We start from the raw sequence: 57,671 nt of genomic DNA, 5'->3' as shown, positions 1-57,671 counted from the left end.
TGTGGGCGCAGGACTGCCTATTATTGATACTTTGAATAACCTTATCGCTTCTGGGGATGAGATCACTGAGATCCAGGCCGTATTATCGGGAAGCCTGAATTTTGTATTTAATCATTTCAATGGTGAAACCCCGTTTTCTGAAGTAGTAAAACGAGCCGGAGAAGAAGGGTACACCGAGCCGGACCCCCGAATTGACCTCAGTGGCGTGGATGTTATGAGAAAGATTCTTATTTTAATGAGAGAGAGTGGTTTACAGAGCGAGCTGAACGACATTAAGAATGAATCTTTTCTTCCTCAATCTTCCCTTGACGCCGATACGGTTCCGGATTTTCTGGAAACCCTGATCACGGAATCGGACCATTTCAATAAGCTCCGTGAAGCAGCCGAAAGTGAAAAATGCCGATTAAAGTATGTAGCCAGCTATAAAGACGGTAAAGCCTCAGTAGGGCTTCAGCATATCCCGAAGGAACATCCCTTTTACAATTTGGATGGAAAGGATAATATCGTCCTGTTCTACACAAACCGGTACAAGGATCAGCCACTGATCATCAAAGGTGCTGGAGCAGGCGCAGATGTTACCGCTTCAGGAATTTTTGGAGATATTATCAGAACGGGGAACAAATAAAATTGAGCATGAAACAAATCGAAATATTTTCTCCGGCCACCATTGCCAATGTTTCCTGTGGATTTGATGTACTTGGATGCTGTCTCGATTCCATTGGAGACAAAATGGTACTCCGTAAAACGCAAGAGCCAGGAGTCAGAATTGGGAAAATCATTGGTGAGCAGTTACCCTTGGAAGCCGAAAAGAATGTAGCCAGTGTTGCCGTAATTCAGATGATGAAGGATCTGGAAGTTGCACCTGATTTTGGTATTGAAATCGATATTTATAAAAATATTAAACCGGGAAGCGGCGTTGGTAGCAGCGCTGCGAGTGCGGCCGGTGCAGTGTTTGCGGCAAATGAATTACTTGGAAATCCTTTTTCGAGCCATCAACTTATTCCTTATGCTGCTGAAGGTGAAAGAGCGGCCTGTGGTGCTCCTATAGCTGATAATGTTGCTCCTGCCCTTCTTGGGGGATTTACCCTGGTGAAGTCTGATGATCCTATAAAAGTTTTAGAGCTTCCTTCCATTGAAGGCTTATACGCTACCATTATTCATCCGCAAATAGAAATCAAAACTTCGGTTTCAAGAGATATTTTGCCTCAGACCGTAAAACTAAAAAGTGCCATAAAGCAATGGGCGAATGTTGGAGCTTTGATTCATTCTCTTCATACGAATGACCCGCATTTGTTTGCTGAATCTTTAAACGACTATATTGTAGAACCGCATCGATCAAAATTGATCCCGGAATTTGATAATGTAATTAAACATGCCGTTAAAGCAGGCGCGCTTGGTGGAGGAATTTCCGGATCAGGCCCTTCAATATTTACTTTTAGTAAAAATAAGCAAGTTGCTCATAAAGTGAGTCTTGCTATTGATGAAGTTTATAAAAAAACCAAAATTCCCTTTCAGATTTACACATCAAAAATAAACGTGGAGGGAGTTAAAATAGTAAAGAAACAATAATGCAATATTTCAGTTTACATGGCAAGGCACCAAAAGTAGGTTTTAAAGAAGCTGTAATAAAAGGAATCGCCCCCGACAAGGGCCTGTATTTTCCTGAAACCATACCTGCCAAACTTATAGAGGTATTTGAAAACATAGATCAGTACGAACCCAATGAATTGGCTTTTGAAATGATCAATCCCTTTATCGATGGTGAAATTCCGGAGGCCGAGCTGAAAAATATCATTGAGGACACCCTTTGCTTCAATTTCCCTTTGGAAAAGGTAGAAGAAGATGTCTATAGTCTTGAACTATTCCATGGCCCAACCATGGCCTTTAAGGACGTGGGAGGTAGATTTATGGCAAGATGCCTTTCTTATTTCAACCGAGAGCAATCCAATGAGGTAACCGTTCTTGTGGCCACTTCCGGAGATACGGGAGGTGCTGTTGCCAGTGGGTTTCTTGGTGTAAAAGGAGTCAATGTGGTTATCCTATACCCGAGTGGAAAAGTAAGTGAGGTTCAGGAAAAGCAGCTCACGACCCTGGGTCAGAACATTAAGGCCCTTGAGGTAGACGGCACCTTTGACGATTGTCAGGCCATGGTTAAAGAGGCCTTCCTGGATGCGGAGATAACAGATAAAATTCAATTAACCTCAGCCAACTCGATCAATGTGGCCAGGTGGCTGCCCCAGATGTTTTATTTTGCATTTGCGTATAAACAACTTAAGGACCGATCAAAACCATTGGTGTTTTCCACACCCAGCGGAAATTTTGGAAATATCTGTGCAGGAATCATGGCTCAGCAACTTGGCCTGCCCGTACAGCAATTCGTTGCATCGACCAATGCCAATAAAGTGGTTCCTAATTTTATGGAAAAAGGAGAATATATCCCGCTTCGTTCGGTAGCAACCATTTCCAATGCCATGGATGTAGGGGATCCAAGCAATTTTATTCGAATAAGAGAAATCTATAAAAATGACTTTGCGCTAATCAAAGAAAACCTTTCCTCCTATTCGTTTACTGATGATCAAACCCGTGCTGCCATGCTCAAGGTATACGAGGAAACAGGATATATCATGGATCCTCACGGAGCAGTGGGTTATCTAGGCCTCAAGAAATACCTGAAATCGAACCCTGATTCAACCGGAATTTTTCTTGAAACGGCACATCCTGTTAAGTTCCTTGATGTTGTGGAACCTGTTATCAATAAAAAAATAGCCTTTCCGGAGCAGATTAAGAGCGTTATGGATAAGCCAAAGGTTGCTCAATTCATGACGGACTATTCAGAATTGAAGAATTTTTTGTTGACGTCAGACTGATAAGTTGTAAGATGAATAAGTTGATATAACGGGGTTTTATCGTGTAAAGGCCTCTCCTATTCTGAAATATAAACCCCAGTCATCTTTTCCCACGGCTACATCCATTCCAACGCTTATTTTAGAGCTTGGAATAGCCAGGAATCGTATTCCTCCACCCACAGCAGGTAAAAGATTGTCAAAAGACAAGTCACTGGCGTCATTTATCGCTGTTGCGACCCCGCCAAAAGCGACATAACCCCATCTTTTAGCAAACCAATGACGATATTCAGACTGAATATCATACACTTGATTGGCCCTGTACTTACCGTTTGAATATCCTCGCAGGTCATCGCGGCCCACTACGTTCTGACCGGCAAAAGGAACATCCCCAACTGCCGCCTGACCGTATAAGCGAAGTAGTATTGTGTTTCGCTCTCCCTGTGGGAAATACTTGTTATACTCAAGATTGATATTGGTATAATTTGAACTGCTTCCCAAACTTTCAAGAAAGGTCATCGTGTTAAATTTACCGTTGAATCCATTTAATGGCATAAACTGATTATCTCTTGTATCATACTCAGAAGAGAATCCAAAACCAAATAAATCCAGATCCTCTTTGGGGTTACCTGGCAAGTCAAATTCAGTAAGTGAATGGGAATAAACCAGATTTCCTCCTAAATACAACCGCTTGTAGGTACGGACCAAAAAATCAAGATATATAAATTGAAACCGGGTATTATAATCGATAAAAAAACCATCTCCCGGTGGAGGAATCGGAATAATATTGGGTGGTAGTGACCCTATGATATCCCCCCAATCCAAATAGGTTTGAAAATTTACAGAACCCAGACCTCCTACAAGTTTTGATCTGAACTTATCCTCTTTAAAATAGAACTTATTGGCTTGCACCAAATACCAGGTATCATTGGTGGAATATGCTCCGATCAAAGCGGAACTCGACTCGGGAGAAATAGAATCGTTCCCATTGAGCTTATAAAAGCCCGAAGCCATAAATCCAAAAATCGCTCCAAAACTATTATTATACGTTACTGTAGGGATGATGACCTTCTTAAACTTTTTTTTGCTCTCGTCTTTGCTTACTGAAGTCCCAATAGAGTCTTTAATAGTTTCCTCATTCGGATCAGAAACATTGGTCTGAGCCTTGGTTGGCAGGGCAATACAAAAAAGAAGTAAGGTGAAGGTCAGCAATTTTTTCATATCTCAAATTTATTCAAAAGGAAAAAGTCTCACAACCACATGGACATATATTTTCCTATATTTATACATCCTAAAAATCATATGATGAAAAAGATTTTTTTCCTGCTATTAGCACTTATTTCGTTTAGCCTGGCATCTCAGGAGTATAGCCGAAAAGACAGCCTTCGTGGCAGCATTACTGATGAACGTGCCTGGTGGAATCTGCTTCATTATGATCTTGACGTTGCGGTAGATATCGAGAAAAAATCTATTTCGGGAAAAAATACCATTAGCTACGAGGTACTTAATGAAATGCCTGTCCTTCATCTTGACCTGCAGGACCCGATGAAAATTAAAAGCATTACTCAGGATGGAGAATTTCTGACCTACAAAAAAGAATTCTCAGCCTATTTTATAAACCTTGTAAAACCCCAAAAAAAAGGCAGTATAGAGAAAATAGAAGTTGTTTTTGAAGGGATTCCTCCAGAATCATCAAATCCTCCCTGGGACGGAGGTTTTGTTTGGAAAACAGATAAGAACAAGAATCCGTTTATAGCGAATGCAAACCAGCTCATTGGTTCAAGTTCCTGGTTTCCATCCAAAGACATTCCTTATGACGAGCCTGATAAAGGGGTTCGTTTTAAAATAGAGGTTCCTCCCTCCCTGACCGCCGTAGCAAATGGAAGGCTCATAGAGGAGAAAGGTTCAGGTAAATCAAAAAGTTTTACCTGGGAGGTTGTAAACCCCATCAATGGATATGGAATCAACATGAATATCGCAGATTATGTCCATTTTTCTGAAACTTACCCAGGAGAAAAGGGAGAACTTGATCTTGATTACTACGTACTTTCCTACAACCTGAAAAAAGCGAAAAAACAATTTAAGCAGGTTCCAATGATGCTTCAGGCTTTTGAACACTGGTTTGGCCCTTACCCCTTTTATGAAGACGGATTTAAATTGGTGGAAACGCCATATCTGGGGATGGAACATCAAAGTTCAGTAACGTATGGTAACAATTATGAAAATGGTTATTTAGGTGGAGATCTGAGTCTTACGGGTCAGGGGCTAAAGTTTGACTTTATTATTATTCACGAGTCGGGCCATGAATGGTTTGCCAATAGTTTAACAAATTATGACGTTGCTGACATGTGGATTCATGAAGGGTTTACCACCTATAGCGAGGTGTTGTATCTGGATTACCATTTCGGTACCGAGGCAGGCAATGAATATTTGATCGGCTTTCGGGATCGCATAACGAACAACCGCCCCGTAACAGGAATCTATAAAGTTAATCAAAGAGGGTCAGGTGATATGTACCCGAAAGGAGCTGCCATGATACATACCTTGCGCCAGGTCATTGGTGATGACGAAAAATTCAGATCCTTGTTGAGAGATATCAATAAGGACTTTTACCATCAAACCCTGAGCAGTAAGCAGCTCGAAAACTACATCATGGATAAAACTTCTCTTGAGCTTGAAGGTTTCTTTGATCAATACCTGAATACAGTCAAGGTCCCGTTGTTACAGTGCAAAATTAAGAATGGAGAAATGAGTTACAGGTTCAAAAATACGGTCGATAATTTCAACATTCCCGTAAAAATGATAATTGACAAGAAAGAGATCTGGATCAGGCCCGGAAAGGAATGGCAAAAACAGGTTTTACCAAATCCAGATTCAAAAGTAAGCATGGATCCGAATTTCTATATCGATTTTGAAAAAAACATTAAATAATCCTATTTACCCTCTTCGCTGTCCAGATCAGGCAGGTGAAAATGATTGAAAACACTTTCCTGTTCCATCATTTTTTCGATCTCTTCAGATTTTCTCGGGGCAAGAGCCGAATAATTGACAGGTCCGTTTTTCGTAATTAAAACATCGTCTTCAATTCTCACACCTATTTTCCACCATTTTTCGTCACAGGGACTTCCATCCGGAATATAGATTCCTGGTTCCACCGTGAGAATCATGTTTTCCTTAAATGCTCCACGATTATTCAGATCATGAACATCAAGTCCAATATGATGCGAAGTGCCGTGAGGGAAATACAGTCTTCCCTGTGCCAAAGAATCAGTAATTCCCAACTCCAGAAGCCCTTTGTAAACGACTTCCCTTGCAGCCGCATCTACTTTCCTGGCATCACTTCCAATGACCATAGCTGCCATACCTGCTTCCTGCGCCTCGTACACAAGATCGTAAATAAGCTTTTGCTCTTCAGTAAATTTTCCGCTCGCAGGAATCGTTCTGGTGACGTCAGCAGTATATCCTCTGTATTCGGCGCCCAGGTCCATTAATATCAGATCATTGCCGGCCTCTAATTTATTGTTGTCTATATAATGCAGCACACAACTGTTATTTCCTGCCCCTACAATGGATGGATATCCTTCATATTCAGAACCGTATTTTTTAAACACCATCTCATGGATACCCTGTGTTTCGGTTTCAGACATCCCGGGATGCATGGCTTTCATTACTTCAATCTGGCCCACACAGGAAATTTCAACTGCCTTTTTGATCAGCTTCAATTCTTCATCGGTTTTTACTTCTCTCAAATTTGCCATTAAGGTCCTTAAGGTCTTGTTATCCACTACTGATTGGGCAGATTCCTTATCCGAATCAAGTTCTTTTCCTTCAGGCATAGGAATACTGTTGATACTTGTTTTGAACTGCTCGATCAAAGCGTACAGATTAGGTTGCTCCCATCCTTTTTGCCGAACGTCATTTTCAAACTTTCTGAACATCACCTTGTCGAACTTCGAAAAGTCAATGGGGTCTTCAATAAAGGCTTTGCCCGGATAAACATTGGTAAATCCAAGATCTTCAATGGCTCCTTTTACCCCTACGCCCGGCCCGTTATAAATTTTATATCGTGCACCTCTCTCATATACATAAAGGGCCTCATTAAATGTTTTTCCGTCTTCTACCTGGTCCTCGGAATAGATGACCAATACCGAATGAGGTTCTTTTAAACCTGATAAATAATAAAAATTCGGGTCCTGATGATAAATAAAGTCCACATCATTCGAACGGTTTCGTATGGGGTTTGCAAAAAACACCGCCACGCTGTTAGGGGGCATACTGGCCCTTAAAGCTTCTCTTCTTGATTTATGAAAATCCGAAGACATGTAATCAGTGGGCGTATTTTCCTGACTATGCGAACTTTGAAAAATTATGAAAAGAAAAAAACTTAAAATTACCTTTGTTTTCATGGGGATCAGATTTAGAAGTCGAAAGATATAAAAATTTGCTCAAGTCACCGTAGTGTATTTACGGTGAAAAAGTTTTATCCAATCCATACAGATTTTATACTTTAGCATAAAATAATCCATCATGAAAAATACTGCACTCACACATGTTCACGAATCACTTGGAGCGAAAATGGTTCCTTTTGCTGGTTATAACATGCCCGTTCAATATGAAGGAATTAACGTTGAACATGAAACTGTAAGAAATTCTGTCGGAGTATTCGATGTATCTCATATGGGAGAATTTTTGATCGAAGGAGAAAATGCACTGGAACTGATACAGAGAATCAGCTCCAATGATGCTTCAAAACTGGAAATTGGCGATGCCCAATACAGCTGTATGCCAAATGATAAAGGTGGAATTGTTGATGACCTGATCATCTACAGGGTTAAAGAGCATACCTACCTGCTTGTGGTGAATGCCTCCAATATAGAAAAGGACTGGAACTGGATCGCCTCTCATAACGGTAATAACGCGGAAATGAGAAATGTTTCTGACAACTACTCTTTACTCGCCATTCAGGGGCCCAAAGCCGTTGAAGCCATGCAGTCACTTACATCTGTGGACCTGGCTGAAATACCTTTTTATAAATTTAAGGTGGCAGAGTTTGCCGGTATTGAACATGTGATTATTTCTGCCACAGGTTATACGGGTAGTGGAGGATTTGAGATCTACTGCAAGAATGAAGAAGTGGAAAAGGTTTGGAACAAGGTATTTGAAGCCGGAAAAGAATTTGGTATCAAGCCAATCGGACTGGCTGCAAGGGATACGCTAAGGCTCGAAATGGGATATTGCCTTTATGGAAATGATATTGATGACACGACTTCTCCTATTGAAGCCGGTTTAGGATGGATCACTAAATTCACAAAAGATTTTGTCAACAAGGATGGGCTTTTGAAACAGAAGGAGGATGGGGTTACCCGACGTCTGAGGGCCTTCGAACTGGATGCAAGGGGGATACCCAGACAAGGTTATACTATTCTGGATGAAGACGGGAACAAAATTGGAACCGTTACCTCAGGCACAATGAGTCCAAGTCTCAAAAAAGGAATTGGATTGGGGTATGTCAACACGGGACACACCAAATTTGGCAGTAAAATTTATATCGAGGTCAGGAAAAAGTCCCTTCCCGCAACCGTGGTAAAATTGCCTTTTTATAAGCAGTAATTATGTGAAGTGGTCAAGATTATGATAGATAAGTTAAGAAGTAATATAACCCATTTTGCGGATACCCATAAGATTCACATCCTCTTGGTTTCCATTATAATATTGGTGTTTTTACCTCCTTTTCTTACAGAATTACCCAATTTTACTGACAGTTTTATCAAGCTTGATTTTTTAATGATCCTTATAGCTTGTTATCTGATCATAAGAAAAGTAAAGAGTTCCCGATTTATTGGTTATATAACCTTTATTCTGATCATAATTGATGCGTTTTTAGAAAGTGATATTTTAAACTATATAGGGCAGCTTGGGATTTCTTATATGGTCATTCATGCGTTTACCCTTGTCCTTAAAGAGGCGATGTCTTTACAAGGAGATACAAAAAATCTGATCCTGGTTTCAATTACTGGTTATTTGATCATAGGGCTCATTGGAGGTTTCTTGTCTGCGGGACTGGAATATATATATCCAAATTCCTATTCTCATTCTGCCGATATCGTTTTTGACCTTTACACCTTTATTTATTACAGCTTTGTCACCATGACCACCCTTGGTTATGGAGACATGATCCCTATTACTCAAAAAGCCCAGGCGCTTGCCCTGATGATGGTCATCTCGGGACAGCTTTTTTTAAGCGTCATCATTGCCATTAATATTGCAAAATTTATGCAGAAGAAAAAGCCTAACGTTTAAGGTTGAGGTGAAAATCCGGATCGAAGTTTTCAGGGATTTTTCCTTGAACATCTTTAAAAAACTCATGAAAATATAAGAAATCCTTTTCCATGTCATTGGTCAGGGTATAAGGCTCATTAATAAGCACCTGTTTTTTTCCAAAATCCAAAGTTGCCATAACGACAGGAATATTGGCCCCTTGGGCTACGTGATAAAAACCGGTCTTCCAGGTTGAAACCTTTTTCCGTGTTCCCTCAGGAGAAAGGGCAAAAATGAAATGATCCTCTGAATTAAAGATATCGATAAGGCTCTGGACCATGTTCTTGCTCTTGGTCCTGTCCACCGGGGTTCCGCCCAGTGCCCTGAAAAAAAAACCAAACGGGGGTTTAAACAAGGTGTGTTTTCCAATGAATTTAATAGGAAGACCTTCGGCAAACTTGACCAGAACGCCTATGGGGAAATCCCAGTTGGAAGTATGTGGTGCCGCTATGATAATATATTTATCAAGTTCCCTGGGAAAACCATTGAGGATTTTCCATCCAAAAATTTTAAATAGAATAAACCTTGAAATACTTTTCATATCAGCTCTATTGGGTTGAAATTTTTCGTAATATCGTAATTAATTCCAATATACTGATTTTTTAAAATAGAATTATTGATGTCAGATTTCATGCTATATATCATTTTGGCAATCGTCCTTGTCCTGGCGGTTGTTATTACCTATATCATAAGCAAACTAAAGTTTGAAAAAACAACGGCGGCTCTTGAAAGCAGGATGACCCTGATGGAGAATGAAAAAGAGGAAAAGGAAACCGAACTCACTGATCTTCAACAACAGCTTGAAATTTCAAGAAGGGAGAACCAACAGGTCCAGATGGAGCTGGTTAAAAAAAATGCCGCCCTTGAAAATGCAGGAGAAAAAATGGAAGCACAACAGGAAGATATTGCAAAACTCCAGGAGAAATTTTCAAAAGACTTTGAAATACTGGCCAATAAGATCCTGGAAGAGAAATCAAACAAATTCACGCAGCGCAACAAAGAAAATATGGAGCAGATCCTGAACCCGCTTCAGGAAAAGATCAAAACCTTTGAGAAAAAAGTAGAGGATACCCATAAAGAAAGTATTGAAAAACAGTCCGCTTTGCGCCAGCAAATACTAGGTTTAAAGGAATTGAACGTGCAGATGAGTAAAGATGCGGTAAACCTTACCAGGGCACTTAAAGGAGATTCCAAGAAACAGGGTGACTGGGGAGAATTTCAGCTGGAAACCATATTGGAAAAAGCCGGCCTTCAAAAAGATGTACATTTTTCAACCCAGGAAGGCTATCGGGACGAGGACTCACGCCTGAAAAAACCTGACCTTATCATAAACCTGCCTGACAACAAACATTTAATCATCGATTCCAAGGTTTCACTAACAGGTTATGAGCGATTTTTTAACGCAGAGAATGAGATTGCTGAAAAGACAAGCCTCAAGAGTCATGTCCAGAGCATTCAAAAGCATATCAAGGAACTGGGAAGCAAGAATTACACCGACCTGTACGGCATCAACAGCCCGGATTATGTGATCATGTACATACCCATAGAGCCAGCCTTGATGATTGCGCTGCAGGAGGATCAGGAACTTTATATTCAGGCACTGGACAAAAATGTGGTCATGGTATCCACTTCTACCCTTTTGGCAACGTTGACTACTGTGGCTTCCATCTGGAAGCAGGAAGATCAAAAGAGAAATGTCATGGAAATCGCCAGGCAGGCCGGAGCCTTATACGATAAGTTTGAAGGGCTGGTACAGGATCTGATCAAAGTTGGCAAGCAGATCAATGCCTCACAGGAAGGTTACAAGGCTGCCATGAACAAATTAAGTGAAGGAAAGGGAAATCTGATCACTCGCGTAGAAAACCTTAAAAAACTGGGTGCCAAGACTAAAAAGGCCCTTCCTCCCAGCCTTCTTGAAAGGGCTGAAGAAAATTAGTTGCAAAGATGGCTTTAGTTTCTCAGTCAACATATAATCCTCATCTTCTGTTCAAGAGTAAGCATCTAAATACCATTTACAGGACCTTGTTCCACAAAATAGAAGTTGTCTTTCAGCGGGAAAGAATGGAGACCTCCGACGGTGATTTTATGGATCTGGATTTTTCCCATGTCGACTCTGATAGGCTTGTGATCATCATCCATGGGCTTGAGGGAAGTTCAGGTTCAAAGTATGTTACCGCCATGACCCAGGTGGCCAACCTTTCCGGCTATGATGTGTTAGCGGTTAATTTGAGGGGTTGCAGCGGGGAGACGAATCGCCTGCTTTACTCCTATCACAGTGGTAAAACCAATGATTTTGCTGAGATACTTCGCTATTTGGATTCACGTAAAACCTACAAATCATATTTTGCTGTCGGTTATAGTTTGGGAGGTAATCTTTTACTCAAATACCTGGGCGAGCAACGTGATGACTATTCAGGTAAACTTCAGGCAGGGGTCGGCGTATCGGTCCCATGCGATCTCAAAGGCTCCTCTGAGGCCATTGCTAAATTCTGGAACATGGTGTACATGCAGCGTTTCCTGATCTCTCTAAAAAAGAAAACCCGCATTAAGATGGAGCAGTTTCCTGAAAATGGCCTGAACACAAAAGCCATTCTGAATTCAGCCAATTTTCTCGATTTTGATAATTATTTTACGGCACCTGTGAACGGTTTTATGGACGCCAATGATTATTGGAAACAAAACAGTTCCAAACAGTTCCTGGGAGGTATTAAAATTCCAAGCCTTCTGATCACGGCTGCTGATGATCCTTTTTTGTCGGAAACCTGCATTCCTGTGCAGGAAGCTAAAAACAACCGAAACTTTAAACTGGAAGTAACCCGATACGGTGGCCACGTGGGCTATAACTCAACCTTTGAAAACGGAAGTGGCTTTTGGCTTGAAAAGCGCATCATGAAATTTTTTGCTGAGGTATAGCCTCAACTAATTTCATTTACTCCTTATTTCATTGTATCATTGCATAGTGATATCAACGTTTTGATCCTGTAGCAATTGAAATTGAAAAAAGGTTTATTTTTTATCGTTTTACTTTCCACATTGAGCCATGGACAGGCCTTTAGAAGCTTTTCCAATGAGTTCCTGAATCTGGGGGTTGATGCTGCTGCTTTTGGTATGGGAAAAGCGGTTATCGCCTCAAGTGGCGATGTTAATTCGATTTACTGGAACCCGGCAGGGCTCACAAAAGTTGATGACATTCAGGGCGCATTAATGCACGCCGAATATTTTCAGGGAATTGGTAAGTACGACTACGCTGCCTTTGCCAAACCCATTAATGATGTCAGTACATTTGCCGTTGCCTTTATTCGTTTTGGCGTTGACGATATTTTGAACACAACTGAACTAATCGACAGCCAGGGAAATATCAATTATGATAATATCAGCCTGTTTTCTGCAGCCGATTATGCCTTTAATGTGGCATATGCCCGCAGGTTACCGGTACAGGGACTGGATCTGGGTGTCAACACAAAGATTGTTCACCGTAAGATTGGTGATTTTGCTTCTTCCTGGGGTTTTGGCATTGACGCCTCCTTACAGTTTCAGACCGAAACAGAATGGCAGTTTGGAGTCATGGTACGTGACATTACAACCACCTTTAATGCCTGGACCATCGACCAGGAAGAATTCGATAAAATACAAAACGCCATCCCGGGAGAAAATCAGGAGGCACCAGAGACCCTGGAACTGACCAAACCCAAAGTTCAGTTTGGCGTGGCAAAGTCTTTTGCGGCTTCCAGGGATTTCAATATCCTGGCTGAAATTGATCTGAACATGCGTTTTTCAGAGACCAATGATATCATCTCCTCCTCTGCCCTGAGCATTGATCCTGGAGCAGGTTTACAGTTTGACTATCTAAAAATGGCTTATTTAAGAGTTGGGGTAAACAACTTTCAGTATTTTACGGATTTTGACGGAGATCGAACTACCTCAGTTGAACCCAATTTTGGAGTAGGTTTCAGATATAAAGGAATCCAGCTGGATTATGCTCTTGCCAATATAGGTGCTGCGAGTGGTACCTTATACTCAAATATATTCTCGATCAAGATCGATATATCTTATTTTAGATAACCAGGCTTTTGAGTCAAATTATGATTTATATTTATGCCAAGTTTTATGTGTTAATTGATCTTAAGGTGGGTAGGGATAAAGATTTGAAATATTTGAATATTTGACTCAATTCAAATTCAGACCCCGATTAATAATTTTTCATGCTTAAAAAAAGTCTCGATCAATTTCAAAATTTATAATCTGTTAAATATCTGTGATATTTTGAAAAAACTAATTTTCCTTTTATTTTTTTCCCTTTCGTTTTTGGGCTTTGCACAGCAGATCCAGTTATCCCCAAAGGCAGAAATAAGTGTAATCACCTGTGGGCCGGGCACAAATGAGTTGTATGCAAGTTTTGGCCACAGTGCCTTTCGGGTGCTTGATCTTGAAAATAAAATTGACAGAGTCTATAACTACGGTACCTTTGATTTTGATACCCCAAATTTCTATTTGAAGTTTTCACGTGGCAAACTGCTGTATCAGCTGCGGGCCTATAATTTTGGTAATTTTTTGAGAAGTTACCATCGCGAAAACCGCTGGGTCAAAGGGCAGGTACTCGATTTAAACCAGGAGCAGGTACAAAAGGTTTATGATTTTCTGGAAGAAAATGCCTTGCCCGAAAACCGCTCGTACAAGTATGATTTTTTCTACGACAACTGCTCTACCAAGTTATACGATGTTCTCGAAGAAGTCCTGGGTGACAAACTGGTTTTTAAAGCGAATTTTGATCAGGAAGATTTAACGCACCGGGATCTGATCGAGCTCTATATGGATCATCAGCCCTGGGCCGACTTTGGCATTGACCTGGCCCTTGGAGCGGATATAGACCGCAAAGCCAGTTCACGTGAATATATGTTTTTGCCTGACTATGTGTTTGAGGCCTTTGAGGAAGTTGAAATTAAAAAGGAAGATGAGGGATCAATTCAACCTATTGTAAAAAGGACCGAAGAGATCTTGTTGAGTTATAAAGGGAAGTCTATGGAAAGAGGAATAACGCCATTTTTAGTGTTTTCACTGGTGGCTCTCATTATTGTTGCCGTTACTTACCGGGATTATAAAAAGGAAAAAAGGTCCAAAATTTTGGATGTATTGATATTTGCGGTTACAGGAAGTGTGGGGCTTATCTTGCTTCTGTTGTGGTTTGCTACGGATCATTCAGCCACAGCCAATAATTTTAATGTGCTTTGGGCCTTTGCCCCGAATTTGATTTTTCTTTTTTTAACAAATAAAAATGCGAAAATGAATCAGCACTATTTACTGACCCTCTTGCTACTGCTGGATATCATGGTACTACTATGGATCTTTAGGGTACAAGTATTTCACTATGCCCTGATCCCATTGATGCTGGGACTCTATATTCGATATATCTTCTTGTGGGTAAGGTTTCGGAAGGAATCTAACTGATCTTCAATTTTTTTACCTTCACCTGAGTGTCATCCAATTTCTCAAATTCTGAGTTATTCGAGATATATTCCGGAACAATGGCTTTGATCTTTTTAACCAATTCCAAGTGATCTATGCTCAGCTCAGAAATCAGGGAATCGATCCTGGCTTTGACCTGATCCACATGAATATTATCTGTTTTGGCGATCATGATCTTTTCGTTATACGTAGGGATGGTATTCTCTTCGTTGGATAACAATTCCTCGTATAACTTTTCACCGGGGCGAAGGCCTGTTATTTTGATATCGATATCTTCCGGGTAACGACGACCACTTAGATGAATCATTTTTTTGGCCAGCTCAAAGATCTTGACAGATTCTCCCATATCAAACACATAGATCTCTCCACCATTACCCATAACTCCTGCTTCCAATACCAGTTGACAAGCCTCAGGAATCGTCATAAAGAAACGAGTAATGTCCTCGTGGGTTACCGTCAATGGACCACCATTTTCAATCTGTCTTTTAAACAAAGGAATTACAGAACCATTGGAGCCCAGTACATTACCGAATCGGGTTGTAACAAATTTGGTTTTCCCCTGGGTATTCAGACAATTGGCATAGAGTTCAGCCACACGTTTGGTAGCACCCATGACATTTGTTGGGTTGACTGCTTTATCCGTGGATACCATGATAAATTTTTGTACATGATGCTGGATGGCATACTTCATCAACAAACTGGAACCGTATACATTAACACGCACCGCTTCATAAGGATTGTTTTCCATCAAAGGAACGTGTTTGTATGCTGCTGCATGAAAAATCAGGTCAATATTGTTATTTTCAAATAATGATCTGATCCTGTCTTCATTACGAATATCCGCCAATTCAACAGAAAAATTTTCAACTTTTTCCCTCAAAAACTTTTGCTGAAGATCATAAAGAGCTGACTCAGCCTGATCCAGAAGTATGAGCTGTTTATACTTGTATTTACTGATCTGCTGAGCGATCTCACTACCAATGGAACCGGCGGCTCCGGTTACCAGAATAACTCTGTTTTCCAGTTCCTTCTGCAAGACAGGATTATTAATCTTGATCGGTGTTCTTTCCAAAAGGTCCTCGATCTTTACTTCCTGGATCTGGCCCACATTCAACTCACCATCGATCCATTGCTGAACAGGAGGTACTATTTTAATGGTCACAGGGAGATCGGTTAGCCTGTCCACCTTTTCAAAAAGTTCAAACGGCTTGATCTTCTGGATGGATACGATTATTTCTTTAATATCATACTTTTCAATAAAATTCTTGTCAATAATTTTAGGATCATAGATTTTGATCCGGTTAAATTGCTTGCCTATCTTCAATTGGGAATCATCAAGGAAACCGACGATCCTGTATTTACTGCTTACACTGGTGCTTAGGGTATTATAGGTGATCAAACCCGATTCACCGGCACCATAGATCAATACATTCTTCGGTTTTTGATAATTGGAAGCAATTCTGTCAAACAAATATTTAAAGATAAACCGGCTGGAAATCAAAACTACAATATTCAGCAAATAGTGAATTGAAATTATGGATAAAGGAATTGAATAAACGTCATAAATATTAAAGTTTCTGATCACCAGGGCCGATGAAAATAAAATAGCTGCAATAATTGTTGAGGCCCAGAACACATTTATGGCATCCTTTGTTCCTGTATGCCTAACGATTCCTTTAAAAGAACCCACAGACAGAAAACCAATCAAAGAGGCAATTGCGATTAATGGCAATTGCTGGATAAAATCATAGGAGCCGAATTGCAGTGAAAAATTAAATCGAATCAGGTAGGCAAAAAAGAAAGCCTGCAGACTCAGAGACAGATCGATCATCAGGACGATCCAGCGAGAAGTATATACAGCGTTGTTAAAAATAGATTTGGTCATGGGGGGATAAGCTATTTAGTTTGTACCCTGCAAATATACGCAACTATTTTCATTCATTGAATGGGGTTAGATTGCAAATTCGGGGTTTTCAGGTAGTTTGCAGGTATAAAAAAACCACTTCCCGTGAAGTGGCTTTTAATTTTCAATGGATTAGTCTAAAGTTTGAGTAGATCATCTTCTCAATTTAAGTACTTTCTTTATAACAGAAACCACTCGCATCAAATCTTTTGTAGTTAGATCTGATCCACTGGGTAAGCACAGTCCCCTATTGAACAAAACCTCAGAGCTTCCATCAGTAGAAGCTGGAAAATTCTTAAACACAGGTTGTACATGCATGGGTTTCCATAAAGGACGAGATTCTATATTTTCGTTTTCAAGGGCCAATCTTAACGCCTCGCGTGTTTCATAACTATCGGTCAAAATTGTTGTAAGCCATCTGTTAGAATAAAATCCTTCTGGCTCTTCTAAAAAAGAAATATCCTTAAATTCTGCAAGTTCACTTTTGTAAAAATTATATGTTTCTCGTTTTGCTTTCACCCTCTTATCCAACACCTCCATTTGCCCTCTTCCAATTCCGGCGGCAAGATTGGTCATTCTATAGTTATATCCAATTTCAGAATGTTGATAATGAGGAGCATCATCACGAGCCTGAGTAGCGAGGAAATTTGCTTTTTTGCAATATTCCGGATTATCAGACACCAGGGCCCCACCTCCAGAAGTTGTTATTATCTTGTTTCCATTGAACGAAAAAATCCCTAATTCGCCAAAGGTGCCTAAGTACTTATCTTCATATTTTGATCCCAATGCTTCGGCTGCATCTTCTATGATGGGTATCTCATATTTCCTTGCAATAGCGATCAACTCGTTCATTTTGGAAGGCATCCCATATAGATGCACAAGGATAATCGCTTTTGGCTTTTTCCCTTTGGTAATTCTATCCTTGATCGCTTTTTCCAACAACTCTGGGCTCATATTCCAGGTTTCTCTTTCAGAATCAACAAGAACCGGAATAGCATTTTGGTATCTTACAGGATTAATTGTTGCTGAATAGGTAAAAGTTGAACAAAGCACTTCATCACCCGCTTTAACTCCCAATAAGATCAGTGCCAAATGAATTGCTGATGTACCTGAATTCAATAAAGAACATGAAGAAATATCCAGATATTGACACAGATCAGACTCGAAACCAGCCAGATTCTCTCCTGAAGCACTTATATGATTTTTGTCAAAAGCGTTTTCAATAAACTTTTGTTCCTCGCCGGTAAGATGAGAAGGAGATAGATATATGTCAAAATCTCTTTTCAAATATTAATGTTTTACACCTTTACTTAAGAAGGCTGAAAAAAAGGTCTTAAAAAATATTTCCGTATCAAAAAGAAAGGATTTTCTTTTCAAATATTCTTCCTCCAGACTTACCTTCTCTTCAATAGATATTTCATCTCTTCCATTGATCTGTGCCCATCCTGTCAGTCCAGGTTTTAGAACATCCACTTTTGCTTCGATTCTCAACTTCATAAGATCATCCTGATTATAGAGTGCCGGCCGAGGGCCCACAAAAACCATGTCACCCTTCAGGATGTTGATTAAATTAGGGAGTTCGTCTAAACTTAATTTCCGTAATAATTTCCCTACTTTCAATATATGCTGATCGGGGTTTTCCAACAAATGAGTTGCCACATTCGGCGTGTTCTTTTTCATGGTTCTGAATTTATACATCTTAAAGAAGGTATAGTTAACCCCAACTCTTTTTTGGGTAAATAATATTGGAAATCCATCATCAAATAAAATCAATAATGCTACCAATACAAAAACCGGGCTTAAAATAATCAACATTATCAACGCTACCAATCTATCAAACATTCAAACTATATTTTATAATTATCTAGAGATCTGGGTTTCCATCCCAACTCTTTGATGGCTTTGTCGGCCGAAACAGTTAGATCTTTGCTCATTTTCATATACTTGTCAGTGTTTATTGGAGAAAAAGGGATATGGTCCCCAACTTTTGAAATCAGCTTAACCAATCCATTTGGAATCGACCTAATATTTTTCTTACCAAGTTGGCGGGCTATTACCGACGAAATTTCCTCAAAAGTGTAATCCTTATCGCCAGACAAGTTATAAGTGCCCCTCTTATCGATCAATTCTGGTATCAATTCAGCAACATCTTCAGCCAAAACAATCGATTTTTTTGCATTTGAACCTTTAATATTAAAATAATATCCCTTTTTAATACCATTTATCATGGCTCCCAAATTTCCTTTTGCATTGGAACCGGCTAGTAAAGGTAGCCTCAGTATAACAAGATTAACGTTATTTTTTTCACTCCAATCTTCTAAAAACTTCTCGGCCAAAATCTTACTTTTTGCATAAGGTGATGTCCCAATTAATGGTTCGGTTTCCTCAATCAACTTTCCAAAATCCCTACCATATACTGCGATTGTGCTAATGAAAACAAATGAATCCGGAGGATTCGATTCCAAGGCTCTGCATAGATTTTCCGTTCCGTGAAAATTCACGTCAAAAAAACGTTTTTCTTCTACTTTTGTTTTGGGAACCATATGTGCAAGGCCTGCCACGTGTATTACTTGATGGTATTTGATTGCAAATTTATTTAAGGGTTGTGTGATATTATATTTAAATGTTGCACGTGGATCAAGATCAAGAGAATCAATTTTATAATTCCCTTTAGAAAGATTTTCGACAATAACTTTACCCAAGAATCCGAAGGCACCTGAAACAAGAATATCTATCATATACTACAATACAAATATTTAGCAAGTCAGTCCTTCAACTATACTCAAATACTCCTTCGCCAGTAAATCCCTATTGAACTTATTAACTGCTAAACTTTTAGCGTTTCGACCATACGCTTTAATCTTTTGATCATCTTCAGCAAAATCCATCATTAAATCTGCCGCTAATTTGGGATTAGACAAAGGAACATTAATACCACATTTAGAATTTTCCACTAAATCTCCTATCCATCCGGTACTCGTCTGAACAATGGGAATACCAGCAGCGAAGGAATCAAATATTTTATTTGGACTACATGTGTTTTGAATTGGATTGTCTAATGTAGCAAATAGTGTGGCTACACTTTTTTGAACCCAAATTGGCAATTCCACTTTGGGTTTAAGACCAAGAAAGTGGACATTAAACAATGATAAATTTCTTTTTTCATTTTCCAATTGTTTTCGCTCAACCCCTTCTCCAATAAAAATTAACAAAATTTCCTTGCCCCTGGAACTTGTTTTGATTTCCTGTGCCACCTCTAACCAAAATTTAATATTATGTATGTATCCAAGAGAACCGATGTGGGTAAATAACTTTTTATTTTTGGCCCAGTATGGAAGTTCATCTTTGGATAAAACTCCAAATAAATCATTGTCGCTGGCATTCGGAATTACTGTAATTGGTAATTTTGGAAATCTTTTTTGAATATGATTCTTTTGACCAACAGATGCGGTTATTATATGATCTGAATTTTTATAAATTAGTTTCTCAAACCATAGGGCCAGATTTTTCTGATATCTTTTCTTAATCAGTCCCATTTCTATACCACCTGCAGGCCAAAGATCCCTTACTTCAAAAATGACTTTCTTGTTTCGAAATTTTTTACAGAACAATATTGGTAATCCTATTGTAATAGGGCCGGATGATGAAATCGCAATATCAAATTTTCTGAAAAGAGCATAATAAACTGAAATTATTGAAAAAGTAATTGCTCTAAAAACTCGGTTAAGTTTTTTTAATCGATTTGAATCCCCTGAATTTATTATTATCAATTCTATATTTTCAATATATTGTTTCGATATAAAAGAATTCGCCTTAATATCTGATTTTTCATATGGTGCAGTTACAACAGTAACTTTATGACCAGATTCAACCCAACGTCTTGAAAGCTCATAGATTCTGGTACTCCAACTACCTTTGGGGGTCCCGAAATATTGATAGAATAATATAATTCTCAAAATCTAATAGATTTTATTTCAGTGATTAAGATAATTTAAATGTTTCGCCGGCACACCTCCATATATGGAAAATGACTTTGTCATCTTTTTACTAAGAACACTGCCGGCAGCTAAAATGGACCTTTCAGGAATAATACTACCTCTGAGTACAGTACAATTTGCTCCAATCCATGATCCATCATCAACAAGAATAGGGTCTGAATCTATTGAAAAACTTCTAAAAGAATCACCATCAAATTTATGATGTGTCGTAACAAGAACCGTATTTGGCCCTATAAGAACTTTGTTTCCAATTTTTATTTCTAATCCCATAATCATCGTATTATTGCCAATGAAAACGTCATCCCCGATTTCCAGACCAGTTAAAGCTGTTATTTTTGCATTATGCGTTATTTGAAAATTTCGACCACATTTCCTCATAAAAAAACTATAACAGAACCCTCTAAATCGCATGAAAATTGGGATGTCAGGAAAAAAATACAGTAAAGTTCTGATTAACCAAGAAAAGAAAATACTGACTTTATGTCTCATCATGAAAAATATTTTTTATAAACTTATGAATGGTAAAATTTCGAACCTTTTCATGCGCATTCTTTCTTATCATATATGAAATACTGTTGTTCGCTAATAACCAAGACATTTTGGAAGCCATAATTGATTCATCATTAAATGGTGTATAAACTATATCTATTTTATCATTAAATACTTTCGGTAACGAACCAACGGGTGTTGACAAGACATTCACTCCATTTGCCATAGCTTCTAAAATGATCCTTGGGGAGCCTTCTGATAAACTCCCAAAAGAAAAAATATCAGATTTCCTTAGTAATTCATTAAAAACATTACGATCATCAATATGACCAAAAAACTTTACATTAGTCAATTCGCTTTCGCTAATTACATTTTCAAGATCTTTTCGAAAATCACCATCTCCAATTATTTGTAATTCAGCTTTTGGATACTCAATTTTCAAAATACGAAAAGCCCCTATTACCGTATGTATACCTTTTGCCCTTCTCAGGTATCCGGCATATGTTATAATTGGATTTTCAGTATTAAGGTCATCCTTGACTTCATTAATGAAATCTTCATCTACTAATGTAGAGGATACAAGAGGAATTGCTCTAATACCATATTTGGAGAGTTTTTGACTCAGATGGTGACCGTTGGTAAAAACCCGTGCTCTTTTACCTGCAATTACATATAACAAATGCTCAGGAGTAAAAAATATTTTTAGAAAACTCTTTTTAATAAAACTGAAATTGGGATTATTATGAATCGCATTATAGGGGTCTCCCACAAAATGAATAATTCTTTTACATCTCTTAAGAAACAATAACTGCATCCAACCAAAAGGCACCGGATATCTTGCATAAGCTACGTCTATATCCTTAAGTTTTCTGTATGCCAAAATATACTGATAAAAAAACTTAACAGCACTAGTGTATCCTTCACTATAAGGCAATTCTATTACCTCTATCTTAGAAAATGTGCTCAAGGATTTGAAATTACTGAATTCATTCTTTCCAAGCTTCTTAACGGGACTTAGCAAAAATACCTTATCAAAATATAAGGCAATTTCTTTAAGGTAAACCCAATGAGTATATGGTATATAGTTCATCGATTCCTTTTGCTCGATAGTCCAAGCATGTATCAAGAGTGATTTCACATCAATTTTTAATGATTTGTCTTATTACACTATATGAATTTTTCCATTGGAATTTTTCCGCCCATAATTTACCTTTTTCCTTTATAACTTGAATTTCATCATTAGTCAAATTATCTAACTGATACATTGCATTTGTCCAATCTTCTGGAATATTTGGATCACACAGAATCGCTCTGCCTCCAGCGATTTCTGGCAAACAAGAATTATTCGAAACTATAACAGCTGTCATACATGCCATCGCCTCTAAAATAGGTAATCCAAACCCTTCATAAAGACTTGGGAAAAGAAATGCTCGAGCATTACCCAGCAATATTTTCAATTCATCATCTTGGACCCATCCCGGAAATACAAGATTAGATAAATTCTCCTTGTCAACGATATTATTTAAAACTCTTTGTTTTGAAGATCCAACTATAACCAATGGAACCTTATTTTCTCTGGATTCATTGTAGTTATTAACGGCCTTAATAATTACTTCAATATTCTTCCTCGGACCAACAATACCCGCAAATATAAAATACTGCTCTTTTTTCAAATTGTTATGTCGTAGCAGATTCTGAACACGAGTTTTATCATAATTTGTATCGAAAAAAGAAGCTGAAACTCCGTTATAAGCCACCGATACCCTATTTTTAGATATTTGAAACAAATTCACTAAATCACTCTTGGTGTGATCTGATATCGCAACTACTTGAGAATTGCTTTTAGCCAATAATTTCAATGATTTACTCATTTGATAATTTCTTCGTTTTGGATATACATGAGGCACCTTCAATGCTGCTAAATCATGAACATAGGATATCTGCTTTGTTCCAGATAATTGAATCAGATTATGATCAAATGTCATCCATAATATATAATCTGGAATACTAAATAGTCTTTTGAAAACTCTTGACGTAATTCTAGGAAAGAAACAATTGAGCCAAATGAAATGACTCTTTGAGATTCTAAGCTTTACTATTTCGATTCCTTTAAATTCAGAATATTTATCCAAAAGTTTACCCTTAAATGAAATTAATTTGATATCCAATGATTTATCATTATTGAATTGTTTCAATATTTCATAATTAACTCTTGACATACCGGAAACATTTTTTTCCAGATAAGTAGCATCAATCCAAACTTCCATTAATTTTGTAAATACAATCATTTAACATCATAGAAATCAACAAACACCATAAAGTAAAAACAATAGGGCTAGCATACATTGCATTATCCGTTAAATGAAAAATAAATATACCGGATAAAGTCATAACTCCCCATTTTATACTATGTTTAATACACAACAGTATCGTAGAAGTTATTATTCCAATGTAAATTAAAATACCGAGTACTCCATTGTCTATTAACGACAATAAAAATGAATTAGATACAAAAACAAAATCATCTGATCCTGTCCTCGTTTTTGCTTCACGATTTCCTAAGCCATCGCCTAAAAAAAAACGAAAGGGTTCATCAACGAATTTTGTACCAAAATTAAAATAACCACCTGCCCTTTCTTGAACTCCCGAAGAATAATTGATCCCCTGCTCTGTATATCCTATTCCTCTCAGTAAAGTACTCTTTCCTTCAAATTCCATGTTCAAAAATATGATTGTTATTACACCTAATAAAATTGATCCGAATAAGTAATTCTTGTATTTAATTTTAAACTCATATATAGAAAATATGATGCCATAAATGATGAGAACCAGAAACACTTGTCTAGAACCGCTAAAAATGGTCCCTATTAACCATAATGCAATAATCAAATTCTTAAAATAGAATTTATTTGTATAAACCAATAAAGGAAAAATCATAACAAGTACCGGTCCATAAACATTTGAATTCCACATTCCAGCAATTGCTCTTTTTACTCCATAATATCCCTGACCTTGGTAATATTTCGCATTAACTTCATTCAAATCAAAATAATAATAATTTGTTATATTCCTGATGAAAGTAAAATCCATAACTTGAAAAATTCCCCATAGCACAGATAGCGTCCCAAATAACAAAAAAACTTTTTTTGCGTATGAATTTATTCCATTATTTGGTGTCAGAAAATACAACAAAGGTAGCAGGACAATGCTTGATAAGGCAACAGATTTCTGGATAAAAATAAATATCCTAAATTCAACTCCTCGGGGATCTAGAACAAAATTTATAAAAGTTACCAAGAAAGAAATGTTTAGAAAAACCAATGTAAGTTGTATCGTTGGTAGTTGTAAAACTTTAGCTCGACCAACTATGAATATAATACTAACCAACAACAACAAAAATATTATATATACATAAATAGGTGCTCCACTGACCATTATCCTCATATAAGGCATAAAAACTAAAAACATAGCTATTAATGTCAATAGTACCTTTGATAAATATGTGAGTTCATATTTACTCAATATCATATATGCAAATTCATTGCTTTAATAATAGACTCGAATTTACTCTCCCAGCTATTATTCCGAGCCAGATGGAACATAGTTTCTTCTGAATACCTAGGATTCTCAACAGCTTCTTTAATACATTGAGAAAATTCAAATTTATTTTGAGCAATATATAATTCAGAGGGGTTCACTTCATATTCTCTCAAAGGTGTTGACACTATTTGAAGTTTTGCTGCAGAGTAATCATATCTTTTCATGGGGTTTGTCCCTATTCTTCTTTTATCAATCGCATCTAAATCATATGAAATTAATCCCACATCAGAATTAATGAGGTGATATGCAAGTCTATCCCTTTTCATTGGACCGTGCATTTTTACATTTTCATATTTTTCATAAATTCCTTTTTCATTCATCGAATATGGACCAATAAAATGGAAATCATATGATTTTAAAGTTTCAATAGAATGGACAGTGAACTCATGATTCATCTCACTTAGAGTTCCAGCGAAGACTATCTTGGGCTTTTCATTCCTTTCTTTTTTAATTCCCTCAAATTCGGATAGGTGAATCCCTTGATTCAAATTCAATAATTTATCACTATTCCCATAGTACTCCCTTAATTTAATTTTTGTCATTTCTGAAGTAGTAACTATCAAGTCAGATTTTTCAATAATTTTCTTTTCAATTCCTGTTAACGATTTTGGAGCATATGGATAGTTTGTGAATAAATCATGTGCATTATATACAATGCGTTTCGGGTTTAATATTTTATAGATACTAAAAAAACTATAAGTTCCGCCAAAAAAAACATCTGGTTCATATAACTCAATTCTATTCAAATTATCAAATAAGTAATTTGTGTAAGGAAAAATATTCCAATTAATCTTATACCTATTTAATGACTTATTTCCATAATTAAATAAGAACTTAAGAGGAACTTGATCCACTTTTCTATAGGTCATTCTAGATTTAGCGGCCTTTGACCAAGGCATAGTTAATCCTGGAATCCATTTTGTATTGATTCCTTTTTTTCCTGAAATAAATGCATAATTATGTGTATTCGTAACTACTTCACTATCGACGTTACTGTTTCGACTAAATACAAATTTCATATCACTATACTTTACTATTGTTTCTTAACTAAAGATTGATAAACCCTGAGAATGCTCCTTCCAACCATTCTTTTGTCATTATTTATCTCAACTTCTTTAAAAAGTATTTCACCCCAATTAGTAAAAATATTACCATTTAGCATCTTCAATTCTAATGCCCTTATTATGGATTTACGTAGTTCATGTTTATGACTTGTTTTATCCGAATACTCATATGTTATCATTTTATCATTATTTACAAATTCCTCCACAGTACCAATTTTTGGGGATATAAATGAACGTCCATAAGAACAGGCCAATAAAATCACTCCTGAATTTAAACTGCTTCTTGTATCATATGGTAATACTAACAAATCTGAGTCATAAATTAATTCAGTTATCTCTCTATTCTCCAAGAATTTAATCCTAGTCTTTATTCTGCTGTTTTTTGACAAACTCTGAATCTGTTCACCATAAACATTATTCATTGCAGGTCCTGCAATTGTGAGGATCAAGTCATTAGATTTCAAATTATTAATAACTTCAATCAAAAGTTCCAAATTTTTATAGGGTTTTACTGATCCGAGAAAGAGAAGCCTCAATTTTTCATTCTTAGGATGACTTGAAACAGATTCGATATGATATCTTGGACCGTAAATGTCAATATAGTTCGGATGCGGTATTATAACAACCTTAGATCTGCATTTTCTGTTAACACGGTCAATTATTTCAAAAGACGATTTACAATGTACTATAATTCTATCACAAAATAAAATTAGAAGTTTTATTATAAACTGTTGTAAATAAATATATTTTCCGTTATGCGGGACCTTATTATGAACCGTCCAAATTATTTTTTTTCCAAAAGATTTGAGCACAATTAACTTTGTGAATTTTTCAAAAAATTCTTTAAACGATCTAACCTCTTCAAACCAATTCAAATGGATAACTTTTACCTCACGAAAAATTGCAACACTTGAAAACAAATCTCTAAGAGATAAAATTTCTACTTCATTACGCTTGAGATAAGTCTGAATTATGCTTACATATTTATTTGATTCAAGTCTAAAAGGGATGAATACAATTTTCATAAAAAACAAAATCTAAAGTTTCTTTATAAACAAGGCATCTGTTACCCCTTTAAATTTAGACCGAAAATAGTAGTTTCTTAAATTCTTGCCAGATAAAATAGCTTTAACAAAGCTCTTTAAATAACTGTAGTAATAAACTAGAGAGAGATAAAAATAATCGCCTCCTATGATACGAGAAAATAATATCCTATTACGTGATATATAATAATGATAATTTGAACTTTTCGGACTATCATTTTGAAATGCTCTTGAAACTGTATTTACTTTCAATTTCCATCCTTGCTGAATTGCACGATAACACCATTCAGTTTCTTCATAATATAAAAAGAAAAACTCATGCATTAATTTAATTTCTTTAAGCGCCTTTGCACTCATAAGCATCGAACTTCCATCAATATAGTCAGCATCATATATATCTTTTGATTCTTTCAGACCAGAAACTTTTCTATTTGAATGTCGATGATTTGTAGCAAGAGTCTTTAAATTTAGTAGACCACCATCGGAGTAAATTCTGTTATGATCATTTCTATAACAAATTCTTGGACCAACAGCTGCTATTTTATAATCAGTTTGAATCGTTTCTATTAATAAAGGAAGTGTATCATCTTTAATCCTAATATCCGGATTCAGTATCCAAATATATTCAGCATCCTTATTCATAGCAAATTTGATCCCGATATTGTTCCCTCCCGCATAGCCAAAATTATCATCATTCAAAATCAGATTATGCTCTGGAATATTGTTTATTAAAACTGATCTATCTTGGGCATCGGCTTTATTATCGACAACAACGATACCCATGTCAGGATAATAGGACGTCAGATCATTATAGAGCTCACAAGTGTCCTTAGATGAATTATAATTAAGTATAATGGCATAGACTTTATCGAGACTCATAGATTTAATAAAGATTTAGTTTTTAAAATAAAAAATCGCCTATAAACGGATGACAATTCTCTTAAGGATAGTCGACCAATACCTTTGAGTATCAAAAAGTCAAGCATTTCTTCTCTGTAATTATCTTCAAAGGAACTAAGTCCTCCGTCTGAAAAGTGAGCTACTGTAAAATCATGATACTCAACTTTTACATTCGAAGAAAAAAAACATTTTATATTAAACTCCCAGTCCGCATGAACTGGGTACTTTAAATTATACATCCCCAATCTATCAAAAAGAGTTTTTTTATAAAAAATCCCTTGATGGCATATATTCCTTTTTATAAGTTTTGAGCGATTAAATTCGCCATCATAAATTCTGCCATAAGGTTCAAAAAACACATTACCGTATATCAAATCAGATCTTGTTTCTTCTGCATATGAGGCGAACTGTTTTAAAACGGAGTCATGATACAAATAGTCATCACTCCCAAGAAAATAAATCCATTTTCCTTTGGCCATAGATATTCCCTTATTCATAGCATCGTAAGGACCCTCGTCCTTTTCCGTTTTAATATTAAGTATCAAACCCTTGTCTAAATATGATTTTACTATCTTTAAAGTATCATCATTAGATTTCCCATCCACAAGAATGATTTCAAAATTTTTATAATTTTGATTTGTCAAACTTTCTAAACATCTATCAATTGTTTTTTCAGAATTAAATGTTGGAATTATTACCGAAATCATTCTATAAACTTCATTTTTTGAATTGCCCTTCGATTTAAATTAGTCTCTAATAATTAATAAAAAGTCTTCTAAGCCTGAGGTTCAAACTTTTCTTTATCGAATGATTTTTATGAAATTGATCTCCTAATTCTAGAAAATAATTAAAAGCATTTGTACTCTTTAAATTGTCTGGTGAATACGAACCGTATGAATTTAAAAAACTCTCTCCCAAAAAATCACAATATCCTGATAAAAAATCTTTGAAAGGCTTGGATAATTTTCTATCTATTTTATCCCTATCATTTTGATAAGGATCTCCATACTTCCCCTTGAATTTATTGTTTTCAGATGTTTCTAAGATACTTTCTTTAAATCTCACTCCCAACCAATCATAAATTGATTTGACTTGAATTGAGGGGTTCTTTAATAACTCTTCATATTGAACAATATAAACATTGTTGTTAGTTTCATGTTTCAAGCAAAATTCATTTAACTTATACGGTGCCATTAACAAATCTCTTCTATAATGATTCAACTTATCAAGTGATTTAATTTCCCAGGTTTTGATTATGGATTTAGCAACATTTAAAGGATTGCGTTTTACTATAACGAATTTACTTTCAGGAAATAACTCGATTAGTTCGTCCAATATCTCCCAATATCGAGGTGTTTTATCAATAACATATTCATATCCTTGGACTAATGGATCATAAAATTTTAAAGCGAAGGATTTTATCTCATCGTTGATTTCAAAATTGCATTTATTGAGGTAATCCAGGAAAGCATCCATCGCCAAGTTATAATCATAAGTACTTTTTATTAGTTCGGTTTTAATAAATGGAGCAAGCGCAAGCATCACCCAAGGTTCACTAACTGTGTTTACTTTGTCATTATTACTCAATAAGTTTTGAACATATGTTGAACCCGCCCTAGGTTGAGATACTATGAAAATTAGTTTTTCTTCATTCATAATCAATTTATTCTTGAGTAAAGTCTCTTCAGAAAAGATTTGAAAAAATATTGAATAATAAAAATTCCATTTCGAGTAGCCCTCAACTTTGATGTCTTTCTAATAAAAAAATTATACTTTAATATTTGAATAATTGACCCAAACCTAATGGGCAAATTATTAATTATTCTTATATAAAAATAATCTATTGTTTTTGACGCTTTATCATGATATTTATAGTCGTAATGACAATCCGCATAATCCCAAATTTCGATCCAGTTTTTATAATGTTGAACATTGAACTTTGGTCTTCCTAATATAGAAAGTCCAGATTTAGATACGCCGGTTTCAGTTTGACGATAAACTGACATTGATTCATCAATAAAATAAAAATTTCCATAATTTCCTAAAAGAAAAGTAATTGGAACGTCTACAAAAGACACATTTTTAAACCATTCAGGAAAAAAATTCGGCACAAAAATATTTCTAAAAAACATGGTTCTTGTTTTAATTCGCAATTTATTTTCAAATATATTTTTTAATGTTCCTGTTTCACGTCTAAGATATCCATCATTCGATATTGGCGCTTCAAATTCCATCCATGCACCATTTTTTAATGCTGAAAATTTATGCCAATGATGGCAAATTATGTAATTTGGATTATTCTCTAAAATCTTGAACTGTTTATGAATTTTCTTATTGTCAACCCAATAATCATCCCCTTCACATAATGCAATATATTTTCCAGAACATTCCTGAATGGATTTTATCCAATTCATGTTCATTCCAATATTTCTCTCTCTTCTTTTATATTTGATAATTTTGGGATAGAGATTCATATATTTACGGCATATATCAGAAGTTTTATCAGATGAACAATCGTCCCCAATAATAATTTCAAAAGGATGCTCAAATATTTGATCAATCATCCCTTTCAAACAATCCTCGATATAATCTTCATGGTTGTAAGTGATTAAACAACAACTTACTGCAATTCCATTATCCTTCAACTCTTAAGTCTAATTTTATGAATACTTTCTTTTGAGTTTTTTCATCTATATAAAATGCATTCTCATAATTATAATGAGTAAGAGCTCTTAATCTTTTAATTGCATCTCCCATAGTTAATTGTTCTTTTAAATCAAGCTCTAGTAACTTATTAAAGTCTCTCTTATAAAAAACTTTTCCTTTAATCTCGGGATTAATCGTATTGTAATTACAATTAATAATGTCAACAATATTCTTTTCGATTAATTCTAATTCTTTATTCAAAATTCTATCATATAGAGACCCTGAAGTATCCCAAGAGGACTTATTTACGATGGCTCTGTCAATTATTGGGCCATTATCCAATTCGAAATCTATTTCATGAATTGTAGCTCCTATCAACCAATCATTTAAAATAGAGAATACCTGTGGATACCAACCTCTATTATATGGATTATACCCGGGGTGAATATTTATGCATCTGACATTTTCTACTAATTTTTTTGGAAAAATCTGTTTACAATGAAGTGAAATTATTAAATTAAATTCATCGAGTATTTTTTCAATAATCTGTTCTTTCCTGAGATCATATTGATCTACAATCAAGTCACTCTCGATAAAACTATTTATATTTGAAAAAGGGCTTACACCAAAACTAAAATACTTTTCAATTCCTTTTTGTGTACATATTTTATCTAACTCTCTTGATAAGTAAAGATTGTCACTAATAACTAGTACACTATCATATTTAACATTCTTATTCATTGATAATATTGCAAATTAAAATTTGATCCTTTTTTGATAATTCATAAAACAGTGGTAGGCATAAAATTGATCTTGATATCTGTTCTGCATTTATAAGATTTCCTGTATTATGAACGTAATCAAGTGAATTCAAAGATGGATAAAAATACCTTCTTGGAAATATATTGTTTCTTTCTAATTTATTTTTAACTTTCAACGCTTCTGATTCATTTTTACATACAATTGGAAAATATGAGAAATTATACTCTGTTTCATTTTCTATTTTTTGAAAAGAAAATTGTGAGTCGTCGATCCGATCTCTATAAAAAATGGATTTCTCTCTCCTTCTTTTTAAAATTCTATCAATATACTTCAAATTGACTAATCCCATGGCAGCATGCATTTCCGAATTTTTTCCATTAATTCCAACACCATTGAATTTATGAAAACCGTCATGACCGAAATTTCTCATATATGACATTCTTTTGACCAAATCTAAGTGTGGAGTAAAAATACCACCTCCCTCAATCGTGTGGAATAATTTAGTAGCGTGAAAACTGGTGGTACTTATATCTCCATAGTTAAAGATGCTCTTACCTTTATATTTGGTTCCAAAGCAATGTGCAGCATCATAAATCACTTTTAAACCATATTTTTCAGCAATTTTTTCAATTGTATCTATATCACATGGATTACCGAAGCAATGGGTTGCCAAAATAGCCTCTGTATCCTCATCAATACATTCTTCAATTTTACCAGGATCAATATTGAATGTATCTGGATCAATATCAACAAAAACAGGTGTGCATCCCTCCCAAACTAAACTACTTGTTGTTGCCACATAACTAAAAGGAGTAGTAATTACTTTTTTAGTAATACTAAGTGCTTTAATAGCAATCTGAATAGCAATTGTTCCATTACTCACATATAGTAGATTCCGTAGTCCTAATTCTTTTTTTAAATTCAATTCAAATTCATTAACCAAAGGTCCGTTGTTAGTGAACCAATTTCGATTCCAAATTCCTTCTAATAGTCTCTGATATTCCTCAATTGGTGGTGTAAAAGGTCTAGTTACTGGTATCAAAATCTTCGTTTATTTTCATGTGGGAAATCTGTTAATTTTGTTTCAATATTCAAAAAGCAAATTAGTTTGTTGAAAGAGTTCTCATTTGATAAATCCAATTCAATAAAGTTTGGATTTCCTTTAAAATAATGCTTCACATCTTCATTATGCCTTTCAAAGTTCGATATTAATTCTTTTTTATTATAAAGATCATCTTCGGGAGTTTTCCATACTGCTCGATTAGATAACCAAATAAATCCTTTATATTTTCCGCGATAATTAAACTCTTTCAAATCACTTTTATTGGGGGTTGCACCTTTCTTTGACATTACACTAGAATGATGATTTAAAAGAGATTTATACCATTCTTCAGAATCACGAGTAGTTAAAATAAACTTAGCTTTTGGATAATATTGATGTAGTACAATCCATGTATACGGCCAACTAAATGGTGCATCCTGGAAAAAATTCGCCGTTTTACAATACTTGATAATAGGAGCCCATTTATACTTATTGTAGTGTTCAACCAATTGCTCTGCTTTTTCCTGATTACCTACTTTATAATTTAGCTGTTTAAACAGTTTTTGCAATGAGGTTGTTCCTGTCTTATTTCTTCCAATACAAAACACTTTATTTCTACCTTTATCTCTGTTAAACAAAATCATCCTCAAAATCTAATTTTTATCCCTCTCATTCAATAGTAAAATACACTTTTTCAAACTCTCTCTCCAATTAGGAATTTTTATTCCTAATGCTGATTTTATATTTCCTTTAGCTAAAACAGAATATTTAGGTCTTACAGCAGGTAAGGGATACTCTTCAGTTGATATAGGATTCAATTCAATTTTCGTATTCGAATATTCGAAAACTGATTGAGCAAAATCGTACCAACTTCCTATTCCTTCATTACTAAAATGGTAAATCCCGTATTTATCAAACCCTTTATTCAAGATAATCATAATAATTTCAGCTAAATCCTTGGCATATGTTGGAGTTCCGATCTGATCATCAACTACACTAATCGATTCTCGTTCTGAGCCTAATCGTAACATGGTTTTAACAAAATTGTTCCCAAAACTTGAATAAAGCCAGGATGTTCTTATTATAAAATATTCTTGCAAAATTTCCTTTATACCCTGTTCCCCCTTCAATTTTGTATCCCCATATACGTTCAATGGATTCGGTCTATCATTTTCCAAGTAGGGAGAATGTATTTTACCGTCAAATACAAAATCAGTTGAAATATGTATCAATACTATCGAATGCCTTTTACAAGCCTTAGCTATGTTAATGACGCCATTGGTATTTACATTTAAAGCTGTCTCTTCTTCTTTTTCACTTTTATCAACTGCGGTAAACGCTGCACAATTTATACAGTAGTCAAAATCATTATCATCGAAAAAATGATCTACATCATTAGGGTCAGTGATATCTAGCTCGTCTATATCTACAAAAGAAAACGAAAAATCTGTGTAATGAGATACCATTCTCCTTAACTCTGAACCCAATTGGCCGTTTGAACCGGTAACCAGTATATTCATCTATTTAATCACATTTTTAAAAAGTGGTAAATCCAAATCCTTATTATTAATAACTAAATCCTTTTTTTCAATCTGCCAATTAATATCTAAATCAGGGTCATTATAAATAATTCCAGATTCAGACATTGGGTTATAATAATTATCAACTTTATAATAAAACTCGGCAAATTCGCTTAACACTAAAAATCCGTGTGCACATCCCCTTGGAATAAAAAGTTGGGTTTTATTGTCAGAATTAAGTTCAACAGAAATATGTTTTCCAAAGGTTTCCGAATCAGGCCTAATATCTACAACCACATCCTGGACTCGTCCTGACAATACATTAACTAATTTGGCCTGAGAATGGTTACCCTTCTGAAAATGCAAACCTCTCAAAACACCATATTTTGAATATGATCTGTTGTCTTGAACAAAATTCAAATCCATTCCTAATTCCTCATTAAGGGTCTTGTTATTAAAACTTTCAAAAAAATATCCTCGCTCATCATTAAAAATATTTGGTTTAATTAAGTAACAGTCCTTTAATCCAACGGATTCAATATTCATAGTAATAAATTTTATTTTATTCTACCTTTTACTAAAGAAATTGTTTCAATTAATGTATTTCTATTAAACAAATACTGCACGGTAATAAAAATAACCGAAGAAATCAGAGATCCAATCATTATTTTCAAGTAAATATTTTGAATACTTACTACGATCGGAAAACCAATGATGATTACAAGAACAGCTCCTAAATAAAGATACTTATTATCATTTAGTTGATCCCACAAACTGTAATCAATAAATTCTTTTGAAAAATAACCATTAATAAAGACAGCAATTAAAGTTACTATTAGACCTCCGATAATTATATAAATAATTCCAAATTGAATGGATATCACCAATGCCAATATTCTCAATACAATTTTTAAAACTGAAATTTTAAAATTTAATCGCGAATAACCCAAGGCAAGAATAACTTGTTGATTTAGAGTATTTATTGGTAGTAAAAAACCGCTTATCAGCATCAATTGAAAATAGATGATCATTGGCTGCCACTTATTGGTTAATACCAATAAAATTAATGGATCAGATATTACAAATACTAATGATCCGACAAAAAGTATCAAGAAATTTAGATTGATTAAAAATTTTTTTAATGATCTTTTTGTTGCTACGTTATCATGATTTAGCGATGATAATACAGGAAATGAAACGGCAGAAACAGCTTGAACAGGTTGTTGCATAATGTTAATATTAAAACCTTTTGCTTTATTGAAAAAACCTAATTCATTTATTGCAAAATACTTTCCTATTACCAGCGTATTTATATTTTTAAACAAGGCCAATAATAAACTTGAACCTAATACAAAAGATCCATAAGAGAAAAGCTCTCTCATCGATTTATAACTGAATCCAAAGACTGGCCTGAAAGATTGAAACAACCACAAACCTAAATTCCTAAGCATCGAATTACATAATTGTTGAACTACCAAACTCCATACACCATAATTATTTAATGCAGCAAAAATTCCAATTATACCAGATACCACTACGCTGGTCAAATTTATTAATATTTGTCTCTTAAAGTTAATATTCTTAGTCAGAATGGCTGTTTGAACCATACCAATTGAGTTAACTATTAGACCAAGAGATACTACCCTAATTAATATTTTCAACTCATCTATTTGATAGAAATTCGCAACAACTGGTGCGAATAAAAAAAGTAGCAAATAAAAGAATATGGAGAGAGTAATATTAAAGTAAAAAATGGAACTTGCGTCTAAATTCGTTGCATTTCGTTTTTGAATATATGCTGAACCAAAACCTGAATTAATAAAAACCAGTGCAAAGGCAGGAAAAACCGCGATTAGTCCAAATTTTCCGTAGTCTTCCGGACTTAATATTCTAGCAAGAATAACTCCAATGATTAAACTTATTAGCTGGATTCCATATTTACCTAATAGATTCCAAATTACGGCATCTACAGATTTCTTTTTTAAATTAGACAAGTACTAGCTTTTTTTTATAATGCTCCGCCCTTATCACTCCCATTCTTTTGAAAAAACAGGAACAAATCAGGCTCTTTTTTTAATTCCCCAAATATAATTTTTTCATGACATTTTCAGTCTAAAATATTGGTTTTTTATCTAAGGGTCATGAGGATATTAACTCTTGAATTAACAACTAGTTATGAAAAAAAAATGTCATTATTCAACATTATTATTCTTATATTCAACCAATTTTTAAGAAATCTTTACGGAAAAGATATAAAAGCATCTCATTCATCTTATATAAAATAAATTCAAAAAAGGTGAAATTATTGAATCAAAAGCCAATTTTAGTTACTGGTGCCCATCGATCTGGAAGCACATGGACAGGAAAAATAATTTGTGAATCGAAAAACGTTCGATACGTTCATGAACCTTTTAATATTAGTATTAAAAAGTATAACGCTCCATTGAGTCATTGGTTTCAACATGTAAGTTCTGGGTTGGACAATCCAACCCAAATCGAATTAATCCAATACATTAATTCTTTCAAAACAAAAGGACTCTCTAATTATTTAAAAACACTAAGTAAAACAAGATCATTAGACTCATTTATCTCTTTTAACAAAGACTATATCAATAGATTCCATCAACGAACATTATACAAAGATCCAATTGCCTTATCCTCGGCAGAATGGTTTTATTTTAATTTAAAATCCGACGTTATCATAACTATCAGACATCCGGCAGCTTTTTTTGCAAGTCTTAGAGCGAAGGATTGGCATTTCGATTTCAACAATTTTTTGATACAAAAAGATTTGATGAAAAAGTATCTATTTCCATTTCAGGAACAAATTGAAATGTTTGCCATTAATAGACCTAATTTAATACATCAAGGCATATTGATTTGGAATTGTTTATACCAAATTGTTTTAAAATATAGAGAACAGTATATTGATGATTGGTATTTTGTAAGACATGAAGATTTAAGTAGAGACCCTGTTGAAGAATTTAGAAAGATTTTTGATTTTCTAAATTTGCAATTTGACGAACATGTACGAAATAAAATAATTGAAACTACGACTTCGAAGAGTACCAATGATACTCATCGAAATGCTTTGGACAATATTAAAATATGGAAAAAGAGGCTAGGTAAATCTGAAATTGAGCTCATAAAAACAGGGACTGATCCTCTTTGGAGGGAATTTTATTCTGAAAAAGATTGGTGATTTCTCAAAAAAAAGAATAGCAAATTCTACAAGAAATTGATTCTCAAAGAATAAATCTTTTATTCCGATTAAAAAATTTATTCACAATACCACCCATACATCCTTTCAATCCCTTCTCCTAACTCAACCTTATACTTCCACCCTAATCTTGCCAACTTAGAAGAGTCCGTCAACTTTCGCATGGTACCATCTGGTTTATTTTCATTAAAAAACAAGTCTCCCTTAAATCCAACTGCTTCCTTGACGGTTTTAGCAAGCTCAGCAATTGAAACTTCCTTTCCGGTTCCTATATTGATATGCGTATTTCTAATTTCGGATTCAGAATCTTGGTAAGTTTCTTTAAAATTTACATTCTCCATTAGATGAACGCAGGCATCGGCCATATCTTCACTCCAAAGAAATTCTCTCATGGGTTTTCCCGATCCCCAGATCTCGACAGAGATTGGAGATTCAAGATTGGAGATTGAAGATTTTTGAATACCATATTTCGTCAGCATGGTTAAAATTTCTGATTTAGAGCTCTCCCCATTAATCCCTTCAATAGGCAACTTGTTCAGATCAGCCTTAAGCGTTTCCCAGTCATCATTCTCAAGAGCCTTTCCCAAGTGCATCTTACGGATCAGGGCTGGTAAAACATGTGATTTCTCCAAATCAAAGTTATCATTGGGGCCGTACAAATTAGTAGGTTGGACAGCTATAAAATTGGTTCCATACTGCAAATTATAACTCTCACACATCTTAATGCCTGCAATCTTTGCAATGGCATAAGGCTCATTGGTATACTCCAAGGTATCTGTCAGCAAATACTCTTCTTTCATGGGTTGCGGGCAATTCTTTGGATAGATACAGGTACTTCCCAAAAACAAAAGTTTCTTCACCCTATGCACATAGCTTTGATGGATCACATTATTTTGTATCATCAAATTGTCATAAATAAACTCTGCTCTGTAGGTATTATTGGCAACAATTCCTCCAACTTTTGCCGCTGCCAAAAAAACGTATTCCGGTTTTTCTTTCTCAAAAAAATCAGCTACCTCAAGAGAATTTTTCAGGTCAAGTTCTTTATGTGTTCTTAAAACAAAATTAGAATAACCCTTTTCCTTTAAATTTTTTAGAATCGCTGAACCAACCAGTCCCCGATGCCCCGCTATGTATATTTTGGCATCTTTATTCATAGTAGTTCAACACATCATACCCTCCGTCATGAAGGTATTGGTCTTTTTGCATTAATTTTAAATCACTTTGCATCATGTCATCGACTAGACCTTTAAGGTCGTATTCTGGAACCCAGCCCAGTTTTTCTTTCGCTTTTGTTGCATCACCAATAAGAAGGTCCACCTCAGTTGGCCTAAAATATCTTGGGTCAATAGATACAACTTCTTTTCCTATCTCTAATTGATACTTTTCATTTGTACAGGCCTTGATATATCCTTTTTCATCGGCCCCTTCACCTTTAAATTCCAGTTCAATTCCAACATATCCAAAAGCCATTCTCACCATGTCCCTTACACTTGTGGTCTTTCCGGTTGCTATAACCCAGTCCTGAGCTTCTTCGTGCTGCAACAGCATCCACATCATTCGTACATAATCCTTGGCATGCCCCCAGTCTCTTTTGGCATCCAGATTTCCCAAGTACAATTTATTCTGGAGCCCAAGTGCAATTTTAGCAGCCGCCCTGGTAATCTTTCTAGTCACAAATGTTTCTCCCCTGATCGGTGATTCATGGTTAAACAAGATCCCGTTACAGGCATAGATCCCATAGGCCTCTCGGTAATTTACGGTGATCCAGTAGGCATACATCTTTGCAACCGCATATGGGCTTCTTGGGTAAAACGGAGTGGTTTCGGTTTGAGGAACCTCCTGCACTTTTCCATAGAGTTCTGAAGTTGAAGCCTGATAAATTCTAACCTTTTTCTCCATATTTAACATTCGGATCGCTTCTAAAAGTCTCAACGTTCCCAAACCATCGGCATTCCCGGTGTACTCAGGCATTTCAAAAGATACATGCACATGACTCATGGCAGCCAGATTATATATTTCATCAGGCTGAACCTCCTGTATGATTCTGATGAGGTTCGTACTATCGGTCATGTCTCCATAATGCAGAATAAAATTTTGATTATCTACATGCGGATCCTGATATAGGTGATCTATCCTGTCTGTATTAAATAAAGAGGATCTTCTCTTTATCCCGTGAACGATGTATCCTTTCTTCAACAGGAATTCGCTTAAATAAGCTCCGTCCTGTCCTGTGACACCTGTTATTAATGCAACTTTTTTCATGTGTATCTTAAATGTTTGAAAAATAATTTTCCAGCAGGACAAATATATCAAAAGGAAAGTGAAATAGAAATAAATAGGAGATGTTATACCCTAATTTATTAACAAATCCGGAATAAATGAATAAAATTGAATGGCCAGGAATCTAAACCAAAGCCCATCCCAAGGCCAAAACGATCAATACACCAACAAGACCCTGAATCAAAGTGGCAACGGTCTGGCTTTTTAGTGCCGTGTTGGTGTCCATCCCGGAAAATTGCGACACCACCCAGAAAAAGCTGTCGTTTATATGAGAAACGGTCATTGCCCCGGCACCTACTGAAAGTACTGTCAATGCGCGCCCGGTTGCCGAGTCTAATCCAAAACTTTCCAGGATGGGAGCTACAATAGCGGCCGTAGTAATTATTGCTACGGTTGAAGAGCCTTGAGCGGTTTTAAGAACAGCGGAAATTATAAAGGGCAATAAAAGTCCCAGTTCCAAACCGCTAAACCTGTCACCGATAAAGTCCCCTATTCCGGTTGCACGAAGAATTGCTCCAAAAGCACCCCCGGCTCCGGTAATCAAAATAATAACCCCAGCCTGTTTTAAACCTTCTCCAACCCAATGGGAATGGCTTTGAGTGACCTGATGTCCTTTTAAGCGAAATGCCAGAATTACCCCTGTCAATAAGGCGATCACCGGATTTCCGACAAACTTCAAAAAATCCGTCAAATATCCCTCTCCAAAGGGAGAAGCAGGATATGAAGCGATCGAATTCAGTGCTATCAACATGATAGGAACCAGGATCGGCGCAAATGACCTGTAAGTTTTGGGAAGCTCCGTTCTTACTTTTCCAGAATCGGATTCCTCAATTGCCCCTGAATCTTCCTCTTTTGGAACAGTTTTGCCCGACTCTGGCACGTCTTTAGCATCAGCCCTTGAACCGATATATTTTGCCCACAACATACCTGTAAGAGCCACGGGAACAGCCACTACAAACCCAAACAGAATCACCAGTCCGATATCAGCATCCAGTGCGGCAGCAGCGGCCAGGGGCCCCGGCGTTGGTGGTATAAACACATGGGTAGCATACAAACCTGCTGCCAGCGAAACCCCAAGAACAATCAAGGAAATTCCTGTTTTTCGGCTTATGGCTTTGATCAATGAAGAGAGTATTATAAAACCCGAGTCACAGTAAACCGGAATAGAAACCACAAACCCGGTTAAGTTCATGGCCAAAGGAGCGTTCTTTTCCCCAACTTTTTTGATCACCCAGTTGGCAAGGGTCATGGCTCCTCCACTCTTTTCCAGATAAACTCCAATAATAGCTCCAAATGCAATAATGATCCCTATGCTTCCCAGGGTACTTCCAAAGCCATCCATTAAAGTTTTGGTCACCTCCGCTTCGCTTAGTCCTCCAATAAAACCCATGACAATACCGGCAAAAAGTAAGCTCAGAAACGGATGAACATGAAATTTTGAAGATGCAACGATCATCAGGGCAACAACAATAACAAGGGAAAATAGTACGATCATTCTTCAAGAATTCTATGAACCCAACAATAAGCAGGCATCATGTTAATTTTAATAAAGAGTATAGAGGGTATCGTTCGAATCACAGAACTCTCAATCCATTCGAGAAAGTTTAATGGCAAATTTTTTGGCTATTTCCCTCAAGTATTCTTTCCCGTTTTCCATGGCATCCTCATAATCCTTTGCTTCAAGAACTACCGAGGAAGAATAATGTATACCCATGGTTGCAAGGGCATCCTGGGGCAGGGTAATCTTACCGCAAAATGCCGCAACCGGAATATTCTGATTTTGAGCGGATTCCACTACACCTTTGATCGCCTTGCCTAATAAAGTTTGAAAATCGAGTTTTCCTTCTCCGGTAATAAGCCAGTCCGCCCCTTCAATACGTTTGTCAAACCCTATCATCTCTTTGACCAATTCAATTCCCGGCCTTACCTCTCCAGTAAAAAATGTCAGGACCGCGGCTCCCATACCTCCGGCTGCACCCGCCCCGTAAACATCGTGAATATCCATATTAAAAGTGTCGATAAGAACCTCATTAAAATCCCGAAGCCCCTGATCCAGTAATTCGATCTCTTCCTTGGAAGCCCCTTTCTGAGGACCGTAAACATAAGCAGCCCCATCTTCGCCGTACAAGGTACTGATCACATCACTGGCTGCATGAAAATTCACAACCTCAACTCGAGGGTCAACTTTAGAGGTATCGATCTTCTTTACTTTCGATAAATTCTTACCAACAGGCTCTACTTTCTTTCCGTTTTCATCCAAAAATTCAAAGCCCAAAGCAGCGGCCATTCCCATGCCACAATCATTGGTGGCACTTCCTCCTATTCCCAGGATTATGGTTTCAGCCCCGGCATCCATGGCACCTTTGATCAACTCACCAGTTCCATAGGTCGAGGTATGAAAGCAGTTACGCTCCTCATCCTTTAACAATCGAAGCCCTGACGCTTCGGCCATTTCAACAAATGCAATCTTAAACTCTTCATTGTAAAGAAAAGAAGCCTCAATTTTTCGAAATAACGGATCGTTGACCTCCATGGTCTTCTTCCCATGGGGAACCTGGGCCTCAACGGCAGCAAGTGTTCCGTCACCACCATCAGCCACCGGTGCTTCTACAATTTCAACATCAGGTAAGATTTCCCAAATCGCCTCTTTGACGATCCAACAAAATTCGATTCCGGTCAGTGAACCTCTGAATTTGTCTGGTGCTATTACTATTTTCATAAAAAAATCAAATAAAACCTAATTCTCTAGCCTTCATGATCAAAGCTTTATCGCCCTGATCCTCCACATCAAAAACCTGCTTTAATATCCTTTTTCTTTTTTCAATACCAGCTATAGACAAAGGTACGTATTTTGGCAAATCTTTTGTTTTGGTTCCAAGGGATAATTCATAAAGAATCTGACGATCTGTTTTATCAACATTAATTTTAGTAAACATTCTTTTTCGCATGAGTGAAGAAACTGTATCACTGTAGTAAACTCCTCCTCCCATAATCTTGTTGATGGCCTCAACCAGTTCTTTTGTATTAATATCATTTTTGATAAGAAATCCTTCCGGGTTAAGATTCTTAAAAATATTCTGGATCCTGTAATTATCGTTAAAGGTAGTGGCCACAATGATCTTGGCTTTAGGATGTTCTTTTCTGATCAATTCGCCCAGATCTTCTCCTGAAAGCATGCGGTGATCCTCAGACGGGGGCAATCTGATATCAAGAAATACCAGATCATAACCTTTGTCAGTCCAGGTGTTTTGAATTTTCTCTTTTGCACTATCGCAATCGGCGGCAGATTCGATCTTTATAGAATATTCACTTTGCTCCTCCATAACAATATTCAAGGCATCAACGTATGAATCACATATTAAAGGATGATCATCAACGATCAGAACTTTTTGATACTGCTTCATTGTAAAATGTTTTTGTTGGTATGGTTAATTTTAATGTTGTCCCTTTTTGCTTTTCAGATTCTATGCTGATTCGACCCCCAATATACTTGGCTCTGGACCGGATATTATTCAAGCCAATCCCCCTTTTCTTTTTATTGGTATCAAAACCTCTCCCGTTGTCAACAATTTTCAGTTCTATCATTCTATCTTTACGCCTTATGCTGATATCCACATTACTGCACTGAGCATGCTTAATGATGTTAAAAATTGATTCCTGGATCATTCTGTACAAGTTGATTTTAATCTGGTCCGAAACCAGGTTCCAGGCCAGGCCGTTATCAATTATTAACCGACATGAAAAATTACCGATAACTCCCTGGCTCTTTGTGAGACTCTCAAGCAAATTTGGAAAATCCTTTTTGGCAGTAAGCTCCTCGTTTTTCAAGGCATGTGATAAGTTTCTGATTTCCTTTTCAACAATTTGAAGTTCCTGGGTAAGCTTATCAAATTTTTCTCCCTCTTTCAACTTTCCCTGAATATTAAAGAATCCCAAACCTATTCGTATTGAAAAGAGTCTCGCCAGAACACCGTCATGAAGTTCCTCAGATATTCTCATTCGCTCCTCGATTCGGCCATGTTCCTCCCTGTTTTGCTGCTTGAGCATTAAATCATAGATCTCTTCATTTTGTTCCTTTTGGTTCTTTTCCAAAACCAACTGACGATTTTTAGATTTCTGCCTGTAAACAAAAAACAACAACCCAATGCTTACCAGAGAAAGGGCGCTGGAAATTGAAATCCAAACATTCTTTTCCTTTAATTCTATGTTTTGCTCAATATACTCTTCTGTTTCAAATCTGATTCTTGAAAATTTATCTCTTACCCGCCTTTCCGCAAGCATCAGACTGTCATTGAGCTTGATGTATTTATGCATGTATTCCGAGGCATTTGCAGGATCAGTTCTTGACAGTAAATTTAAACTCCCTAACAACGCTCCCGGAAGATCAAGTTCAACGGCGAGTTTATAAGAATCCATCGCATTTTGATGAGCCGCGATTGTATCATTATATTTAAGGTAATATTCGGTGAGGTGGGTTTTGCTTAAATGCACTCCTACTTTGTTGTTCAATGAATCTCTTAAAAAAAGTGCCGCATTAAAATCTGTTAAGACATTGTCTTCAATTCCATTTAAAAACTGACAATAAGCCCTATTATCAATTAATTTAATAAATAAATTAGTGCTTAATCTTTTCAAATTTTTATTCCTTAATGCCTTATCAATTACGTCTACAGCCTCATCAAATTTTCCCTGATTTCTAAAAACTAAACTAATATTATTTAGGCTACGTTCCTTTAAGATGCCAGGTCTAGAAATTGTCGGGATAAGTCTAACCGCTTTATAGTGATATTTCAATGAGGCCTCATAATTATTTAAATCATTATATAATAGCCCCAGATGATTGTAACATCGGTATAGTAATAATTTCTTATCTAAACCCTTTAGCGAATTAATTGCTTGAAAAGCAAATTTTTCACTTTCAATATAATTTTTAGTTCGCCGCAGAACATAAGCAATGTTATACTCCATTTTGGCTTTATAAAAACTATGATTATTTTGTTTAAAAATTAATCTTGCCTGATTAAAAGAAATATATGAACTATCAAGTTCTTCTTTCAAAGAAAAATAAGTTCCCATGTTCCAATAATAATCTGCGATTTTTAAAGAATCTTCAATTTTGATCGCTATTTTGAGCATTTCAATACTTGAATTTCTAAAATTTTCAATCGATTTGTTTCTTAAAAATAGATCTGATACTTTGAATAGGTACACAACTTTTAAAGAATCACTTTCAACCTCATATATCTTTTGAAATGCTTCTTTGATGATATCTACCCTCTCCAAATATGAATAATCAACTATTTTGGATCTAGCTATTAAACTATCAACGACAATGCATTCAAAACATGTAAGATCTGACTCCTTTTCTTTTTCTAAGCAACCTAATTGTAACAGCAATCCAATCGCTACAGTTATCAAGGAAATTTTTAATTTCAATTATAAAAATTCTTAAGATTATAAATACAATGGTTTAGCCGTCTTTTTCGTTATCGACATCATCTATTTCCTCCCCCGTATTTTCATTGACCAAAACTTTTTGGGCTTTTAGAGCTTCTTCGAATGATTCATCTTCAGTACAGGAAATACCGAAAAAAATGAACGAGATAATTGCAGTAAATAAGTAGATTTTATTCATTTCTTGAATTTTTTAGAAATAAAAGGTAACAAAACCATAACCCACTACAAAAATTTTTAGCAATATTCTATTTCATTAAATTCTGTATTTTCAGCAATTCTGCATAAAAAACCCTACTTGGAGTAAGGAAAATCAACTCTTAGCAAGGTATTTGTTCTTTTTGGAAAGCATTTAAAATTATCCTTACTAATAGTAAGCTTTTACCTTACCCTTGTTTCGCTCTTGTCAAGTATCTTCATACATTCATTTGTTAATCATGGAGATCAAAAGATTCAGGAATAAATACAATTTAGAACTTATACCAGCTTCTCATGAAAACATAATTCTGGGCAATCTGGTTTGGGACCCGATAATAGGAAAACCCAAATTTGAGCATCCGGGAATGTCCGAAAACATATACAATGCATTTCTGGATTCAGGAATTATTAGCAGGCGGAACTGGTTGCAGGGAATTGAGGAACTACATAAGGAAGAAATTAGAACGGCTCATCTTGCCGATAGGGTCATCAAGCTTGAAACCAACGTGATAAGCACCCTGGAACACCCATTAATTGGTGAACTTGAAAATGGTTTTGAAATAGAAAGGGTCAGTAAGTTTCACTTTGGAAATCTTCAGGTAAGAACAATGTCAAACATCAACCGCATCAGAATTGATAACTATCTCGAAATCTTAAAAGAAGACAATTGGAAAGCTTATGACGGTAAAATCAGGAGGGTTTATATGATTACTGAATTGTATTATGGAAGTATTCAGCTCATTCTGGATAAAAGGCTCAAAAACGATTTGGAAACTAAAATAAAGACAAAGGATTTGAATCTTTTGCAAAAGGTTGAGTTTGACAGGTCCATCGAATATACCTTTGACCATAATCAGGTTCCTTTTGCCATGTGCCTGGAAAAGATCAAATCTTTCAACGCCTGAACTTCAATCCTAAAAAAAGGAAACTATTGCCTGACTCCTTCGATAGACTCTATCAGGGCCAGGGCCGCTCGTTCTCCTGAAATCATTGCCGCATTCAAAGAAGGGTTCAACTGAGTATCCCCGGCCAGAAAAACAGTTGAAGTCAATCGGGTTTCTGAGGGTAACATTTCATAACGGATACCTTTCAGTTGTGGCAGTGCTTTTTGAATTGGGTAATGCTTCAAAAACCTGGCCATCTCAATTCCGCATTTCTCCTTGAGCTCGGCCTTGATTTTATCAACCAGTTCTTCAGTGGTATAATTATGATCTTTGACAATTGTAACCGATAATAACTGTGACTTTTTGCGATCCTTTGCGGAAAAGTTCGGATCCTTTGCGGAAAAGCAAGTTGGATAAAAAATATTGTTTATCAAAGCATCTTTATCAGGGATCAAACCGATTAAAGGTTTTTCGATCACGCTCTCTTTGGTCTCAAAATAAAGCGCATCGCAGGATCGCCATGGAATTTCCTGATTTTTCAAATTTTGGATCAAACCACTCGCCTCCGAAGCAACAATGGTAAACTGACTATCAATTGACTGTCCATCCTGCAATAAGATCTTACCGTCCTTCACCTTGGCAACGGGACAATGAAATCGCATCTCCGTGTTTTTCAGGTTTCGTTTCAATTGCTTTGGAATTTCTTCCATCCCTCCTTTTGGCACAGCGGCATATCCCGTTCCAAACATTTTATAAACAAATTCAAACATTCTGCTCGAGGTCTGAAGGTGAGGCTCCAGGTAGATTCCTGAAAAAAAAGGCCTGAAAAATAATTCGATCATTTGCTCTGAAAAGCCGTATTCCCTTAAATAAGTAAGCGTTGTCTTTTCAGGAGAACTGAAAATTTCCTCTAAGGTTTTCGACTTTAGGTAATTGTTAAGTTTTAGGGATTTGATCTTGTCACCAAAAGAACCTATATCTGATTTCAATGAAGAAAAAAGCAGGGAAAAATCGCGTAAGGGGTCACCAATCACGGCTTGTTTACCCTTTTTAAAAATCACGGCACCCGGAATAAACTTTTGAAGTTCAAGAGATTCCATGTCAAGGTATTTTTGAGCAGCCGGATAAGCAGTAAGAAGAACCTGAAACCCTTGATCCAAAACAAACCCTTCAACAAGATCAGATTTTACTCTTCCGCCCACTCGATCGGAGGCCTCAAGAATTATCGAACCGTAACCGTGATCCTCGAGTACCTTTGCAGCAATCAATCCGCTGATTCCTGCACCAATAATATGTATTTTGACATCCTTCTTATCCATTCGTTTACAAAAAGTGATTATCTTTTGCTTATCCTGTTTTGAGAGATTATCCGCTGCCTCGAAGATTTAAATCGATCGATTCCCGGATTTCTTTTTTTCAAATGCTTTTGACTCACCCCACTGTTTACCCGTTTCCTCCAACGTTTAAAAGTGGATTCCCTAAGGTTTGATCTCATTAATTTGATCACTTCCTTTTCAGATAATCCAAACTGAAATAAGATAGCTTCAAAAGGAGTTCTGTCTTCCCAGGCCATTTCAATGATTCGATCTAATTGTCTTAATGTCAATGAATCCATTTTAATCTATTTTTTCCCAGATTTGTTCCGCATTCAGATAAAAACTACCCATTGGACTAAAGTTGCATTCCTCCGGGGCAATTATGGATAAAAAAGTTTCTCCGTTTTCCCTTTTGTAAAGATGGTATGTCTTACCAATGATGGGCTCAAAAGAAAACCTGGATTCGTAGATCAGACGGTTGTATTCAAATTGAGTCATCATCTTCTCATATTCATTCTTCAGTTCTGAATACTTGGCCTGAACCCTGTTATTCAAATTATTGACACCTCTGTTTTTCCAGTCAGCCGTATCACTAATCGTGATCTTTGGCGCACCAACAGATGTAGAATAAGCCTTTAAAGCCGCATCATACTGTTGCTTTTCAAAATTGAAAACCACATTATCCGGAATTTTTTTCTTCTCCATTTTTCTTGATTAAGGTTATGAAAGGGTAAATATAGTATTTTGTTTAACTATAATAAAATATAGTTGAACAAAAATTCATTTTAACTTAGGAAATTTAACAAGAATACTTCGGATCAAATCTGGATTTAAGGAAAAACAAACTGGTAAGACAGGAAAATCTCAGGATAATCGCCAAACACACTTTAACAAATACGTGGTAACTGTTCCCCGGGAAGCATGCTGATGACTCTTTTGCCACCGATGGCACTCTCCATGATCACCTGGCCGGGATGATCGCTCACCACTTCTCCGATGATACGAGCATGTTTACCAAGTTCATCTTGCCGAAGCGAGGCCAGATACTGATCTGCTATTCTGTTGTCAACAAAGCTTATAAAAAGGCCCTCATTGGCCACATACAGCGGATCAAGGCCAAGTAACTCACAAGCACTTTCAACCTGTTTATCCACGGGTAAATCTTTTTGATAGATATCGATGCCCAAAGAAATGGAATCTGCGATTTCCTTCAACACAGTGGCCACTCCACCTCGAGTAGGATCAGTCAAAAGATGCAGGTCCTGACCATAAATATCAAGCATATTCATGATCACATGATTGAGATTGGCTGTATCACTTTGAATTTCCGATTCGAACTCGAGCCCTTCTCTTACGGACATAATCGCCATTCCATGAGCTGCAAGCTGGCCGCTGAGAATGATCTTATCCCCAACTTTTACATTTCTTGTATGAATGGAAGCTTTTGGATGTATGTATCCAATGCCTGTTGTATTTATAAAAATCTTATCCCCTTTTCCTTTTTCCACCACTTTTGTATCTCCTGTAACCACCTGGACACCTGCCTGTTCACAGGCCGATTTAATGGAAACCAAAATCTCCCAGAATTCGGAGACTTTCAAGCCTTCCTCAATAATAAAACCCAGTGAAAGATACTTTGGGACCGCTCCGCAAACTGCCAGGTCGTTTACCGTTCCATTCACAGCCAGTTCGCCGATATTGCCACCCGGAAAGAAAATAGGAGATACGATAAAGCTATCTGTTGAGAATGCGACTTCACCTTCAAGCTTTAAAAATGCCCCGTCATGACGTTCGTCCAGGATTTCATTGCTCAACAAATCAAAAACCCCGCTATCGAGCAGCTTATTGGTCAGAATTCCGCCACTTCCATGGCCTAAGGTTATCACGTCAAAATCCAGTTTTGGCATTGGACATTGCAGCTCTATTTTCCTGTTTTGTTTTTTCGACATTGATTCTGTTTTAATTGCCAAAATACTACTTGTATTTAAATGCTAAACTTCAACTTTATCTGAAAAATGATAATATGCCGCACAGGCCCCTTCACTGCTCACCATAGGTGCTCCCAATGGATTGGAAGGATTGCACTTCTTACCAAATTGCTCACATTCATAAGGCTTTTTGATTCCCTTCATGATCAGACCGGAAATACAATCCGGATTTTCCGCAACCTTCTCAATGGAAATTTCAAATTTGCGTATCGCATCGTATTGGGCGTATTTCTCTTTCACGACGTAACCACTATCAGGGATTTCACCAATGCCCCGCCAGAATTGATGGTCCACCTCAAAGATTTCGGAAATCATTTTCTGCGCCTCAGTGTTGCCCTCATCCTTAACAATTCTCGCATACTGATTCTCAACTTTTGCTTTGCTGTTCTCAAGCTGCTGTACAACCATCAGGATCCCCTGAACCAGATCAACAGGCTCAAATCCCGTGACCACTATAGGAACCTTATATTTTTCAGATAAAGGATGATACTCTGAAGTTCCCATGATCGTACAAACATGGCCCGCTGCCAGAAAACCGTCAATTTTACTCTCCTCATCATCAATGACAGCCTGAATAGCAGGTGGTACCAGAACATGAGATGCAAGAATAGAATAATTTTTTATGCCTTTTTTATGCGCATGTGCCACGGACAAGGCATTGGCCGGAGCCGTAGTTTCAAACCCTACTGCAAAAAACACGACTTCCTTTTCAGGATTTTGTTCAGCTATTTTCACGGCTTCAAGCGGAGAGTATAAGATCCTAACATCACCGCCTTCTGCTTTTGCCTCCAATAAACTTTTCTCAGACCCCGGAACCCTCAACATATCACCGAAAGAACAAAGGACAACATCCTTATCCAAAGCAAGATGAACTGCCTTGTCAATCAGGTTTAAAGGAGTAACACAAACAGGGCATCCCGGCCCGTGGATCATATTAATTTCATCCGGAAGCAGCTCGAGGATACCATTTTTCACCAGACTGTGTGTCTGTCCTCCGCAAACTTCCATAATAGACCAGGGTTGTGTCACTGTATCTCTTATGTCCTGCAGATATTTCTTGGTCAGTTCAGGATTTCTAAATTCACTGATATACTTCATGGTGCTTTCTAAATTTAAGTAGAAATATCCTATGTATTCCATGACAATTTACAATATATTTATACATGATAACATGTAAAATTGACACTTTTTTTATTCATACCACAAATTTTTGAATAAGAATCCCAAAAAATCATAAATTTTACATTCTTGATTATCAGATTTTTACAACATTTTTTAAACACGTTAACAATAAATTAATACTTTTGCTATTATTATTAATAGTATTACTATTATATTTGTGCGTCAAAAATTTAGAAATGGAAAAAATATTGTCCCCCTGGCAAAGACTTATTCGATTGCTTGAATTAGAGAGAAAGAGTATTTCACAAATATTCTATTATGCGATCTTCTCCGGACTCGTCGGACTTTCTTTGCCATTAGGTATACAAGCCATCATCAACCTGATCCAGGGAGCCCAGATTTCTTCTTCATGGATCGTTCTTGTATCTTTGGTCACCATAGGTGTATTATTTACAGGTGCTTTGCAGCTTATGCAAATGAGAATTATTGAATCTTTACAGCGACGAATTTTTACTCGTGCATCCTTTGAGTTGAGTTATCGGTTCCCAAAAATCAAGCTGGATGAATTGAGGAATTCCTATCCTCCGGAGCTTGCAAATCGCTTTTTTGATACCCTGTCAATACAAAAAGGGCTGGCTAAAATACTGGTGGATGTGCCTACCGCATTACTGCAGATCCTGTTTGCCCTGATCCTTCTTTCCTTCTATCATCCCTTCTTTATCATTTTTGGCATACTATTGCTCTTATTGGTCTATACGCTATTCAAGTTTACGGCAAAAAAAGGGTTGGTTACCAGCCTTGAAGAATCCAAGATCAAATACAAGGTGGCTCACTGGATCCAGGAAACGGCGCGAACGCTTATCAGTTTCAAAGTATCGGGAAGAACAAGTCTGGCATTACAAAAGAATGACCTTCTGGTCACCGAATATCTGGATGCAAGAGACAGGCACTTTAAGGTCCTTGTTCTGCAATTTATTCAGATGATTGGATTTAAGGTAATCGTTACTGCTGTGCTGCTCATCATTGGAGGGATTCTGGTACTTCAGCAGGAAATGAATATCGGACAGTTTGTTGCCGCTGAAATCATCATTCTGATCGTAATCTCCTCGGTGGAAAAACTGATTCTCGGACTGGAGCCTTTGTATGATCTTATTACTTCAACAGAAAAACTAGGCCAGGTCGTAGATAAGGAACTCGAAACACAAAAAGGTGAAAAACCTGACTTTTCATCAGAGTTTTCAATTGAGTTGACCAATTTGACTTACGCCGTAAAAGACAAAAAAAGTCCGATACTTAGCGATTTGAATTTAACACTCAATCAGAAAAGCCGAATTCTCGCTCATGGAGAAAGCGGATCCGGAAAATCCACTCTGTTAAAACTCATTTCCGGCCTGGTTGAGCCTTCAGCAGGAAACATGAATGTTAACGGTTTCTCTATTCATGGTATGAACCTGAATCACTACCGATCCAATCTGGGCATCGTATTGACCGAAGAGACTCCTTTTGAAGGTACATTGAGGGAAAACCTGACCTTTGGAAGTAATGAAATAGATGATAAAGAGATCCTTAAGGTGATCAAAGAAGTCAATCTTGTAGAGTTCCTGAAAGAACAGAACAATGGCCTTAACACCATAATCCATCCGGAAGGAAAGCAAATTCCGTCGAGCATTTCAAAAAAGATCTTACTGGCCAGAGCAATCCTCAAAAAACCGAAACTGCTCATCCTTGAAAATCTGATTGAACCTTTTAATCCGGCTGATAAGCAATACATTGTTTCCATGCTAACCGATTCCTCAAAGCCATGGGGACTTATCGTTGCTGATAAAGATCCGTTGTGGAAAAAATACTGCCACACGCACTTGACATTGCAAAATGGTCATTTTAAAAATCTGAAACATGCTTAACATATCAAATAATCCACTCAATAAATCTGTTTCCCTCGAAAAATTTACTTCGGCTCAGAAAGTAATGGAGACAGATGAACATAAAAAACTGAACCGGTTTTTATTGGCTTTGGCCATAATCACCTTGATTGCCATGTTCCTTCCCTGGACCCAGAATATTGCGGGAATAGGAAAGGTAACCACTCTGAAACCCGATCAGCGACCTCAAAGTATTCAGTCACAGCTCCCGGGGCGCGTGGAACAGTGGTACGTTAAGGAAGGAGATTTTGTTAAAAAAGGAGACACCATTTTATTCGTATCAGAAATAAAAAGTGAATACTTTGATGACCGCCTATTAGACCGTACAAAAACACAGATCGATGCGAAAAGCTCTTCGATCGATGCTTATGACAATAAAGTTCATTCTCTTGAAAATCAAATAAATGCTTTAAAAAGAGAGCGCGTTTTGAAAATTGAACAGGCCAGGAACAAATTGCAGCAGTCTCGTCTAAAAGTAAAAAGTGACAGTATTGATCTGCAGGCGGCAGTAACTCAAAAAGACATTGCTGAAAAACAATTTAACCGTACTGAAACACTTCAAAGCGAAGGACTAAAATCTATCAATGATCTTGAATTAAAACGATTAAAGCTTCAGGAGGCACAGGCCAAACTTATCTCTCAGCAAAACAAATTACTGGTCAGCAGAAATAATGTTCTTAATGCGGAACTTGATCTGTCAACCATTGATGCCTCATATATCGATAAGATTTCAAAGGTGGAAAGCGATATGTTCACTGCCCGCTCCAATCAATATGAAACAAGGGCACAGGTATCAAAACTGGAAAATTCATATTCCAATTATGAAAAAAGGAGGAACCTTCAGTTCATTACAGCTCCTCAGGATGGCTACATCAACAGGGCCATCGTTTCAGGTATTGGAGAAACCTTTAAAGAAGGTGATCGTCTGGTAACCATAATGCCGGATAACTATGAATTGGCCGTAGAAACCTTTGTAGAACCCATTGACCTGCCTTTACTTCATATTGGGGAAAAAGTCAGAGTTCAGTTTGACGGATGGCCTGCTATTGTTTTTAGCGGATGGCCGGGAATGTCTTATGGAACTTATGGGGCTCGAGTTGTAGCCATTGAGAATTTCATTCGAGACAATGGCAAATACAGAGTCCTTCTGGCACCTGATCCGGAGGATAGGGAATGGCCCAAAGCGATCAGGATAGGTTCAGGTGCGAGGACCCTGGCTCTTTTGAACGATGTACCTGTATGGTATGAAATCTGGAGAAAATTAAACGGGTTCCCTCCTAATTATTATCAACCGGCATCAACAGATAACAAATCGAATTCAAAATGAAAACTCTAGTTAAATTAACTGTAATTCTTATACTCTTCACTTCGAATCTCTGGTCACAAACACTGGATGATAAAGTGTTGAGTCTCGAGGAATATCTTGGATATGTCAAGGAGTTTCATCCTGTGATCAAACAGAACAATCTGGTTCTTGATGAAAGTCAGGCCATATTGATGAAGTCAAGGGGAGCTTTTGATCCAAAACTTGAAGTAGATTTTGACCGGAAGGAATTCAACGGATCAGAATACTACAATAAACTCAATGGGTCATTCAAGATCCCTACCTGGTATGGAATAGAACTAAAAGCAAATTACGAGCAAAATTCCGGGGTCTATTTAAACCCGGAGGCAACCGTACCGGATGACGGACTCTATAGTTTAGGTGTTTCCGTATCCCTCGCAAAAGGGCTCTTAATGAATAAAAGAATGGCCACCTTGAAAAAGGCCAAGATCTTTCAGCGACAGGCAGAAGCCGAGCAAAAAATGCTTACCAACGAAATTCTGTATGACGCCATAGTTGCCTATTTTGATTGGTTTAAGCAGTATCGGGAGTTTCAGGTACGAGAAAAATTTCTACTTAATGCCTCTTTGCGGTTCGAGAACGTAAAAAGAAATTTTGCGGCCGGTGATAAACCTGCCATTGATACCCTTGAAGCCAATATCTCAAAAAACACCAGAAAACTCGAGTATGAAAACGCGAGGATCAAATACCTTAAATCTGGCCTGGCTCTGTCCAATTTTCTTTGGCTCAAAGACAATACACCCGTCGAACTTCAGGAAGACATGCATCCGGACCTGTTTTCAATAGAGTCCATTAATTCCATTATTCCAAGCCTAAGTAATTTTATGGATAATGATTCTGCTGTAGCTGACACCTTGCCGGAAATGAACAATCATCCCAAACTTGTCTCGCTCCAGGCCAAATATGAACAACTCAACATACAGAAAAAACTGAAATTGAATAACCTTCTTCCCCAACTGGATATTCAATACAATTTCCTGAATGAAGCTGCAGAAAACAATATGGGATGGAACAGCAATAATTACAAAGCGGGGCTCAGGGCAAGTTTTCCCCTGTTTCTGAGAAAAGAAAGAGGTGATTTGAAACTGACCAAACTTAAAATACAGGACAATGAACTTGAACAAAGTACGGCAAAAGTATCCCTTCAAAATAAATGGATCAGTCTAAATCAGGAATTGATTTCTTATGAAACGCAAAATCAGATTACAGAAAACATCGTAAATGATTATACAAATCTGTTGCGTTCTGAAGAACGAAAGTTCGAATTGGGAGAAAGCTCACTTTTTCTTGTCAACACCCGTGAGTCCAAGCTTATTGAAGCAGAACTTAAAGCCATTCAGGTTCAGAATAAATTTGTTAATGTTAAGGCCACCCTATTCAGGATATTTAACGGCACTATTTGAGTTTTTTTGCCCTTCCTAAAAAAAAGATCGGGAAAATTTTAAAAAATTTCAACTAAAATCTTAGTTTAAACTAAATATTTAGTTATATTTGCTTTGTAATTCTATCAGAAAAGTGATTATGAGCAAACAACTCACTAAAGCCGAGGAGCAATTTATGCAGGTACTATGGGAGATCGAAGAAGGATCTGTCAAAGATATTATTGACAAGCTTCCTGACCCCAAACCTGCCTATAATACAGTTTCCACAATTATCAGAATTCTCGAAACAAAGAAATTTGTTTCCCATCAGCAAAAAGGACGTGGTTACATCTATTTTCCATTGATCAGGAAAACGGACTATACCAATCAAAGCCTTCATAAGCTGGTGGATGGTTATTTTGGAGGATCTTTTAAAAGTATGGTATCATTCTTTGTTAAAAAAAATGATCTTGACCTAAAAGAATTGGAAAGTATTTTAAAAGAAATGGACAAAAAGCAATAGATCATGTTAAATTATGTATTCCAGGTCATTCTGTTTCAGGCCGCCTTTTATATGGTATATGAAGTCTTTCTAAAGAAAGAAACCTTTTTCCAGTGGAACAGGTTTTATCTTATCATTACCTCCATCTTGGCCTATATAATTCCCCTGATCAGAATAGAAGGATTGACGAATCGTTTCGTCTCGGAATATGCCTATAGCCTGCCAGAAATGATCCTTGCTCCGGGAGGTTATTTAGAAGAACGTTTCAATTGGTCTGCCCTCTTTCTGAATTCTTTGAATTGGATGATCTATACAGGAGTCATCTTTACCGGAATACTTTTTCTTTTCAAGGTTTTAAAAATATACCGATTGATCAAAAGCAATGAAAAAAGAAAAAAAGATGAATATTTTATCGTACTGTTAAAAGAAGGAAACAGTGCCTTTTCCTTCTTTAATTTCATATTCATAAGCGAGATTAATCAATCCAATAAAAAAATTATAAGCCATGAACTAATTCATGTAAAACAATGGCACAGCCTAGACCTGTTAGTGTTTGAAATACAAAAGATTGTGTTTTGGTTTAATCCTTTCTCTTATATCTACCAAAAAAATATTGCAGCGATCCATGAATTCATTGCAGATTCAGGTTCGGTTTCCAAAAATGAACGAAGTACTTTTTTCAATAGTCTTTTGGCCGAGACTTTCAAAGTTGACAGACTAACATTTGTCAATTCATTTAATAATCAATCATTAATTAAAAAACGAATTATTATGTTTAATCGAGAACATTCAAAGAATTTATTGAAAATTAAGTATGTCATGCTGATCCCATTGTTATCGGCAATGCTTATGTATACTTCCTGTGAAAAAAATAAGGCTGAAACAGATGTTGTTAAAGATACTGCCACCAGTCCTGTAGCAAATTATGAAGAACAGAAGAATGCCTCTTCCCAGGAAGATGACGAGACGGTTCCTTTTGCTCAAATCGATCAGGTGCCTGTTTTTCCGGGTTGTGAAGATGCAGAAGATCAAAAAGCCTGTATGGTAAAGGGAATAACGGCTCATGTATCCTCAAATTTTGATGCTTCCCTTCTTAAAAATATAGATCATACAGATTCCGGCGAGGATGCTTCTGAAGATCTCATCGAAAAAATATACGTTCGATTCACGATCGACAAGAAAGGTAATGTCAGGGATATGCAAGCCAAAACAAAACATAAAGAGCTGGAAAAAGAAGCTATTAGAGTAGTTTCAGATCTACCCAGGTTTACACCGGGTCAGAAAAATGGCAAAAATGTAGCAGTTAAATTTACCCTGCCCATCTCACTCAAAAGAGATCTTTAAGATGACACAAATATTACGCTCAAAAGGGATTACTGCCAGTGATCCCTTAGAGGGTATCCTGCAAATGCCATAGTCTTAAAAAACAAAAACTACACATGTATACTTCAGGGATTAACTTTGTTGATCCCAATAAGGGTCCCCTAAGCACAGAAAAGCTGCATCTGGCAATGCCTTTACCTTTTTTTATTCCTCTTCATTTATGAGAATGAATTCTCAACATTTGAGGAATAAAAAAAGCTGAAACTAAAGTTTCAGCTTTTCTTTGCGGAGAAAGAGGGATTCGAACCCCCGGAGGTGTGACCCTCGCTGGTTTTCAAGACCAGTGCATTCGACCACTCTGCCATTTCTCCATGAGTGTATCTGATTGCTCAAATGCGAGCGCAAATATAATACCCTTTTTTGTTTTTCTAAAACAATTTGATTTTTTTTTAAATTATTTTTTTTCAGCTTAGCTAATTAAATAAATCCTATTTTTAGTGCAGAAATTTCTGCATGGAAACGGAACTAATATTGAAACTGATCCTTTTATGGGTCATCGGAGTTGTAACCGGTGTTATAAATACCTTAGCAGGAGGCGGATCCTTACTAACCCTGCCCATGCTGATCTTTTTGGGCTTACCTCCCAGCGTTGCCAACGGAACAAACAGGATCGCCATTCTGATTCAAAGTATCGTTACAAATTTAGGTTTCAGAAGTAAAGGCATCAAGACCTATCCCTTTAGTATTTATTTCGGTATTTCCGCTACTCTTGGAGCCATATTGGGTGCCCAGCTCGCCATTGAAATTGACGGAGAATTATTCAACAAGATTCTTGCGGTAATTATGATCATTGTTGTTACTTATCTTGTCCTTAACAGAAAACCAAAGGTAGATTTCGCTTTTGAAAAAGTAAAAGGGAAATCATTATGGACCAGTATAATACTCTTCTTTTTTGTTGGAATATACGGAGGCTTTATACAGGCTGGAGTTGGTTTTCTGATGCTTCTCGTCCTGGCAGGGGTCAACAATTTTAGCCTGGTAAAGAGTAATGCGATCAAAATTGTGGTTACCGGGATCTATACGATTTTCGCTGTAGGCATCTTTGTGATAAACGATAAAATGAACTGGGAATATGGATTGATTCTGGCCTTCGGTAATGCCC

54 protein-coding genes and 1 tRNA gene (2 of these 55 only partly in view) are annotated in these 57,671 nt (G+C 36.6%); 18 read left to right on the top strand and 37 right to left on the bottom strand.

From position 1 onward, the window contains the following. The 3 genes in view from thrA to thrC are tightly spaced (at most 8 nt apart) and all read left to right on the top strand, a layout consistent with a single transcriptional unit that may run on beyond the window. Positions 1 to 625, top strand: partial view of a bifunctional aspartate kinase/homoserine dehydrogenase I gene (gene thrA / locus LCM02_RS04070; protein WP_224927049.1) — the end only. It extends 1,820 nt beyond the left edge of the window; the window shows 625 of its 2,445 coding nt (coding positions 1,821-2,445); the start codon falls outside the window, past its left edge; it ends in the stop codon at positions 623 to 625. Between the two features lie 8 nt (positions 626 to 633). Then, a complete protein-coding gene (locus LCM02_RS04065; RefSeq protein ID WP_224927048.1) occupies positions 634 to 1,569 on the top strand; it encodes a homoserine kinase in 936 nt (311 codons plus the stop codon). Continuing rightward, positions 1,569 to 2,867 (top strand): threonine synthase, encoded by a 1,299-nt coding sequence (gene thrC / locus LCM02_RS04060; RefSeq protein ID WP_224927047.1) that lies wholly within the window; start codon positions 1,569 to 1,571, stop codon positions 2,865 to 2,867. Before LCM02_RS04065 ends, thrC begins: the two co-directional genes overlap by 1 nt. A 36-nt stretch (positions 2,868 to 2,903) precedes the next feature. Here thrC and LCM02_RS04055 read toward each other — a convergent pair whose 3' ends face one another. Next, positions 2,904 to 4,064: a BamA/TamA family outer membrane protein gene (locus tag LCM02_RS04055; protein WP_224927046.1), complete on the bottom strand. Its 1,161-nt coding sequence runs from the start codon at positions 4,062 to 4,064 to the stop codon at positions 2,904 to 2,906. 84 nt (positions 4,065 to 4,148) lie between these two features. On the opposite strand from LCM02_RS04055, the gene LCM02_RS04050 reads away from it, so the two are divergent. Beyond that, positions 4,149 to 5,774: a M1 family metallopeptidase gene (locus LCM02_RS04050; protein ID WP_224927045.1), complete on the top strand. Its 1,626-nt coding sequence runs from the start codon at positions 4,149 to 4,151 to the stop codon at positions 5,772 to 5,774. 2 nt (positions 5,775 to 5,776) lie between these two features. Here LCM02_RS04050 and LCM02_RS04045 read toward each other — a convergent pair whose 3' ends face one another. After that, complete coding sequence (locus LCM02_RS04045) at positions 5,777 to 7,249, bottom strand: aminopeptidase P family protein (RefSeq protein ID WP_224927044.1); 1,473 nt, start codon at positions 7,247 to 7,249, stop codon at positions 5,777 to 5,779. Between the two features lie 121 nt (positions 7,250 to 7,370). Here LCM02_RS04045 and gcvT point away from each other — a divergent pair, with 121 nt between their 5' ends. Further along, positions 7,371 to 8,453, top strand: a complete 1,083-nt coding sequence (gene gcvT / locus LCM02_RS04040) for a glycine cleavage system aminomethyltransferase GcvT (protein WP_224927043.1) — start codon at positions 7,371 to 7,373, stop codon at positions 8,451 to 8,453. Between the two features lie 21 nt (positions 8,454 to 8,474). Next, entirely contained in the window at positions 8,475 to 9,143 is a 669-nt protein-coding gene (locus LCM02_RS04035) for an ion channel (protein ID WP_224927042.1), read from the top strand. On the opposite strand, the gene LCM02_RS04030 is transcribed toward LCM02_RS04035, so the two are convergent. Continuing rightward, positions 9,133 to 9,702 carry a lysophospholipid acyltransferase family protein gene (locus LCM02_RS04030; protein WP_224927041.1) on the bottom strand — a complete coding sequence of 190 codons (570 nt, stop codon included), beginning with the start codon at positions 9,700 to 9,702 and terminating at the stop codon, positions 9,133 to 9,135. The two genes, LCM02_RS04035 and LCM02_RS04030, sit on opposite strands and share 11 nt — an antisense overlap. Positions 9,703 to 9,780: 78 nt before the next feature. Here LCM02_RS04030 and LCM02_RS04025 point away from each other — a divergent pair, with 78 nt between their 5' ends. From LCM02_RS04025 to LCM02_RS04010, 4 genes are all read left to right on the top strand, one after another. Next, a complete protein-coding gene (locus LCM02_RS04025; protein WP_224927040.1) occupies positions 9,781 to 11,097 on the top strand; it encodes a DNA recombination protein RmuC in 1,317 nt (438 codons plus the stop codon). 8 nt (positions 11,098 to 11,105) lie between these two features. Next, a complete protein-coding gene (locus tag LCM02_RS04020) occupies positions 11,106 to 12,074 on the top strand; it encodes a YheT family hydrolase (protein WP_224927039.1) in 969 nt (322 codons plus the stop codon). Positions 12,075 to 12,155: 81 nt separating this feature from the next. Continuing rightward, positions 12,156 to 13,223 (top strand): putative type IX sorting system protein PorV2, encoded by a 1,068-nt coding sequence (locus LCM02_RS04015; protein WP_449566801.1) that lies wholly within the window; start codon positions 12,156 to 12,158, stop codon positions 13,221 to 13,223. A gap of 201 nt (positions 13,224 to 13,424) precedes the next feature. Beyond that, entirely contained in the window at positions 13,425 to 14,606 is a 1,182-nt protein-coding gene (locus tag LCM02_RS04010) for a lipoprotein N-acyltransferase Lnb domain-containing protein (RefSeq protein WP_224927037.1), read from the top strand. Here LCM02_RS04010 and LCM02_RS04005 read toward each other — a convergent pair. The 21 genes from LCM02_RS04005 to LCM02_RS03905 form a co-directional block, all read right to left on the bottom strand. Continuing rightward, entirely contained in the window at positions 14,599 to 16,509 is a 1,911-nt protein-coding gene (locus LCM02_RS04005) for a polysaccharide biosynthesis protein (protein ID WP_224927036.1), read from the bottom strand. The two genes, LCM02_RS04010 and LCM02_RS04005, sit on opposite strands and share 8 nt — an antisense overlap. Positions 16,510 to 16,680: 171 nt before the next feature. Further along, positions 16,681 to 17,814: a DegT/DnrJ/EryC1/StrS family aminotransferase gene (locus LCM02_RS04000; protein ID WP_224927035.1), complete on the bottom strand. Its 1,134-nt coding sequence runs from the start codon at positions 17,812 to 17,814 to the stop codon at positions 16,681 to 16,683. Positions 17,815 to 17,817: 3 nt separating this feature from the next. After that, a complete protein-coding gene (locus LCM02_RS03995) occupies positions 17,818 to 18,369 on the bottom strand; it encodes a sugar transferase (protein WP_224927034.1) in 552 nt (183 codons plus the stop codon). A gap of 5 nt (positions 18,370 to 18,374) precedes the next feature. Further along, complete coding sequence (locus tag LCM02_RS03990) at positions 18,375 to 19,265, bottom strand: NAD-dependent epimerase/dehydratase family protein (RefSeq protein WP_224927033.1); 891 nt, start codon at positions 19,263 to 19,265, stop codon at positions 18,375 to 18,377. An 18-nt stretch (positions 19,266 to 19,283) separates the two neighbouring features. Beyond that, entirely contained in the window at positions 19,284 to 20,483 is a 1,200-nt protein-coding gene (locus tag LCM02_RS03985; RefSeq protein WP_224927032.1) for a glycosyltransferase family 4 protein, read from the bottom strand. A gap of 18 nt (positions 20,484 to 20,501) precedes the next feature. Then, positions 20,502 to 20,903, bottom strand: a complete 402-nt coding sequence (locus LCM02_RS03980) for an acyltransferase (protein ID WP_224927776.1) — start codon at positions 20,901 to 20,903, stop codon at positions 20,502 to 20,504. Between the two features lie 100 nt (positions 20,904 to 21,003). Beyond that, positions 21,004 to 22,104 (bottom strand): glycosyltransferase family 4 protein, encoded by a 1,101-nt coding sequence (locus LCM02_RS03975; protein ID WP_224927031.1) that lies wholly within the window; start codon positions 22,102 to 22,104, stop codon positions 21,004 to 21,006. Between the two features lie 49 nt (positions 22,105 to 22,153). Next, the gene (locus LCM02_RS03970; protein WP_224927030.1) at positions 22,154 to 23,281 is read right to left on the bottom strand and encodes a glycosyltransferase family 4 protein; all 1,128 of its coding nucleotides are present in this window, start codon (positions 23,279 to 23,281) and stop codon (positions 22,154 to 22,156) included. Further along, the gene (locus LCM02_RS03965) at positions 23,265 to 24,542 is read right to left on the bottom strand and encodes a hypothetical protein (RefSeq protein ID WP_224927029.1); all 1,278 of its coding nucleotides are present in this window, start codon (positions 24,540 to 24,542) and stop codon (positions 23,265 to 23,267) included. The genes LCM02_RS03970 and LCM02_RS03965 overlap by 17 nt, the downstream gene beginning before the upstream one ends. Next, positions 24,539 to 25,633: a glycosyltransferase family protein gene (locus tag LCM02_RS03960; protein ID WP_224927028.1), complete on the bottom strand. Its 1,095-nt coding sequence runs from the start codon at positions 25,631 to 25,633 to the stop codon at positions 24,539 to 24,541. The genes LCM02_RS03965 and LCM02_RS03960 overlap by 4 nt, the downstream gene beginning before the upstream one ends. A 14-nt stretch (positions 25,634 to 25,647) precedes the next feature. Then, entirely contained in the window at positions 25,648 to 26,703 is a 1,056-nt protein-coding gene (locus tag LCM02_RS03955) for a glycosyltransferase (protein ID WP_224927027.1), read from the bottom strand. 12 nt (positions 26,704 to 26,715) lie between these two features. After that, a complete protein-coding gene (locus LCM02_RS03950; protein ID WP_224927026.1) occupies positions 26,716 to 27,600 on the bottom strand; it encodes a glycosyltransferase family 2 protein in 885 nt (294 codons plus the stop codon). After that, the gene (locus LCM02_RS03945) at positions 27,597 to 28,328 is read right to left on the bottom strand and encodes a glycosyltransferase family 2 protein (RefSeq protein WP_224927025.1); all 732 of its coding nucleotides are present in this window, start codon (positions 28,326 to 28,328) and stop codon (positions 27,597 to 27,599) included. The genes LCM02_RS03950 and LCM02_RS03945 overlap by 4 nt, the downstream gene beginning before the upstream one ends. Positions 28,329 to 28,374: 46 nt before the next feature. Then, positions 28,375 to 29,277: a sulfotransferase family protein gene (locus LCM02_RS03940; protein ID WP_224927024.1), complete on the bottom strand. Its 903-nt coding sequence runs from the start codon at positions 29,275 to 29,277 to the stop codon at positions 28,375 to 28,377. Positions 29,278 to 29,279: 2 nt separating this feature from the next. Continuing rightward, positions 29,280 to 30,266, bottom strand: a complete 987-nt coding sequence (locus tag LCM02_RS03935) for a glycosyltransferase family 2 protein (RefSeq protein ID WP_224927023.1) — start codon at positions 30,264 to 30,266, stop codon at positions 29,280 to 29,282. Beyond that, complete coding sequence (locus LCM02_RS03930; RefSeq protein WP_224927022.1) at positions 30,256 to 31,008, bottom strand: dTDP-4-amino-4,6-dideoxyglucose formyltransferase; 753 nt, start codon at positions 31,006 to 31,008, stop codon at positions 30,256 to 30,258. Before LCM02_RS03930 ends, LCM02_RS03935 begins: the two co-directional genes overlap by 11 nt. After that, positions 31,001 to 32,071 carry a DegT/DnrJ/EryC1/StrS family aminotransferase gene (locus tag LCM02_RS03925; protein WP_224927021.1) on the bottom strand — a complete coding sequence of 357 codons (1,071 nt, stop codon included), beginning with the start codon at positions 32,069 to 32,071 and terminating at the stop codon, positions 31,001 to 31,003. The genes LCM02_RS03930 and LCM02_RS03925 overlap by 8 nt, the downstream gene beginning before the upstream one ends. Then, positions 32,068 to 32,715, bottom strand: a complete 648-nt coding sequence (locus tag LCM02_RS03920) for a sulfotransferase (protein ID WP_224927020.1) — start codon at positions 32,713 to 32,715, stop codon at positions 32,068 to 32,070. Before LCM02_RS03920 ends, LCM02_RS03925 begins: the two co-directional genes overlap by 4 nt. Before the next feature lie 9 nt (positions 32,716 to 32,724). Continuing rightward, complete coding sequence (gene rfbD, locus LCM02_RS03915; RefSeq protein WP_224927019.1) at positions 32,725 to 33,591, bottom strand: dTDP-4-dehydrorhamnose reductase; 867 nt, start codon at positions 33,589 to 33,591, stop codon at positions 32,725 to 32,727. Further along, a complete protein-coding gene (rfbC, locus tag LCM02_RS03910; RefSeq protein ID WP_224927018.1) occupies positions 33,592 to 34,137 on the bottom strand; it encodes a dTDP-4-dehydrorhamnose 3,5-epimerase in 546 nt (181 codons plus the stop codon). 11 nt (positions 34,138 to 34,148) lie between these two features. After that, complete coding sequence (locus LCM02_RS03905; protein ID WP_224927017.1) at positions 34,149 to 35,585, bottom strand: lipopolysaccharide biosynthesis protein; 1,437 nt, start codon at positions 35,583 to 35,585, stop codon at positions 34,149 to 34,151. 302 nt (positions 35,586 to 35,887) lie between these two features. Here LCM02_RS03905 and LCM02_RS03900 point away from each other — a divergent pair, with 302 nt between their 5' ends. Further along, a complete protein-coding gene (locus LCM02_RS03900) occupies positions 35,888 to 36,793 on the top strand; it encodes a sulfotransferase domain-containing protein (RefSeq protein ID WP_224927016.1) in 906 nt (301 codons plus the stop codon). A gap of 77 nt (positions 36,794 to 36,870) precedes the next feature. On the opposite strand, the gene LCM02_RS03895 is transcribed toward LCM02_RS03900, so the two are convergent. The 7 genes from LCM02_RS03895 to LCM02_RS03865 all read right to left on the bottom strand — a co-directional run bounded on the left by LCM02_RS03895 (position 36,871) and on the right by LCM02_RS03865 (position 44,729). Continuing rightward, complete coding sequence (locus tag LCM02_RS03895; RefSeq protein WP_224927015.1) at positions 36,871 to 37,968, bottom strand: GDP-L-fucose synthase family protein; 1,098 nt, start codon at positions 37,966 to 37,968, stop codon at positions 36,871 to 36,873. Next, positions 37,961 to 39,076: a GDP-mannose 4,6-dehydratase gene (gene gmd / locus LCM02_RS03890; RefSeq protein WP_224927014.1), complete on the bottom strand. Its 1,116-nt coding sequence runs from the start codon at positions 39,074 to 39,076 to the stop codon at positions 37,961 to 37,963. Before gmd ends, LCM02_RS03895 begins: the two co-directional genes overlap by 8 nt. A gap of 142 nt (positions 39,077 to 39,218) precedes the next feature. After that, positions 39,219 to 40,589 carry a GntP family permease gene (locus LCM02_RS03885; protein WP_224927013.1) on the bottom strand — a complete coding sequence of 457 codons (1,371 nt, stop codon included), beginning with the start codon at positions 40,587 to 40,589 and terminating at the stop codon, positions 39,219 to 39,221. 90 nt (positions 40,590 to 40,679) lie between these two features. Then, positions 40,680 to 41,813, bottom strand: coding sequence for a glycerate kinase (locus LCM02_RS03880; protein ID WP_224927012.1), 1,134 nt, complete (start codon positions 41,811 to 41,813; stop codon positions 40,680 to 40,682). A 7-nt stretch (positions 41,814 to 41,820) separates the two neighbouring features. Next, positions 41,821 to 42,498 carry a response regulator gene (locus tag LCM02_RS03875; RefSeq protein ID WP_224927011.1) on the bottom strand — a complete coding sequence of 226 codons (678 nt, stop codon included), beginning with the start codon at positions 42,496 to 42,498 and terminating at the stop codon, positions 41,821 to 41,823. Further along, positions 42,467 to 44,530 carry a tetratricopeptide repeat-containing sensor histidine kinase gene (locus tag LCM02_RS03870; RefSeq protein ID WP_224927010.1) on the bottom strand — a complete coding sequence of 688 codons (2,064 nt, stop codon included), beginning with the start codon at positions 44,528 to 44,530 and terminating at the stop codon, positions 42,467 to 42,469. Before LCM02_RS03870 ends, LCM02_RS03875 begins: the two co-directional genes overlap by 32 nt. A gap of 34 nt (positions 44,531 to 44,564) precedes the next feature. Continuing rightward, complete coding sequence (locus LCM02_RS03865) at positions 44,565 to 44,729, bottom strand: hypothetical protein (RefSeq protein WP_224927009.1); 165 nt, start codon at positions 44,727 to 44,729, stop codon at positions 44,565 to 44,567. Positions 44,730 to 44,985: 256 nt separating this feature from the next. Between LCM02_RS03865 and LCM02_RS03860 the strand changes: the two genes are divergently transcribed. Next, positions 44,986 to 45,651, top strand: coding sequence for a hypothetical protein (locus LCM02_RS03860; RefSeq protein ID WP_224927008.1), 666 nt, complete (start codon positions 44,986 to 44,988; stop codon positions 45,649 to 45,651). A gap of 23 nt (positions 45,652 to 45,674) precedes the next feature. On the opposite strand, the gene LCM02_RS03855 is transcribed toward LCM02_RS03860, so the two are convergent. The 5 genes from LCM02_RS03855 to hypD form a co-directional block, all read right to left on the bottom strand. Next, positions 45,675 to 46,949: an NAD(P)/FAD-dependent oxidoreductase gene (locus tag LCM02_RS03855; protein ID WP_224927007.1), complete on the bottom strand. Its 1,275-nt coding sequence runs from the start codon at positions 46,947 to 46,949 to the stop codon at positions 45,675 to 45,677. A gap of 17 nt (positions 46,950 to 46,966) precedes the next feature. Continuing rightward, positions 46,967 to 47,245, bottom strand: a complete 279-nt coding sequence (locus LCM02_RS03850; RefSeq protein WP_224927006.1) for a TIGR03643 family protein — start codon at positions 47,243 to 47,245, stop codon at positions 46,967 to 46,969. Position 47,246: 1 nt separating this feature from the next. Beyond that, on the bottom strand, positions 47,247 to 47,651 hold the full coding sequence (locus LCM02_RS03845) for a DUF2452 domain-containing protein (protein WP_224927005.1): 405 nt from the start codon (positions 47,649 to 47,651) through the stop codon (positions 47,247 to 47,249). A 182-nt stretch (positions 47,652 to 47,833) separates the two neighbouring features. Further along, positions 47,834 to 48,895 (bottom strand): hydrogenase expression/formation protein HypE, encoded by a 1,062-nt coding sequence (hypE, locus tag LCM02_RS03840; protein ID WP_224927004.1) that lies wholly within the window; start codon positions 48,893 to 48,895, stop codon positions 47,834 to 47,836. A 42-nt stretch (positions 48,896 to 48,937) separates the two neighbouring features. After that, positions 48,938 to 50,074 carry a hydrogenase formation protein HypD gene (gene hypD / locus LCM02_RS03835; protein WP_224927003.1) on the bottom strand — a complete coding sequence of 379 codons (1,137 nt, stop codon included), beginning with the start codon at positions 50,072 to 50,074 and terminating at the stop codon, positions 48,938 to 48,940. A gap of 218 nt (positions 50,075 to 50,292) precedes the next feature. Here hypD and LCM02_RS03830 point away from each other — a divergent pair, with 218 nt between their 5' ends. The 5 genes from LCM02_RS03830 (at position 50,293) to LCM02_RS03810 (ending at position 56,530) form a co-directional block, all read left to right on the top strand. Beyond that, positions 50,293 to 51,960, top strand: coding sequence for a peptidase domain-containing ABC transporter (locus tag LCM02_RS03830; protein ID WP_224927002.1), 1,668 nt, complete (start codon positions 50,293 to 50,295; stop codon positions 51,958 to 51,960). Continuing rightward, the gene (locus LCM02_RS03825) at positions 51,953 to 53,305 is read left to right on the top strand and encodes an HlyD family secretion protein (RefSeq protein ID WP_224927001.1); all 1,353 of its coding nucleotides are present in this window, start codon (positions 51,953 to 51,955) and stop codon (positions 53,303 to 53,305) included. The genes LCM02_RS03830 and LCM02_RS03825 overlap by 8 nt, the downstream gene beginning before the upstream one ends. Continuing rightward, on the top strand, positions 53,302 to 54,726 hold the full coding sequence (locus LCM02_RS03820) for a TolC family protein (RefSeq protein ID WP_224927000.1): 1,425 nt from the start codon (positions 53,302 to 53,304) through the stop codon (positions 54,724 to 54,726). Before LCM02_RS03825 ends, LCM02_RS03820 begins: the two co-directional genes overlap by 4 nt. Positions 54,727 to 54,844: 118 nt before the next feature. Then, a complete protein-coding gene (locus LCM02_RS03815) occupies positions 54,845 to 55,207 on the top strand; it encodes a BlaI/MecI/CopY family transcriptional regulator (RefSeq protein WP_224926999.1) in 363 nt (120 codons plus the stop codon). Between the two features lie 3 nt (positions 55,208 to 55,210). Continuing rightward, positions 55,211 to 56,530 carry an energy transducer TonB gene (locus tag LCM02_RS03810; RefSeq protein WP_224926998.1) on the top strand — a complete coding sequence of 440 codons (1,320 nt, stop codon included), beginning with the start codon at positions 55,211 to 55,213 and terminating at the stop codon, positions 56,528 to 56,530. Between the two features lie 265 nt (positions 56,531 to 56,795). On the opposite strand, the gene LCM02_RS03805 is transcribed toward LCM02_RS03810, so the two are convergent. Next, positions 56,796 to 56,880, bottom strand: a tRNA-Ser gene (locus LCM02_RS03805). A gap of 142 nt (positions 56,881 to 57,022) precedes the next feature. Here LCM02_RS03805 and LCM02_RS03800 point away from each other — a divergent pair. Beyond that, a protein-coding gene (locus LCM02_RS03800; RefSeq protein WP_224926997.1) for a sulfite exporter TauE/SafE family protein crosses the window boundary here: on the top strand, positions 57,023 to 57,671 show its 5' portion. It continues 116 nt past the right edge of the window; only the first 649 of its 765 coding nucleotides appear in the window; the start codon lies at positions 57,023 to 57,025; its stop codon lies beyond the right edge, outside the window.

Origin of the sequence: Lutimonas saemankumensis (genome assembly GCF_020171465.1) — a bacterium.
Lineage (GTDB): Bacteria > Bacteroidota > Bacteroidia > Flavobacteriales > Flavobacteriaceae > Lutimonas > Lutimonas saemankumensis.
Note: the sequence above shows the minus strand (reverse complement) of the source record. Positions and strands in the feature narration are given on the sequence as shown.

Bases quoted from the DNA above. Each gene is read 5' to 3' on its own strand.
- LCM02_RS03975 (WP_224927031.1), bottom strand. From the start codon at position 22,104: ATGAACTATATACCATATACTCATTGGGTTTACCTTAAAGAAATTGCC.
- LCM02_RS04025 (WP_224927040.1), top strand. From the start codon at position 9,781: ATGTCAGATTTCATGCTATATATCATTTTGGCAATCGTCCTTGTCCTG.
- LCM02_RS03865 (WP_224927009.1), bottom strand. From the start codon at position 44,729: ATGAATAAAATCTACTTATTTACTGCAATTATCTCGTTCATTTTTTTC.
- LCM02_RS04065 (WP_224927048.1), top strand. From the start codon at position 634: ATGAAACAAATCGAAATATTTTCTCCGGCCACCATTGCCAATGTTTCC.
- LCM02_RS03860 (WP_224927008.1), top strand. From the start codon at position 44,986: ATGGAGATCAAAAGATTCAGGAATAAATACAATTTAGAACTTATACCA.
- LCM02_RS03815 (WP_224926999.1), top strand. From the start codon at position 54,845: ATGAGCAAACAACTCACTAAAGCCGAGGAGCAATTTATGCAGGTACTA.
- LCM02_RS03855 (WP_224927007.1), bottom strand. From the start codon at position 46,949: ATGGATAAGAAGGATGTCAAAATACATATTATTGGTGCAGGAATCAGC.
- LCM02_RS03850 (WP_224927006.1), bottom strand. From the start codon at position 47,245: ATGGATTCATTGACATTAAGACAATTAGATCGAATCATTGAAATGGCC.
- LCM02_RS03955 (WP_224927027.1), bottom strand. From the start codon at position 26,703: ATGAAAATTGTATTCATCCCTTTTAGACTTGAATCAAATAAATATGTA.
- rfbD (WP_224927019.1), bottom strand. From the start codon at position 33,591: ATGAATATACTGGTTACCGGTTCAAACGGCCAATTGGGTTCAGAGTTA.
- LCM02_RS03875 (WP_224927011.1), bottom strand. From the start codon at position 42,498: ATGAAGCAGTATCAAAAAGTTCTGATCGTTGATGATCATCCTTTAATA.
- LCM02_RS03895 (WP_224927015.1), bottom strand. From the start codon at position 37,968: ATGAATAAAGATGCCAAAATATACATAGCGGGGCATCGGGGACTGGTT.
- LCM02_RS04020 (WP_224927039.1), top strand. From the start codon at position 11,106: ATGGCTTTAGTTTCTCAGTCAACATATAATCCTCATCTTCTGTTCAAG.
- LCM02_RS04030 (WP_224927041.1), bottom strand. From the start codon at position 9,702: ATGAAAAGTATTTCAAGGTTTATTCTATTTAAAATTTTTGGATGGAAA.
- gcvT (WP_224927043.1), top strand. From the start codon at position 7,371: ATGAAAAATACTGCACTCACACATGTTCACGAATCACTTGGAGCGAAA.
- LCM02_RS04045 (WP_224927044.1), bottom strand. From the start codon at position 7,249: ATGAAAACAAAGGTAATTTTAAGTTTTTTTCTTTTCATAATTTTTCAA.
- LCM02_RS03820 (WP_224927000.1), top strand. From the start codon at position 53,302: ATGAAAACTCTAGTTAAATTAACTGTAATTCTTATACTCTTCACTTCG.
- LCM02_RS04005 (WP_224927036.1), bottom strand. From the start codon at position 16,509: ATGACCAAATCTATTTTTAACAACGCTGTATATACTTCTCGCTGGATC.
- LCM02_RS04035 (WP_224927042.1), top strand. From the start codon at position 8,475: ATGATAGATAAGTTAAGAAGTAATATAACCCATTTTGCGGATACCCAT.
- LCM02_RS03945 (WP_224927025.1), bottom strand. From the start codon at position 28,328: ATGATTTCGGTAATAATTCCAACATTTAATTCTGAAAAAACAATTGAT.
- LCM02_RS03920 (WP_224927020.1), bottom strand. From the start codon at position 32,715: ATGATTTTGTTTAACAGAGATAAAGGTAGAAATAAAGTGTTTTGTATT.
- LCM02_RS03970 (WP_224927030.1), bottom strand. From the start codon at position 23,281: ATGGAAGTTTGGATTGATGCTACTTATCTGGAAAAAAATGTTTCCGGT.
- LCM02_RS03990 (WP_224927033.1), bottom strand. From the start codon at position 19,265: ATGATAGATATTCTTGTTTCAGGTGCCTTCGGATTCTTGGGTAAAGTT.
- LCM02_RS03830 (WP_224927002.1), top strand. From the start codon at position 50,293: ATGGAAAAAATATTGTCCCCCTGGCAAAGACTTATTCGATTGCTTGAA.
- LCM02_RS03880 (WP_224927012.1), bottom strand. From the start codon at position 41,813: ATGAAAATAGTAATAGCACCAGACAAATTCAGAGGTTCACTGACCGGA.
- LCM02_RS04050 (WP_224927045.1), top strand. From the start codon at position 4,149: ATGAAAAAGATTTTTTTCCTGCTATTAGCACTTATTTCGTTTAGCCTG.
- gmd (WP_224927014.1), bottom strand. From the start codon at position 39,076: ATGAAAAAAGTTGCATTAATAACAGGTGTCACAGGACAGGACGGAGCT.
- LCM02_RS03995 (WP_224927034.1), bottom strand. From the start codon at position 18,369: ATGTTTGATAGATTGGTAGCGTTGATAATGTTGATTATTTTAAGCCCG.
- LCM02_RS03930 (WP_224927022.1), bottom strand. From the start codon at position 31,008: ATGAATAAGAATGTTAAATATGATAGTGTACTAGTTATTAGTGACAAT.
- LCM02_RS04055 (WP_224927046.1), bottom strand. From the start codon at position 4,064: ATGAAAAAATTGCTGACCTTCACCTTACTTCTTTTTTGTATTGCCCTG.
- LCM02_RS03940 (WP_224927024.1), bottom strand. From the start codon at position 29,277: ATGAATGAAGAAAAACTAATTTTCATAGTATCTCAACCTAGGGCGGGT.
- hypE (WP_224927004.1), bottom strand. From the start codon at position 48,895: ATGTCGAAAAAACAAAACAGGAAAATAGAGCTGCAATGTCCAATGCCA.
- LCM02_RS03825 (WP_224927001.1), top strand. From the start codon at position 51,953: ATGCTTAACATATCAAATAATCCACTCAATAAATCTGTTTCCCTCGAA.
- LCM02_RS03845 (WP_224927005.1), bottom strand. From the start codon at position 47,651: ATGGAGAAGAAAAAAATTCCGGATAATGTGGTTTTCAATTTTGAAAAG.
- LCM02_RS03965 (WP_224927029.1), bottom strand. From the start codon at position 24,542: ATGATATTGAGTAAATATGAACTCACATATTTATCAAAGGTACTATTG.
- LCM02_RS03980 (WP_224927776.1), bottom strand. From the start codon at position 20,903: ATGAGGAAATGTGGTCGAAATTTTCAAATAACGCATAATGCAAAAATA.
- LCM02_RS03885 (WP_224927013.1), bottom strand. From the start codon at position 40,589: ATGATCGTACTATTTTCCCTTGTTATTGTTGTTGCCCTGATGATCGTT.
- LCM02_RS03810 (WP_224926998.1), top strand. From the start codon at position 55,211: ATGTTAAATTATGTATTCCAGGTCATTCTGTTTCAGGCCGCCTTTTAT.
- hypD (WP_224927003.1), bottom strand. From the start codon at position 50,074: ATGGAATACATAGGATATTTCTACTTAAATTTAGAAAGCACCATGAAG.
- rfbC (WP_224927018.1), bottom strand. From the start codon at position 34,137: ATGAATATTGAATCCGTTGGATTAAAGGACTGTTACTTAATTAAACCA.
- LCM02_RS03950 (WP_224927026.1), bottom strand. From the start codon at position 27,600: ATGAGTCTCGATAAAGTCTATGCCATTATACTTAATTATAATTCATCT.
- LCM02_RS03960 (WP_224927028.1), bottom strand. From the start codon at position 25,633: ATGAAATTTGTATTTAGTCGAAACAGTAACGTCGATAGTGAAGTAGTT.
- thrC (WP_224927047.1), top strand. From the start codon at position 1,569: ATGCAATATTTCAGTTTACATGGCAAGGCACCAAAAGTAGGTTTTAAA.